Source organism: Acinetobacter sp. NIPH 542 (assembly GCF_000369825.1).
In the GTDB taxonomy this organism is placed as follows: domain Bacteria; phylum Pseudomonadota; class Gammaproteobacteria; order Pseudomonadales; family Moraxellaceae; genus Acinetobacter; species Acinetobacter oleivorans.
This window is the reverse complement of the sequence record NZ_KB850204.1, coordinates 230,686-288,356: the sequence shown is the minus strand read 5'-3', so window position 1 is coordinate 288,356 and position 57,671 is coordinate 230,686. Positions and strand designations below refer to the sequence as shown.

Below are 57,671 nucleotides of genomic sequence, written 5' to 3'. Positions count from 1 at the left end.
GATTTCATCACTGCTTTTCATTACGCGCCTTTTTCTTCCAAGCGTTCAGCAACCCGAAGCCATGCACTACGTGAACGAGGGTTCGCTTTTACTTCTTCTTCACTCGCACGAACCCGTGAAATTTTCTTTAATCTTCTTGTATCTACCCGCTGCTCTGGCATTCCCCAACCGAAATCTTCTGCTAACGTAGATTCTTTTTGAATAAACTGCTTAATCAGTCGGTCTTCAAGAGAATGGAAACTAATAACAGACAAACGTCCTTCCGGTTTGAGTAAGTCTACAGCTTGCGGCAAAAACACTTCAATATCTTCGAGCTCTTTATTAATAGCAATACGAATAGCCTGAAATGTACGTGTCGCTGGATGTTTATGTTTTTCCCATTTTGGATGAGCTGTTTTTACAAGTTCCGCCAATTGAGCAGTTGTATCTAGTTTTCCAGCATTTTTAATGGCTTTAGCAATACGTCGACTATAACGCTCTTCACCATATTGATAAATAATATTTGCTAATTGTTCTTCTTCAATTTCAAGTAACCACTCGGCCGCAGTTAAACCCTTAGAATTATCCATTCGCATGTCTAACGGACCATCTTGCATGAAACTAAAACCACGTTCTGCCTGATCAAGTTGAGGAGATGACACTCCCAGATCAGCCATAATGCCATCAACACTCATCACACCAATTTCCTGCATCTTCTCTTTGATATCAGCAAAACTCGCATGAATGATCGTAAATCTTGGATCTTCTTGTGCCAAAGCAGCAGCAACTTCCAGTGCTTGAGGGTCTTTATCAAATGCATACACTCGTGCATTTTCATCAAGTTTAGAGAGCAATAAACGTGTATGCCCACCTCTTCCGAAGGTTGCATCGATATACACCCCTGTTGTGCGATCTGCCAATAAGCTCTCAACGGTCTCAAAAAGTAAGACAGAAATATGCGACATAGGTGTTAAATCATTGCGTAAAAATGTAACTGCACATTATCACCTTGTTTATGACCAACGCCAAACGGCTTTTTGTAGGAAAATATTAATTTTTCATAGATAAAACCGTTTTGTTAGCACTTTTTAAGCAAAATAAGAAAGTAAGAATAATTTTCTAGAGTTAAATACGAATTAATAAAACTTTTTTATTAAATTCTTTATTAAAAAAACTCTCTTTTCCTTTACGCTTATTTTATTAAAAACTCCCGCAGATTTACCTTAGGACGAGATGAGTTGGCAATCTTTTTTGGCATATTTACCGATTTGATTTAACCATTTTTGCCTTTGGGCTAAACTTGCGCCCCGCACTGTTCCAACATAATTAACTTTGACTTTACTGACCCCACAAAATTGCAAAGTCGCTTTTTTAAGTTGTCGAGTACTTGGTTCACCATAGTACCAACGATAAAACCAACCCGGCTGGTCTAAAGTCGTAATCAGTCGTGCTGTTTTTGACTGTAAATGACCAATAACACGATTGCTGTTTTCTCGGTAACTAAAGACAAGATTCGGTAAAAAGAGTCGGTCAATAAAACCTTTAGCGATAGCCGGCAGCCCTCCCCACCACACTGGAAAGAACCATACCAAATGATCCGCAGCCTGAATTTTTTCAAGCGCATCCATTAAATCAGGTTCCAATTCCATTCGTTTTTCATAACCATATTTTAAATTAGGTTCAAAACCCAACTTGGCAATTTCTATTAGATCTACGTGAATACCTAATGTTTTTGCCTGCTCTACATAGTTGTGAGCTAATGCATGATTAAAACTAGTATCGGATGGATGACCATTGATAACTACAATACGTTTAGAGACTTGAGACATATATCGCCTTTATTGTCGCACAGTCAAATATCAGTTGATATTTGAAATAAATGAGTAGCAAAAATATCTTATGGAAATTAAGATATCAAGTGATATCTCAATTATTATTTTATCTGGCTCTTATGACTCTTTCTCGCAATGAAAAACAGATACAAACTCGACAGCATCTTATTGAAGCTGGGTTTGCTCTCATTTCTAAATTTGGTTATAACGCGGTATCTATCAGGAATCTTTCTAAACAGGCAGGTTATACTCAAGGTGCCTTTTATTCGAATTTCAACAATAAAGAAGAGTTTTTGCTTGAGCTGATGCAGCTTCAATTCGCTAAAGAAAATTTACAGCTACAAGAAATCTTTACCAGTACCCCTTCAAATACAGAGCAACTAATTGATTCATTGCGTCAATGGCTGACCGCTTTTTTTACAAACGATGAATGGCTTAAAATATCAATAGAACTACAGCTATTTGCTGCACGTGATATTACCTTCGCCGAGGAGTATCAAAAGGTTTGGAAAACCCATCAGCAAGAAGTAACGAAGATTATGAATCAATTCTTTTCTTTAACGGAGATAACTGAGCCTGATGACTATGATTCTATTGTCATAGAGCTTGTATCATTAAGTTATGGGCTAGCTTTACAATATATGATTTTCAAAGATGATATAGATCACTACATTAATATTTTTATCAATACTTTATTAAAAAGATTGGGCACTATCTAAATCAATTAAAAAATAGACCTAAAAAATACAAAGAGCCGCTTAATGATTAAATAAACGACTCTAAAAAAACTTAATTAATTATTGCTTCCCATCATAAATTTGATCGAAGACAGCCCCATTTGCAAAGTGAGTTTTTTGAGCTTTAGCCCAGCCACCAAAAACATCATTAATGGTAAATAATTTAATTTTTGGGAATTGTGCTGCATATTTAGCAGCCACTTGCGCATTGCGTGGTCGGAAATAATGTTTAGCAGCCAACTCTTGCCCTAATGGTGAATATAAAAAGTTCAAGTAGCCTTTTGCTAATGTTCGGTTGCCATCTTTATCTACGGTTTTATCTACAATTGCGACGGAAGGCTCTGCCAAAATTGAAATTGATGGGTAAACGATTTCATATTTATCTTTATCAGGTCCTTTAGTCGCCAATAAAGCTTCGTTTTCCCATGATAATAAAACGTCACCAATTCCACGCTCAGCAAATGTTGTTAGCGAACCACGTGCTCCCGAATCAAGTACTTTTACATTGTGATAAAGTTTTTTAACTAACTCACGAGCTTTGGCATCATTTCCACCCGGTTGCTTTAAAGCATAACCCCATGCCGATAAATAAATCCAACGCGGTGCGCCCCCTGTTTTAGGATTAGGAGTGATAATTTCCACACCTGGTTTTGTTAAATCATTCCAGTCACGTATATTTTTTGGATTACCTTTTCGCACGAGGAATACAACAGTCGAAGTATAAGGTGCAGAATTATTTGGAAATTCTTTTTGCCAATTCGGTTGGATAAAACCTGCTTTCACAATCTCATCAATATCATTCGCTAACGCTAACGTTACAACATCGGCTTCAAGCCCCGTAGCTACTGCCCGAGCTTGTTTACCAGATCCACCATGCGACTGTTTAAACTCAACATCCTGACCTGTACGCTGTTTCCAAAACTTCCCAAAAGCCTGATTATATTCTTGATAAAATTCTCGGGTCGGATCATAAGAAACATTTAAAAAAGAAGTAGCTGCCTGAGCTGCTGTTGCCATTCCCAAGTACACCGCTACAGCCATTATTGATATTTTTTTCATTTACAAAATCCATCATTGGTTTTAGTTTTACTATATTTTTAATTTTATAATTTACAATCAATTACTTATATTAATATATTTTTTATTAATCTCTTTAAGATATATAGCTTAAGAAGCCTAAATCATTTCATTTTTGAAATTTTTTGTAATTATTCTTACAACTTAATGAGGGCCTTCACTTTATCTACACATTAATTTGTTAAATAATGAAGCGTAAAGGATACACATGACCTACATTGGGGTCGACCAGATTAAAATATAGATAATTTTTGTAAAAAGTGTGACACAGTTCCACTTTTTTATTAAGATTTATGTTTAAATCGTAGCATTACCGTAATTTTACATTTCGTTAAACTCAAAAAATAGTTGAAATGTAATGAACAGAGGGGATGATTAATAATGAAAATTCATTATGGAAAAGCGTTAAGCTTAAGTTTGGTGCTGGGTTTAGCATCACAATTTTCTGCAGCAGCAGTACTTAAAGATACCCCAAATAAAACTGGGTCAGATAAGCAGACTTCGCTTATTGAAAAAGCTTTAGATCAACAGAAACGTAATCCTATTGTATTACCTTCTTCAGATGATGAGCTTAAGGTACTCAATACTATTCGCGTTACACCGACTCAAAATTTTCTTGCTGCACAACACGAACGTTTTTCACGTTTTGTTCAGGCAATCTTCCAGCCGCATGCTTCTTAAAATCTGAAACACCCCCTCTTCGTTTCAGTTTTAGCCCAGACTGACGTTAAATAAAACGTCAGAATACTGGGCTTTTTCGTTATAATAGTTTCAATTTTTATTTTGACCCATTACCTATGAAAGTTCGTACTCGTATTGCACCTTCTCCTACCGGTTTTCCTCATGTCGGCACCGCTTACATCGCTTTATTTAACATGTGTTTTGCGAAACAACATGGCGGAGAATTCATTTTAAGAATTGAAGATACAGACCAACTTCGCTCTACGCCAGAATCTGAAAAAATGATTTTGGATTCATTGCGTTGGTTAGGCCTAAATTGGTCTGAAGGCCCAGATGTAGGTGGTCCTCATGCGCCGTATCGCCAATCTGAACGTATGGGAATTTATAAGCAATACGCATTAGAACTTGTTGAAAAAGGTCATGCTTTTTATTGTTTCGCTACTGCTGAAGAACTAGACCAGATGCGTGCTGAACAACAAGCACGCGGTGAAACACCAAAATATGACGGTCGCGGGTTAAAACTTTCTCAAGAAGAAGTGACTCGTCGCTTAGAAGTGGGCGAACCCCACGTCATCCGTATGAAAGTACCTGAAGAAGGTATTTGTAAATTTAATGACTTATTACGCGGGGAAGTTGAAATTCCTTGGGCACAAGTCGACATGCAAGTTCTTCTTAAAAATGATGGGTTACCGACTTATCATTTAGCGAATGTTGTAGATGACCATTTAATGGAAATCACTCATGTATTACGTGGTGAAGAATGGCTTCCATCTGCACCGAAGCATCAGTTGCTTTACCAATATTTTGGTTGGGAAATGCCGACACTTTGTCACATGCCATTGTTGCGTAACCCAGATAAATCAAAATTGTCTAAACGTAAGAACCCGACATCAATTAACTACTACCGCGATATCGGCGTTTTACCAGAAGCCTTATTAAACTATTTAGGCCGTATGGGCTGGTCAATGCCAGATGAGCGTGAAGTATTTACGCTACAAGACATGATGGATAGCTTTGATATTCAACGTGTTTCACTAGGTGGACCAATTTTCGATGTTGAAAAACTGAATTGGTTAAATGGTCAATGGATCAAAGGCTTAACCCCTGGTCAATTATTAGACCGCTTATTAACATGGAAAAGTGATCGCAGCACTTTAGAAGATATTGCAGCTGCCATTCAACCGCGTATTAATTTACTTTCAGAAGCTGTGAATTGGGCTGGTTTCTATTTTAACCATATGCCACAAATTACTGCTGAAATGTTTGAAAGCAAAAAATTGACTCAAGAACAGGTTCGTCAAAGTCTGCAATTTGCAATTTGGCGTCTTGAAGGTCAGTTTACTTGGAATAACGACACTGTTAGCCAAACTCTAATGGATCTTGCGAATCAGATGGAGATTAAATTACGCGATTTCATGCCAGCGTTCTTTATCGCAATTGCAGGTTCAACTAGTTCAACACCTGTAATGCAGTCGATGGTGACCCTTGGACCTGATTTAACTTTCGCTCGTTTACGCCGCGCCTTAGAAGTTGTGGGTGGACCAAGCAAGAAAGAAGTTAAAAATTGGGAAAAACTCAATGAGAGCCTAAAATTGCCTAAAAATGAAGCAACTAGCGAAGCTTAATTCATTTTTTTGTTGACGTGTGAGCGCATCCCCCCTAATATTGCGCTCACACAAACTGGGGTCATAGCTCAGTTGGTAGAGCGCTACAATGGCATTGTAGAGGTCAGCGGTTCGATCCCGCTTGACTCCACCACGCTCCTTTGTGTTTGCCTCATCAAGTCCCTATCGTCTAGAGGCCTAGGACATCGCCCTTTCACGGCGGTAACCGGGGTTCGAATCCCCGTAGGGACGCCATATTCTGCTTTAAAAATTATAAAAAGACTCTATCGTCACCTTACTGTTTATTCTTTATCTCTTTCTAGATTGCACATTTGTCTATTTTATCTAAAATAGCGTCTTTCTTAATTCTCTCAATGTGTAATATGCAGCCATCTGACAATCAACTAGATGCTCATCAGCATCAGAACAGTACTGCACCTTTAAAAAGAGCCATGAGTACTCGCCATCTTGTGATGTTATCACTAGGCGGAGCTATCGGAACTGGTCTCTTTTTAGGTTCAGGGGAAGTCATTTCACAAACTGGAGCTATTGGCGCAATTATTGCCTATATACTTGGTGGCGCGATCGCTTACATGGTCATGCTTTGCCTAGGAGAGCTTGCTGTACACATGCCTGTTTCAGGCTCTTTTGGTGCTTATGCCAAAAAATATATTAGTCCTAGTACTGGCTATATGATTTCTTGGATGTACTGGCTGACCTGGACTGCAACGCTTGGAACTGAGTTCACAGCTGCGGCATTACTCATGCAGGAATGGTTCCCACATATTTCAATGTGGATCTGGACAATTGTTTTTGCAATCACTATTTTTGGCTTAAATATTAGTTCAACTCGCATTTTTGCTGAGTCTGAGTTTTGGCTCGCTCTTGTTAAAGTCATTACCGTGATTGCTTTTATTGTGCTTGGCCTGCTAGCAATTTTTGGTTTAATTCCTTTTCATGGCAGCCAAACTGCACCGCTATTTAGTAACCTTACAGCGCAAGGCTGGTTCCCACATGGTTTAATTCCTATTTTCACCACCATGCTGATTGTTAACTTTGCTTTCTCAGGCACAGAATTAATTGGCGTAGCAGCAGGTGAAACCAAAGATCCAGCTCAGAATGTACCCAAAGCAATTAATGCCGCGATTTGGCGTCTTCTTATTTTCTTTGTAGGTACCATTATTGTTATTAGCGCCTTGCTTCCCTTCCAGCTTGCAGGTTTAGGCGGTGAAAGCGTAAGTAGCAGTCCTTTTGTTACTGTATTTAATTATATTGGCATTCCATATGCGGATGACATTATTCGATTTGTAATTATTACCGCTCTGCTTTCGGCAGCAAACTCAGGACTTTACGCTGCTTCACGTATGATGTGGTCACTGTCAGAACAAAAATTATTACCTAGCGTATTCTCTAAACTTTCAAGAAGTGGGACGCCTATTGTTGCTCTAGTTGTAACAATGTTTGGAGCAATTCCTGGTTTGTTATCAGAGCAATTTGCACCAGAGACTATTTTTAAGAATCTACTCGGTGTAGCTGCTTTTACCATGGTTATTGTCTGGATGAGCATCTGTTTAAGTCAGTTCAATTTCCGCCGCCAATGGTACAAATCTGGCCATACTGTTAAAGACTTACAATATGCCGCTCCATTATTCCCTATCGTTCCAATTTTAGGTTTTATTTTCTGCTTTATTACTTGCTTAAGTATGGCTGCAGACCCTGAAATGCGTGCTGGTTTTGTGGGCTGTCTTATTTTTACAGCTTTATGTTATGTCAGCTATTTTATTTTTTACCGCAATAAAGCCTAATTCGCTTTGATTGAATTAAAGTGTAGCAAAAAGCTACACTTTTTTTTGCCTACATACTGGTTTTATATAACGTACCGTTGTAGATTAAAATTTATATTAAAAACAATTCCTTGTATAGAATGAAAATTATATTTATCCACGGGATGAATCAACAGAATTACACTGCTCATCGCTTAAAAGAGCATTGGCTAAAAGTATTTAAGCTTGGCCTAAAACAGATGCCTTGCAAAGTTAACGTGCGCGATCTTCATATTCATATGCCATTTTATGGCGACCTAATGACTAAATATCGATTAAGCAATCAATTAGACCTCAATACGTTATTACCTAAGTCATTTTTAAATAATTATTTACCCATTCATTTACATCCCCATAATCCTCCTGCTAAAGAGCACACCCCATTTGTTCCTTTATTGCTACCAGCAACTGACTCCGCTGAAAAAAGCTTTTCAGAACGAATCTATCTGACCTCTCAGCTCGTAAAAGACCGCCTACTCAAAGAGTTGGTTGTTCTGTTAAATAACTTCCCTAAATTACATGAGAGCTTGATACAACAGTTTCTGATTGAGACTTATATGTACTTATCTAATCCTGAATTTATGGAGGAAGTAAATGAACGGATTTTAAAGAAAATGCGAGAAAATGAAGATTATATTGTCGTTGCGCACTCTCTCGGCTCGGTTATTGCCTTTAACCTTCTTTCAAATCCTGCATATCGGTTCTCAATTAAACGATTTATAACGTTAGCTTCTCCTTTATCTTTTCGCGTAATTCAAAGTAAGCTTCCGATTCCAATCGTTAGGCCATCATGTATTCACGGTGATTGGTTTAATTTTTACTCTCAAGACGATTTTCTAACTGCATTTCCACTATGTGAGGCCCCATTTAATTTTGATCCTCCAATTATTAATCAGAAGATTTATACCTTTGCCAACCAGCCGCATGAGATTTTAGGTTATCTACAACATCCGTCTGTTATAAAGGCAATTATTGAGCCTTTTCAGAAAAATGAAGGATAAATGTATATATTTTCCACAATTAGAGTTATTTTTAATCGGTTGACTGTTTTTTTTAATATTTCTTCAGAAAACTATTTGACACTTTTATTAAATCGACCTAATATACGCCCACCTCTGAAACGTCCCTATCGTCTAGAGGCCTAGGACATCGCCCTTTCACGGCGGTAACCGGGGTTCGAATCCCCGTAGGGACGCCAATAATTTTTTCAGATGTATGCCTCACATATGTCCCTATCGTCTAGAGGCCTAGGACATCGCCCTTTCACGGCGGTAACCGGGGTTCGAATCCCCGTAGGGACGCCAAATTCTAAAAAGCCACTGCATAACGTCAGTGGCTTTTTTTTACCTAAAAAAAGCCAATCAATGATCAGCTTTTACTATGCTCTATGAGCTTGCAATTCCCACTTGTACTTCGAGGCGACCCGACTGTACCCGTAGTCCTCTAATTTCAAATTGATCTACCAATTGCTGGACCAACTCTCGACTTTCTCTCAAAATATTTAAACCAGGTAAAATACTAAAATCTGTCAGACTCAAAAGCTTTTCAACCATCCAAGAGCGGTTATTAATAAAGTCAATAAATCCTGCCTGCTCTAGGTCAATAAACCACATACGGTGGCCATCACGCTGGATACCCGGAATATCACCAATCAAATGATTAATAAGTGATGGAATGGGTAACATATTTACGACTTCAAAACCAACTCGACCAATACGGCGCACAGCCCAGTTTGACAGCGTTCCTCCATGACGAATCTGGACATCAAGACTTTCATCCATTTGACGTAGGCGCAAAAACTTTTCCTGCCCAATACGACATTCCAATACTTTAAAATCTAAACTTAAACGGTACATGAAACGATGATAATGCCCATCGATCTCGACTTGGAAACTATCATTGCCACACTTGATTTTAATATCATCAATTTCAGAGCGATCTATGCGCTTACGGATTTGATTATTTAATAACATTTCAGGTAAGTACAACGTTAAGGTACTCTTCCCCAAAAATGTACGCGCCATGATCAACGCGACTTGGCGTGCGGTTTCACTGGTTTCAGACACCATATCTCTTACAGTGCCAGCCGCCAGATTTGTCATTCCAACAACTCCACGTCGCGTATGAGTAGTCACTTGATCGAGCGCGTCTAAAGCCGCGTCAGCAACCTCTGCAATATTACGTGTTGTGTCGCTAGCAAACCCAACTGCATCTTGGGCATGTTGCAATGTCTTATGCAGTAATCGACGAGATAATGACGGTTTTGCGGTATCTGGGGTAGCTAAAACCGATGCTGTCGTTGTAGGCTGCGACTTATTGTCATCTTGTTGACCCAAGTCCCTCTCTCCTTTTTATATTTATTCCACGTCCTATTTATGAGTATTTAAGCTCATTTATAGTGCTAATCACACTTCATTTTTCTGTAGATTAGCATGCTCTACAATATTATTTTAATTTTTATGTGTACGGATAAATCATCAGTTTTTTATATTTGTTTGTTTATTCATAAGTAATTTTTCTGCTAACTCATAGCACTTCATCGATATCTTACAAATTTTTTTCTTTTCCGACATTTCCGTTAGAATAGATTCAAACTAAATGTGGAGTTCTCATGCAATATCGTTGCCCTCAATGTCAAAGTGTTAAAATCATGCCTGTAAGCCAAGGCATGAACAGCGTAAAACCAGCAGTTCCTAAAAGCCTCGCTATCTTAATTCCTGCACTTTTTATGCTTTTACTCTTGGTTGTGATTAGCATTTTTATGTGGATTTTTGGCAATGGTGCAGGTAGCACTCTTCAAATCGCAACAGTAGTTGTTTTTGTTGTGACTGTAGGAGCAGGTTTTATGTTTTGGCGTGATTTGCCGGACTTTAAACTGTCTATGCAAGCATTTATGCAGTCACAAAAACATTGGAAATGCCGTGACTGCAATCACGAATGGGAAATTTAAAAAAGTATTCACATCAGCTTAATGCTGATGTGAATGTTCTTTATTATCATGCTCGTGTGAAGCATGTTGAGCAATATGCTGGCAATTGATCTCGGCATCGTCTTCAATTTGCAAGGTTACTTCGCCAATACCATGTTCATGAGAAAGCATTTCAACAGCATCTTGATAGAGCTTGGTACGATCCGCTTGCGGTGCAAATAAATGCACCGTTAAATGGATATTTTTAGAAGTAATCGCCCATACTTTAAGTTGGTGAATACTCTCCACACCATTTAAAGAAAGCAGATCTGTACGTAACTTCTCAATATCCACTTCTTCTGGCACACCTTCGAGTAAAATATTAATACTTTGTTTAAGTAAAACCCATGTTCTTGGTAATACCCAAAAGCCAATCAGTACCGCAATAATCGTATCGACCCAGTACCAGTTGGTGAAGTAAATGATGAGTGCCCCGATAATAACGCCGACTGAGCCTAGAGCATCACTCAATACCTCTAAATAAGCACCTTTAACATTTAGGCTATTATTAGCACTCGACATGAGAATTTTCATTGAGATGAGATTAATCACCAAACCAATGGTCGCCACAATGAGCATTCCCATACTTTGAATTTCAGGTGGCTTAGAGAAGCGGATATAGGCCTCATATAAAATATAAATTGCCACTACAAAAAGCATGAGTGCATTAAATAAAGCAGCCAGAATTTCAAAGCGCTGATAACCGAAAGTGCGTTTATTATCGGCAGGACGTTTGGAAATTTGAATGGCGACCAAAGCAATTGCCAAAGCAGCTGCATCTGTAAACATATGCGCAGCGTCAGAAAGTAATGCCAAACTTTGTGTGATTAAACCAGCAATGACCTCAACAATTAAAAACGTTGTTGTAAGCGCTAAAGCAATCGTTAATTTCTTAGCATTACCTTCAGTCACTACAGCATGACTATGATCATGACCATGATGTCCACCCATTTTGCGGACTCCTTTTTATTTATCTTTATGGTGAGTTAAAAGTAACGATGAAGACACCCTTACCTTTAACTCTTTCAAACACTTTTTTGAATTGACTCTGTCATCAAAAAAGATATCTCAAATCGATGACATTATGAATGCTCAACACTTTTCGTCTTGCTTTCATTCATCCATCGATAAATGACCGGTAATAAAACCAGCGTTAATATCGTAGATGAAATAATGCCACCGATTACTACGGTTGCCAAAGGTCGCTGTACTTCTGCACCAGTTCCAGTTGCCAAAGCCATTGGAATAAAGCCAAGAGACGCGACACAAGCCGTCATGAGTACAGGTCTTAAACGTAAGATCGCTCCATTCCATGTTGCAGTTTGAATATCAAATTTTTCTCTAAGCTCTTTAATAAAGCTCAGCATCACCAGACCATTCAAAACAGCGACACCTGATAAGGCAATAAACCCAACACCAGCCGACATTGAAAGCGGAATATCTCTTAGCCAAAGGGCAATAAGACCACCTGACAAAGCAAACGGCACGCCGCTAAACACTAACAGGCTTTCTTTAACATTATGGAATACAGCCATGAGTAAAATAAAAATCATAGCAAGCGCCAATGGAACAACAATTTTCATTCGTGCAGCAGCTGACGCTAGATTTTCAAATTGACCGCCATATTCCAACCAATAACCTGCTGGCAGTTGCTCCTTTGCAAGTGTTGTTCTTAACTCTTGAACAAATGATCCTAAGTCACGGCCTTCTACGTTTGCAGTAATAATGACACGGCGCTTACCATTTTCACGCCCCACCTGATTTAAACCTGAGGTACGTTCAACTTTAGCGACATCTTGAAGCTGGATCAGTCCACCATTTGGTAGCTGAATCGGAAGTTGAGCTAAGTTTTGGATAGTACGCTGCTGGTCTTCTAGGCGAATTTCAAAATCAAATCGTCTATCGCCTTGTAAAATCTGCCCAACATTTTGTCCACCAACACTTGCCGCCACAATATCTTGAATAGCTTTTGCAGATAGTCCGTATTGCGCAGCCAGAGGTCGGTTAATTTCAACACTCAGCACCGGTAAACCGCTCGTTTGTTCTACCTTAACCGCGGTAGCACCTGAAATTTTTTGTACTTTCTGAGCGAGTGCTTGAGCCTGCTCATTGAGTACTTGCATATCATCGCCAAAAACCTTGACACCAATATCACTCCGGATCCCTGAAATTAGCTCATTAAAGCGCAGCTCGATCGGTTGAGAGAACTCACTGTTATTACCGGGTAATGTCGCTAAAAAAGCTTCCATACGTGAACGCAGCTCAGCAAGCGTCTCTTTAGAGTTTGGCCATTGATCATGCGGTTTAAGTAAAATAACTGCATCAGAAATATTTGGCGGCATCACATCAGTTGCAACCTCAGCCGTTCCTGTTCGAGCAAAAACAGCTTTTACCTCTGGAAAGTTTTTCAAAATGAGTTTTTCAGTATTTTCCTGCATTCGCAGTGATTGCTCGAGCCCAGTACTCGGTGAACGCATTTGCTGCAAGGCAAAATCACCCTCACTAAGTTGAGGTGCAAATTCACTGCCCATTTGGGTAGCTAACACGCCTGTAAGCACTAAAATACTTAATGCAAAACTAACAACCACTATCTTAAGCTGATAAGCCTGATCGAGGATATCTCGGTATTTCTGCTTTAAAAGCAACATCCAACGCGTTTCTTTTTCTTTCACTTCACCCGTAACAAAAAGAGCAACTGCCGCAGGTACAAATGTTACAGAAAGAATCATGGCACCTAATAACGCCATCACCACAGTCATTGCCATTGGATGGAACATTTTGGCTTCAACACCAGATAAGGCAAAAATAGGTAGGTAAACCACTAAAATAATCATTTGCCCAAAAATAAGTGGTCGACGGGCCTGTTTTGCTGCAAGGAATACTTCTTTAAATCGCTCAGCTCGTGTAAGGGGTCGATGTAAAGCATGCTGTGCTTCTGCTAGACGTCGAATACAGTTTTCTACAATAACGACTGCACCATCTACAATAATCCCGAAATCGAGCGCTCCTAAACTCATGAGGTTGGCACTAATGTTTTGTTCAGCCATACCTGTCAGGGTAAATAACATCGAAAGGGGAATAACGCAGGCTGTGATTAAAGCAGCTCGAAAATTTCCTAGAAAAATAAACAAAATCACAATAACCAGAATTGCACCTTCAACAAGGTTCTTCTGTACGGTTGCAATTGCTTTGTTTACTAAACTCGTTCGGTCATAAACCGTTTCGATTTCCACACCTTTAGGTAATGTAGACTGAATTTCCTTAATTTTGGTATCAACCGCCTGAGCAATGGTACGGCTATTTTCTCCCATCATCATCATGGCAATGCCAAGAACCGTTTCCTCACCATTGTAAGTTGCAGCACCTGTTCTTAAATCATGCCCAATAGAAACATTTGCCACATCGGCCACGCGAATTGGTAACCCATTTTTGGTGCTCACAGTAATGTTTTGAATATCTTCAACACTACTTAACATGCCCGGCACACGAACGGTGAGTTGCTCTCCGTTTTCTTCAATGAAACCTGCACCGCGATTTTCATTATTTTCTTGCAGCGCAGTTTGAAATTCATTGATTGAAATCTGAAGCTGCTGCAAACGTTTTAAATCAGGTGACACAATATAGGTTTTATTGTAGCCACCAATACTATTAATTTCGGCCACGCCTTTCACACGCTGCAATTGAGGACGTACAATCCAGTCCTGAATTTCACGTAAATCCATGGCTGTATAGGCCGTGCCATCTGCTTTCTTAGCGCCTGATTTTGCTTTTACCACCCATTGGTAAATTTCACCTAAACCTGTAGAAACAGGAGACATAACTGGATCGACTGATTCAGGCAGTTGCCCGTCCGCCTCTTGTAAACGCTGGTTAATCAGTTGTCTTGCCCAATAAATATCGGTTCCATCTTTAAAAATGATGGTGACTTGGGAAAGCCCATAACGTGAAATAGAGCGGGTTTGTTCCAGATTTGGAATTCCAGCCATCGCATTTTCAATAGGATAGGTAATCCGCTGTTCAACCTCTAAAGCGGTATATCCATTGGCTTGAGTATTAATCTGGACTTGCGTATTAGTAATATCGGGAACTGCATCAATAGGAAGCTTTTGATAACTCCAGATCCCAACTCCAATCCAAGTCAGTACAAATAGCATAACCCAAATGGCATTTTGAATAGCAAACTGAATAACTCTATCAAACAACCCTTCTGGTTTGGGTAGCTCAGGTTTATTAATGTCCATGCTCCGCCTCTCCCTTTTCCAGTTCGGATTTCAGCAAGAAGCTACCTTCTGCCACATAGCGCTGGCTTGGATTAATACCTTTTACAACTTCGACCCACTGACCATCTTTAGAACGTTGCCCCAACTGTACAGTGACAGGTTCAAATTCAAAGCCTGTTTTAACCATTTTTGGGGTAAAGATAACGTCTTTACCTTCGACTTGTTGAATAGCCTGAGCTTTTACACGGGTCACTTTTTGCGTTGTGCCTGAAGAATTCAGCTCAACATTAACCATTAAGTTTGGACGCAATTCACTACTATTTGCCAAGACCTTGGCACGTACTTGTAAACGCCCCGTTTGAGCATCGGCTTCAGTTGTTAAACTTTGAACTTGAGCGTTAAATGCATTCCCAGTTTGTAAAGATTTAAATTCAATCTGCTGATTTGGCTGTAAATTCAGATTTGCGGTGCTTGGTAAAATAAACTCCAGCCACAACTGATCAAGCTGATTAATAATAAAAAGCTGGTCTGCTAGCTGTACGTTTTCACCCACCACAATATCTTTATTACTCACCATCCCAGAAATTGGCGCTGTTAAGGTATAGCGTCCTCCTGAGACCGAACCCGCCCCAAATGCACTTAGACGTGAGCGAGCTGCTTTCACTTGAATTTGGGCCTGCTGGTAAGCGTTATAAGCTCGTTGATAATCTTGTTTGGCCGAAATTCCTTGAGACCATAAGCTACGCTCACGTTCATAGTCCTGACGCGCTAAATCAAGATTAGACTGGGCAATTTGCAAATTGGCTTGTTGATCGACCAAATCTGGAACCAATAAGCTTGCGAGAGCCTGCCCTTTTTTAACTTGTTGCCCCAATTCAACATATACCGCTTCGACACGACCACTAAAACTTGGCGAGACATGGGCTTGTCGGTCTGTATTTACAACCAATTTTGCTGGATAAGTTTGAAGTTGAGGAACTTCACCTAGTTCAGCTTGTTCAATTTTTAAATTTTGTTCCTGCATTTGCTGAGCAGTGAGTAGCAGTGGTTTTTCACCCTCCTCATGGTGTTCTTCCCCCTCTTCTTCAGCATGTCCGTGACCTTCCGATGCTGATGCTTCGGAAGAATTAGATTTATTTTTTGAATTTAAAACCAGTAAACCAATTAATAGTGCAGTGATTGCAGCAATCACCCCGACCCAAAGCCATTGAGAATTTTTCTTTAAATTTTTAGACATTATTATTCTCCTGCCTGAGTTGGGAATGTTTGACTTTGTTGCCAAGCACGTTGATTGAGTTGCATTAAGGCATCTTTCGCCATGATTTGTTCTGGTTCTAACCCAAGACGCAAGCTTTGGATTTCAATTGAGTTTTGCCAAGCCTGTTTTAATAGCTCGACTTTACGTAAGCGCACGTCTTGCAATTGCATGGTGGCTTGCTGCACATCGGTAACGGCGAATTTACCCAGACGGAAACCTTGCAATGTCTTTTGCTGAACTTGAATAGCAAGAGGAACTTGCTGATCATTCAGTTGTTTAAACTGGATGCGCAGCCCTTTTAACTCTGACATTAGGGTTTCAATATCAACCTGATTCTGCTGTCGATAAAAGGTTTGCTGGCGTTGAGATAACTCTTGTTTGGCCTGAGCAATCTTGATTCCGTATTGCTGGCGATTAAAAAGATTTAAAGGAATTTCCACACCTAAACGAATTTGGTTATCTGTACTCTGTTCTGGAGAACGAGTGTTATTAACACCCAAAGTTACTGTAGGTTGTGGTCTTGCTTTTGCTTTAAGCTGTTGAATATTGGCTTGCTGTGCAAGAGCATCTAGCTGGAAAGAACGCTCTAATAAATTATTTTGCGCATCTTGGCTGGGTTCCACATTCGCGGCCAACGCCCATAACTGATTTGGACTTTGGAATAGCTGAAACTGACTTGAACCACCTCCCCATAAGTTCACCAATTGTTGTTTCGCAACTTGAAGTTTTAAATCAACTTGTTGGTATAAACGCTGATTTTCCAAGTGAGACATCCGCACTCGGTCTACATCAACTTGCGCAATACTTCCTGCTTGATAACGCTTTTCTGATGCCAACAAATTTTCTTGGCTGACTTCTAGCTGCTCTGCAATAAGAGACTTTTCAAGCTCAAGCAAAGCCACTTGTGACCAGAAATATTTAACGATTAATCCAAGCTCAGCTTGATAACGCTGCTCAGCCAAATCAATTTTTGATATTTCCACTTTTGCTAAGTTTTGCGCAGCCTTACGTTGTCCAAAAATATCTAAAGGCTGAGAAATACCTATCGCGAGTTCTTTTTCTTGATCACTCTGGAAGCCAGTTTGTTCAATGGAAAGACTTGGGTTGGCCCATAAACGACTTTGCTTTAAATTGGCCTCAGCCATTTGCTGCTGTGCTTTCCAAACACCTTGCTGACTTTGATATTTTTGTACCTGCTCTAAGGCTTGGTCAAAAGTAAACGCTGCTTTTTGAATATAACGTTCTTGTTGAATCTCAGACTGAGCCATCGCTACTTGTCCAACCAATAGCATGGCAACAGATAGGCTTGAGATTGTTAAAACCTTTTTTAACGTTATCTTAACGTTACTCTCTAAGTGAGAAGTAGAACTCACTCGAGTTGAAAAAATAGAAGACATGTTTTTGCCCCGCAATAAATAAGAGATGCGGTGGGCTTGTTTTGGCTATCCCACCTATAGCGGGGTAAAAACAGGAGGAGGTTTTAAAGCAGTAAGATGGGGTGACTGGTAAGAATTAGACCAGTAATAAATTTGTGAGAGTTCCTGCACATGCACAACAGGTGCTTCAGCTTGCTTTGCAACTTCAGTCATCACCACATGAAAACATGAAGGCAAATGATCATGATGATCTTGCAAATTTAAAGGCGCTTTATGAGAAATATTTCCAGCATCTTTCTGTTCAGTATGAGCTTGATGTGAAGGTTGATATACATCTAAAGCTGCGTGATGCCCGAAATGATGCAATGCTTTTTCCTGATTTTCATGCGCACAAAATGCAGCTGCTACATTCCATAAACTCTGGAATATAAGCAAACTAAACAAGATGGACATAAAAATTGCGGAACGTGGCAAAAGCACACCATTAAACTAAAAAGTTGAACAAAGGCACTATAACAGGCTCTAGGCATGTAATAAAATTACAAAACCTCGATTCATAAATCTCCGTTTTTTAATTTAGAACTTATCTCACTCTATACGAGACAAAAATAATTTCTTTTGAGTAACCTTTATGTACAAGCTTTTTTCTATATCTATATTAACAATTTGTCTGGGCTTAACAGGCTGCGCGACTAATATGTTGTCCACCGCTTTACCAAATGAAACAACTGAAATTAAAACAACCACTTTAAAAACCGATCAAATTATTGCTTTAGGTCAAGCAGTTAAAAATGATCAAGAACAAGGCTTTGTATTTGTCGGTCAAGATTATAATTATTTAATGACTGAGGGGAGCTCAAACCTTTTAAATATTATCAAAAGCATTCCAGCAGAGCAGAGAACAATAAAGACTCCATCACCGCTTGTACTTGAGATGGATGATTCCACCCATTTCCATGGAGAAATAACGATTCGTTATAATATCCCTACCTCCCAAATGGATGAAAAGCAAAAGGAACTTTTAAAGACCTTAGGTTTTAAAAATCAATTCATGGCAATGGAAAATCAACAACAAGTTTTTTATCCTTTCACCATCATCCGCTTTAAAGGAAAGATTTATCAAAAAGCAGAGAATCAAAAAATTCAACAGCAACTCTCAGTTCCCTATCCAGTCGCTTTACAGCAAAAAGATGAAATAACCAAGAAACATCCGTTTAAACGTGTAACACGCATGGCGTTATATCCTTTAGCAATGACCTTTGACGTGATTACGGTAGCTCCATCATTAATATGGTCAGATTTACATGGTGACTTTAATAAATAAGATCTTTCAATCTTAAAATAAAAAACCAGCCCTTAGGCTGGTTTTGTTTAAAAAAATTTCTTTTGTTTGATATTTATAACTTTTAATTAAATGTTCCAGTCAAAATAAATTGAAGAAAAAATCAAAAAATATTGTTTTCTATTTTTTAAAACTCGGTCATATGCTAGGTATAAAGAGAAGCTCTAAACTAATTTTCTTTACATAAAAACACGTGTAACTTTTATGTAAGCCAAAACTTCATTATTTTTCATCCAAAAGCGCTATATCACATTTACAAAAAAAAACATAAGATTTCAATATAAGGGACTAGCTTAAAAGTGTGAGTCAATTCAATCAAATTGAGGAACAAGGGAGACTATCATGAATATGAAATCAATCAAGCATGGGCTTAATCACTTGTTTGCTTTTGAAAACTTGCCATCTGATATGCATTCGCAAGCTGTAGATGAAATTGAACAAGGCTTACGCTTTGAAGAGTTAGCCGTACAAGATCATGAACGTATGCAAAATTGGTTAGATATTACTCCAAACGACCGCAATGCAATGTGGTGCTATCTCCGTGCAGCTTTAAGAGGTAACGCCGATGCTTCATTTAAACTCGGTATTGGTTATCTTAATGGTCAATTTGGCCTAGATAAAAATTATAGTGAAGCTGAAAAATGGCTGAAAAAAGCAGCCAGTCAAGGTCACCCCGATGCGGAGCATCGCTTACAAGAAGCTTTTAGTAAACTAGCTTTCTCATAAAACAAAAAACCAGCCCTTAGGCTGGTTTTTTCAATTAGCAGAAATTAACCGCTAATTTTTTTGTATTTCGTACGTTTTTGAACAGCGTCATCACCTAAACGTGACTGACGATATGCTTCGTATTCTGCATAGTTACCTGCGTAGAATTCTGGCTGTTCATTTTCAAATGACAAGATATGTGTCGCAATACGGTCGAGGAACCAACGGTCATGCGATACCACCATTACCGTACCTGGGAATACAAGAATTGCATCCTCAAGCGCACGTAAAGTTTCAATATCCAAGTCGTTCGATGGCTCATCCAGTAAGATCACGTTTGCACCCATCTGCAAGATCTTCGCAAGTTGTAAACGGTTACGTTCACCACCAGACAATTCACCTACACGTTTTTGCTGATCTTGACCTTTAAAGTTAAAACGGCCAATGTAGGCACGTGACGCGATTTCGTAATCACCGATTTTTAAGATATCTAAACCGCCAGAAACTTCTTCCCAAACAGTTTTATTATTATCTAGAGTGTCACGAATCTGACCAACATAAGCCACTTTAACTGACTCACCTAAGGTCACAGTACCTGTATCAGGTTGCTGTTCACCAGTCATCATACGGAATAAAGTCGTTTTACCCGCACCGTTTGGACCAACGATACCAACAATCGCTGTTGGAGGTACGGTAAACGTTAAGTTTTCGTACAACAAGCGGCCATCGAATGATTTACTGATACCTTCAACTTCCACAACTTTATTACCCAAACGCGGGCCAGGTGGAATATAGATTTCAGACGTTTCATTACGTTGTTGGAATTCTTTAGAGTTAAGCTCTTCAAAACGTTCCATACGTGCTTTGTTTTTCTTTTGCTGACCTTTCGCATTTGAACGAACCCATTCAAGTTCTTTTTTCAATGCTTTAGCAAAAGATTCTTCTTGTTTCTGCTCTTGTTCTAAACGCGCATTCTTTTGTTCTAACCAAGAAGAATAGTTTCCTTGATAAGGAATACCCATACCACGGTCAAGTTCAAGAATCCACTCAGCCACGTTATCCAAGAAATAACGGTCATGCGTAATCGCAACGATAGTGCCCGGGAAATCTTTCAAGAAACGTTCTAACCAAGTTACAGATTCTGCATCTAAATGGTTCGTCGGTTCGTCCAGAAGTAACATATCTGGTTTCGAAAGCAATAAACGGCACAGTGCAACACGACGACGCTCACCACCAGAAAGTAATGTTACGTCTGCATCCCAAGCTGGAAGATTCAAAGCATCCGCAGCAATTTCAAGCTGGTTGTTTAGGTTGTGTGCATCCCAAGCATGGATAATTGATTCTAATTTTTCCTGCTCTTTTGCAAGTGCATCAAAATCTGCATCTGGGTCTGCATATTCTGCAAAAACCTGATCAAGACGCTCTAATGCATCTAAAGCTTCACGTACGCCATCTTCAACGTTACCACGAACGTCTTTAGTTGGATCAAGCGGTGGTTCTTGCTCTAAATAGCCGATTTTAATTCCAGGTTGTGCACGAGCTTCACCAGAGAAATCTTTATCTACGCCAGCCATAATACGAAGCAGAGTAGATTTACCTGCACCGTTCAAACCGAGCACACCAATTTTGGCACCCGGGAAAAATGATAAAGAGATGTCTTTTAGGATTTCGCGCTTTGGCGGAACCATTTTAGACACTCGGTTCATCGTATAAATATATTGGGCCACGCAGGACTCCTCAATTGAAAAACCAATACATCGCATAAGCGATAAATAATCGCGCGTATTATACGCTGAAAACCTCATTGACTTGAAGTTATGATTTCCATCGTACGGATTTATCAAACAATTTTCTTTTTCAATAAGTTGCAAAATGTTTATGTATAAGATTTATACAGCGTTTCAGCGTATATTTTTCTATCTTTATTCCTAAAATTAGAAAACAAACCAGAATTTCTGCAATTTTCAATATGAATTTTAGGCTAGACTCGCTCAATATTTAACTCACGAAGATGAAGTAATCATGACTTATAAAGATGAAACCTTAGCAATCCATGCTGGTTATTCACCAGAAGCAACCACAAAAGCTGTTGCAGTCCCTATTTATCAAACCACTTCTTATGCATTTGATAACACACAACACGGTGCCGATCTTTTTGATTTAAAAGTTCAGGGTAATATCTATACCCGTATTATGAACCCGACTACTGCTGTACTTGAGCAACGCCTTGCTGCACTCGAAGGCGGAATTGGTGCTTTAGCCTTAGCTTCTGGAATGGCAGCAATTACTTACTCAATTCAGACGATTACCGAAGCTGGAGACAATATTGCTTCAGTCTCAACCTTGTATGGCGGAACGTATAATCTATTTGCCCATACCTTACCAAAACAAGGCATTGAAGTTCGCTTTTTTGATTATCAGAAACCTGAAAGCTTACGTGACTTAATTGATGATAAAACTAAACTTGTTTTTGTTGAGTCGATTGGTAACCCACTTGGAAATATCATCGATTTAGAAGAAATTTCAAAAATCGCACATGAATATGGTGTACCTGTCATTGTCGATAACACCGTTGCCACCCCTGCTTTATTAAAACCTTTTGAATATGGTGCCGATATCGTCATTCATTCACTTACTAAATATATCGGTGGACACGGTAATAGCATTGGTGGAGCGATTGTAGATAGCGGTAAATTCCCTTGGGGTAAATATCCAGAACGTTTTAAAGTTTTGAACACGCCTGATCCAAGTTATCACGGGGTTAATTATGTCGAAGCTTTAGGTGAAGCAGCCTATATTGCACGAGCTCGTGTAGTACCATTACGTAATACAGGCGCGGCAATTAGCCCACTAAGTGTTTTCTTGATTTTACAAGGTCTCGAAACTCTAAACCTCCGCATCGAGCGTCATACTGAAAATGCTCAAAAAATTGCGGAATATTTACAGACTCATCCAAAAGTAAAATGGGTTAACTACGCAGGTTTAAAAGATCATCCACAGCATCAGCTTGCTCAAAAATATGTAAAAGGTAAACCTTCTGCAATTTTATCTTTCGGCGTACAAGATGGTCTCGAAGGCGGCACTCGATTCATCGATGCTCTTCAATTATTTACTCGTCTCGTAAATATTGGCGATGCAAAAAGTTTGGCATGTCATCCTGCAACGACGACTCATCGCCAGCTTAATGAACAAGAACTTAAATCTGCTGGTGTAAGCGAAGATATGGTACGTCTTTCAATTGGAATTGAGCATATTGATGACTTAATTGCCGATTTAGACCAAGCACTTTCAGCTGTATAACTTTTAAACTATTCAACAAGCCTCTGGAAATAGAGGCTTTTTTTATTTTTCATTTATTATATAACTAAAATAATTAATAGATTAAGATCGTATTTTAGAGTTTTTACTCTAAATAAATTGTTAAATTTCATATATTTACAGACTAGACAATTTTTAAACATCTATTAAGATAAGGACAATATTTATGAGTTCATTTGGATGAACCTACGGTTGTAAAAAATAAAAATTACATACCGGAATAAATAGTCCCTGCCCCTACTTAGGTAAAATGCTGTGAATAAAAAATTAGAAGCTCTGTTCCAGGAAAAGGTACAAGATAAAGTCATTTTAGTGACAGGCGCCTCGAGTGGAATCGGATTAACGATTTCAAATAAGCTTGCTGATGCGGGTGCCCATGTTTTACTGGTTGCCCGTACTCAAGAAACTTTGGAAGAAGTCAAAGCAGATATTGAAAGTCGTGGCGGTAAGGCATCAATTTTCCCGTGTGATCTCAACGATATGGACATGATTGATCAAGTGTCTAAAGAAATTTTAGCGACTGTTGATCACATTGATATTTTAATTAATAACGCAGGCCGCTCTATTCGCCGTGCCGTGCATGAGTCTTATGATCGTTTTCATGACTTTGAACGCACCATGCAATTAAATTATTTTGGCGCAGTACGCCTAGTTCTTAATATTTTGCCGCATATGATCCAGCGTAAAGACGGACAAATCATTAATATTAGCTCGATTGGTGTATTAGCAAATGCGACTCGCTTTTCTGCTTATGTTGCATCTAAAGCAGCGCTTGATGCATTTAGCCGCTGTCTATCAGCCGAAGTTCATGCACACAAAATCGCGATTACTTCAATTTATATGCCATTGGTTCGTACCCCAATGATTGCACCGACTAAAATTTATAAATATGTACCAACACTTTCACCTGAGCAAGCTGCGGACTTAATTGCTTATGCAATTGTGAAACGCCCGAAACGTATGGCAACTAACTTAGGCCGCTTAGCTTCAATGACATATTCGGTTGCACCGGGCATCAACAATATGTTTATGTCGATTGGTTTCCGTTTATTCCCAAGTTCAGATGCAGCAAAAGGTGAAAAAACCGAGAAATTAAATTGGGCACAAAAAGCATATGCACGAATCTTCCCAGGCGAACACTGGTAATTTTGAGTTGATGCCATAGTAAAAAAAGCGCCTCAAATAAGGCGCTTTTTTAATTAAAGAGCTTATTAGTCAAGAAATTGAACATGCCCTGTTTTTACATCGTAAATTGCACCCACCACTACAATGTCACCTCGCTCAACCATATCTTTGAGCACACTGCTATTATTAATAATGTATTGGATGTTGTAGTGAACATTCATTGCTGTTACTTGGCTAATAAAAGCATTACCTAATTCACGTGGCTGCATAATGTCATATACGCTATCAACCGAATGCATTAATGGCCCAAGCACATATTGAATGTGGGGCATCTCCTTTACATCAGACACCTGCTTTTGTTCTAGACGTAATTGACATGCACTCGTCACCGCACCACAATCGGTATGTCCTAAAACAACAATTACTTTAGAACCTTTAGCCTGACAAGCAAACTCAAGAGAACCCAGTACTTTTTGCCCAGCAATATTACCTGCAATTCGTAAGCTAAACAGATCACCAATACCCACATCAAAAATCATTTCGGTAGGTGCGCGTGAATCCATACAACCAAGGACTGCCGCAATCGGATGCTGCCCCTCATCTGCAGTAACACGAATTTGTCGATAAATATCTCGTTGTAGACGTTCATTTTTTACAAAACGTTCGTTCCCTTCTTTAAGTAAGTTGACGACCTGTTGAGGACTCAGCTTTTGTTGCAAGTCATGTGTACTAATATCAATATCAAGTACAGCATCATCAACGTCTTGATAGTGCTGTTTGAACCCGACCAGTTTAAGATTTACCTGACGTTTAATGGCCGTTTCACTTTGATAATCTTGAATAACTTGATAGATATCAGGATCAATCGAATCACATTGAGTCGCATCAATAATGAGTTGCTGATGTTTATGCACATGTTCCAATGCTGAAATAAGTGCAGAACGATTAAGAAAAGTCACTTGTGATGGAAGTTCAATACGAGTCACTACACCATGCAAGCGCTTCTCTCTATAAACACGAATACCTTTATTAAAGTTACCATAGAGAATAAAAGCACTACTGGTGAACAGACCAATTAAAATTCCCATTAAAAGATCGGTCAGTAAAATTGCAACCAAAGTAATAATAAAAGGTAAAAACTGTTTCCAACCTTTTTGATAAAGCTGCTTAAAGAGTTTTGGATGAGTCAGCTTAAAGCCTGTCACGATTAAGATCGCAGCCAATGCAGATAGAGGAATCATGTTCATTAATGGCACGAAGAACAAAACTGCTAATAGCAACAATACGCCATGAATAATGGTAGAGCATTTGCTACGCGCGCCTGTATTTGCATTTACCGAACTACGTACAATCACCGAGGTCACCGGCATTCCACCAATTAAGCCAGAAATGATGTTACCTGTACCTTGTGCCCAGAGTTCACGGTTAGGAGGAGAAGAGCGTTTCTGAGGATCGATTTTATCTGCGGCTTCCAGATTCAATAATGTTTCTAAAGATGCCACGACAGCCAGAGTAATTGCCCCTGTGTAAATCATAGGCTCAGCTAAATAGCTAAAATCAGGAAAAATTAATACATCTTCAGGTGCTTGTAAGATATTAGGTAGTTGAATGAGATTATCAATTTGCACTGCCCATGCAGAGCCAATACTCACTAAAACAAAATTTAAAACTGCTGCAAGCACAACCGCAATCAATGCCGAAGGTAAAGCTAATTTTTTGAGTGGGCTACTATCCCACGCTAAAATTAAGAATAAACTGAGCAAACCAATAAGTGTAGCTCCGCCATCAAAACGCTGCAGAAATGCATCCGGAGTTGATGTCCAAACCTGTTTCAATGAAAAATCAGAAAGTCCAAACAGATAAGGCAATTGTGTCGCAATCAAGATGACACCTATAGCGGCGAGTAATCCTAAAATGACATTATTTGGAATAAAGTTGGCAAAAAAACCTAACTTGAATAATCCAAATAGAATTTGCAGGACACCAGCAAAAATAATACATAATAAAAAGGCGGCATAATTGCCGCCTAGTTGTTCTAACTGTACAAGAATGACGGCAGTCAGCCCTGCCGCTGGGCCTGCAACGCTAATGTGGGAACCACTTAGCAAACCTACGATAATGCCGCCCACAATACCTGCAATAATACCTGAGATGATGGGAGCACCTGAGGCTAAAGCGATACCCAAGCACAGCGGTAATGCCACAAGGAATACGACGACTCCAGATAAGAGGTCTTTTAAATGAAATCTATTTTTCAGGTTTAAAACCGACATAAAACAACCATTTATAATAAAAAGAAATAAGCAAAGTTGTACTATTACAGCCTGAAAGTGAGTAAATGCTTCAAGGCTCGGTTGATGATGTCGAACAACTGAATATCATTAAAGTTTAGTTATGCTATAACGTTGTATATTTAATTGTGTATTTAACAACGATTTGTTGATCTTAAGATTCACCTCATCTTTAGGACTGCGATTTTTTCCTTAATTGCTCTTTAATACCGATTAGAAATAATGCTTCGCCAATAAAAAAGCCCCCGATTGGAGGCCTTTTTATTAATTAAAGACGCTTATTTAGAGCCTTTAATCCCTGCTTGTAGCAACAATGCACCTAAACCACCAATTTTTTGTTCTTGAGGTTTCTCTTGCTTGGCGCGCTGAGGACGTTCAGCTTGATCTTTACGTGGTTGAGGACGTTTACCTTGCGGTTTACGTTCAAAACGTTGTTCTGTATTTTGTTCACGGCGTGGTGGACGCTGAGCTTTTACAGGTGCAGAACCTTCAGCACGCATACTTAAGTTCACACGGTTACGTTCAACATCAACCTGCATAACACGTACTTGTACAATCTGGCCCGGTTTTACAACTTTATGTGGATCAGATACAAACTCATTTGCAAGTTCAGAAATATGAACTAAACCATCCTGATGTACACCAATATCAACAAAGGCACCAAAGTTTGTGACATTCGTAATCACACCTTCAAGTTGCATACCTTCTGTCAACTGACCAACTTCAGTAATATCTTCACGGAATTTAGCAGTACGGAACTCTGGACGCGGGTCACGACCTGGTTTTTCGAGTTCAGCTAAAACGTCTTGAATTGTTGGTAAACCAAATTTGTCATCAACAAATTCATCAGCTTTTACTTGGCGAATGATTTCAGTATTACCGATGATGTCTTTAACAGTTGTTGCTTTTGCTGCAACAATTTTCTCAACAAGACCATAACTTTCAGGGTGAACTGAAGAAGCATCTAAAGGTTCAGAACCATTTTGAATACGTAAGAAACCAGCTGCTTGTTCAAAAGTACGATCACCTAAACGCGGTACGCTTTTCAACGCTTGACGGTTGTCAAAACGGCCATGTTCTTTGCGGTATTCAACAATCTGTTGAGCAATTGCTTTGTTTAAACCTGCAATATAAGCCAAGATTGCTGGTGAAGCGGTATTTACATCAACACCTACAGCATTCACACAGTCTTCTACCACTGCATCAAGGGTTTTTGCCAAACCAGTCTGGTTCACATCGTGTTGATATTGACCCACACCAATTGACTTCGGATCAATCTTAACAAGTTCAGCAAGTGGATCTTGTAAACGGCGAGCAATAGAAACTGCACCACGAATTGAAACGTCAAGCTCTGGAAGTTCCGCCGATGCAAGTTCACTTGCAGAGTAAACAGATGCACCCGCTTCACTTACAGTGATTCGTGTCAAATTCAGATCAGTATTCGCAGCCATCATTTCAGCAACAACAGCTTCTGTTTCACGGCTAGCTGTACCATTACCAATTGCAATCAGCTCTACGTTATATTCACGGCATAGACGTGCAAGTTCAGCAATTGAGCCTTCTTTATCATCTTTTGGAGCAAATGGATAAATCGTGCTGTGAGCAAGTACATCACCTGCATCACTGATTACTGCTAGTTTCACACCTGTACGAATACCAGGATCAACACCCAAAGTCGTACGGCTGCCTGCTGGCGCTGACAATAATAAATGACGAAGATTTTCAGCAAATACTTGCATTGCTTCTGCTTCAGCAGTAAGACGTTTTTCTGTTAGCAATGAATGTTCGATTTGAGGACGAATCTTGCCTAACCAGAATAATTTTGCAGTTTGCTTTAAGAAATCCTGACGTGCTTGAGGTTGAATTTGCTCAAGGTTGTATTCAGTTTCAATACGTGCCAATGGCGCCTCATCTTCACCATCTACTTTCAAACCCAATACGTTTTCTTGACGACCACGTAACATCGCTAATAAACGATGTGAAGGTAATTTGTTTAGACCTTCAGAGAACTCAAAGTAATCACGGAATTTTTTACCAACTTCTTTCTTTTCTTCAGATGCAACCGCACTTTTTAAAACCGCAGTTTTTGCAAAAGTTGTTTTTAATTCTGTAGTAAGTGAAATATTTTGTGCCCAGTCATCAATCAGAATATGCTGAATCGCATCTAACTGACTCTCAACGTCTGGATAGTCTTCATGACTAAAACCAGCCAATGCTTCTGTCGGGTCAACTTGTTCTGCAATAATTTTTTCAGCAATTGGTCCTAAACCTGCTTCTTTTGCTTTAAAAGATTTACTTGTACGCTTAGGGCGATACGGTGCATAAATTTCTTCTAAAGCATTTTTTGTTTCGGCTGCATTCACCCGCGCCAACAAGTCATCACTCAATTTATTCTGTTCTTGCAATGACTGAATAACCTTTTCACGGCGCTCATATAAATCACGTAAATACGCTAAACGAGTATCTAATTGGCGTAACTGCGTATCATCTAAACCTTGTGTTACTTCTTTACGGTAACGGGCAATAAATGGAACACTGGCACCTTCATCAATTAAGCGGATGGCAGCTTCTACTTGGTTTGGACGTACGGCAAGCTCACTTGCCAACTGCTGAACTAAGTCAGTCATCGTGTTTGATCCCACAAGGATAAAGTTTAAAAGCACTGATTATAAAGACCAAGCCCATAAAATCCACACTTGTTTGCGTATTCAAAACGTTTTTTTGTATTGACTCTGAATATTTATACTTTTTACGACTACTAGAGCACATAAAAACAGGAGTTCAACTATGAAAAAGTTGAGACTGAGCTCTGTCTTTTAATCTTTATAAAATATAAACGTAGGACTTATGTCATGAATCTGACAAAATTTTATTATAATTTATGAGAAAATGAACATATTGGTACACTCTTCAAAAGATAAAAATATAGAGATTCAACAAGGTTTTATTCGTCTAACTTTTTATCGAGCCCAACTATCTACTTATTTCAACAATTAAAAAAATCAAAAGAAACAAGTCAGCTCATCTAAAATAACTTATTTGAAACAATTAGTTATTAATATTTAATTATTAAAAAATTATCAAAGATTTAACTATTTGTTTTTTTAGATCAGTCTTTGCTAAATTATGAGCTTAAGATGTTGTTTTTTGGTTTCAAACTACCTTGAAAATTGTAATTTTGAGCAAATTGATACATAGTCTTAACAAGAACATCAGCATTATACTGAGGGCTTGTTGGCAATAAGCCTCACCGACCCAATAATATATAAATTATGACTTTAAAGGGAGTACATCATGAGTTTAGTTGTACCTGCTGAACATCCTGAAACCGTACACAACGAAACGGATCGTGTCGAACGTATTTTAGTGGTCGATGACGATGTGCGTTTACGTACCCTCTTGCAACGTTTTTTGGAAGATAAAGGCTTTGTTGTAAAAACTGCCCACGATGCTTCGCAAATGGACCGTCTATTACAACGTGAGTTATTTTCACTTATCGTACTCGACTTTATGTTGCCAGTTGAAGATGGTTTGAGTATTTGCCGTCGTTTACGCCAATCAAATATTGATACACCAATCATCATGCTAACAGCACGCGGTAGCGATTCAGACCGTATTGCAGGTCTTGAAGCTGGTGCAGACGATTACTTGCCAAAGCCATTTAATCCAAATGAACTTTTAGCCCGTATCCGTGCTGTATTGCGCCGCCAAGTTCGTGAAGTTCCTGGTGCTCCAAGCCAACAAGTTGAAGTTGTGAGCTTTGGTCCATGGTCTCTAGACTTGTCTACCCGCACACTGACACGCGAAGGACAAATCGTTACCTTAACGACTGGTGAATTTGCAGTATTAAAAGCATTGGTACAACACCCACGTGAACCATTAACACGCGACAAACTCATGAATTTAGCTCGTGGTCGTGAATGGGGTGCAATGGAACGTTCAATTGACGTTCAAGTCTCTCGCCTACGTCGTTTAATTGAAGATAATCCTGCACGTGCACGTTATATTCAAACGGTATGGGGCGTGGGTTATGTATTTGTTCCAGATGGTGCGGAATAAGTTTGAGATAAAATAGAGTGAGTTTAGATCCAATCGCGCCACAAAACTTTACTGATTACGCTACCTACTCAGAACGGAAACGAACTCGGTGGGAACGTTTTCTCGACAAAATTAAGCCGCGCTCTGCTGCCATGCGTACCACTATTCTGGTACTGCTGGTGGTGTTTTTTAGCTTATTTATGTCGTTATGGTTCTTTTGGCGCACTCTTTACTTACCTGAAATTCAACAACACGCGCGTTATCTTGCAGTTGAACTCGAACTCGTCAACAATCCGGATATACGAATTTTTCATCGTGAAAATGAAGTCGATGTTGATGAGTGGTTACGTAATCGGGTTGGAATTGAATACATTACCAATCCCAAAGAATATCCAAGTGTCCGGGATAAAGTAATTGCTGAGTTTTTTACTAATCAAATCGAACAAAAACTGGCAAATGAGATTGGGGCTAAGGATGTTACGGTTTACTTCCAGTTTAAACCTAGCCCACGTATTTGGATTCAAACACCTGAAATGCATGGGAACTGGGTTCGTGAACCTTTAAAAACCTATGCAAACTACAGCCCTGAACTTTTAATTGGTTGGGTCGTTGGTGTTCCTCTACTTTCAGCTATCATTATTTTGATTCTAGTCAGACAAATGAACCGCCCTTTGCGTCGTTTGCAAAATGCTGCCAATGAATATAGTAAATCAGGAACAGCACCTTACCTAGATACCAATCATGGACCATTAGAAATTCGACAGGTGAACCAAGCCTTTAACCGTATGGTCTATACGCTCGATCAAACCGAGCGTGAACGACGTATTATGTTGGCTGGTATCTCACATGATTTGCGAACTCCTTTAACTCGCATTCGCTTAACAGCAGAAATGCTACCTGACGAGTTCTTACGTGAAGGTCTGGTCTACGATGTGGATGATATGGATGCAATTCTTAATCAGTTCATTTCATATATGCGTGATGGTTCAGATGAAGAGTTGAAAGACACCAATATCAATATGCTTTTGCAAGAACTTGTTGTGCAATTTAAGCCACTTGATATTCAGTTCGAAATGCAGGATGTGCCCATTATTCCAGCACGTAGTCTTTCTTTAAAGCGACTTATTGCGAACCTGATTAATAATGCAAAACGCTACGGTGCTGAACCTATAGATCTCAGTGCAAAAGTTGAAAATGAAAATATTTTAATTACTGTTGCAGATCATGGTGAAGGTATTCCACCAGATCAAATTGAAGAATTAATGCAGCCCTTTGTCCGCGGAGACGCCGCAAGAACGATTCAAGGGAGTGGACTTGGATTGGCTATTGTCAAACGTATTGTCGATATTCATCATGGTGAAATTCAAATTCACAACCGTGAACAAGGCGGTTTAGAAGTTATTATTTCTTTACCGATCCCAAAATCAGTCCCTGAAGAAAATAGCTCGATCAATCCATTAGAAAAAATAAAACAAACTTTGAGTGAGCGCTTTTAATTTAACCAGTTGATTATTAAAAGCCTCATTTTAAAGATAAATAAAAGCGATAAAAATCAATCAAATAAAAACCATAAATATAATTTATACCACCATTTATTTACAAAATTAGACCTTAGCCTAACACCTATGCACTTTTCAATTTTTCATAGCTAAAATCCCGTATGTTTTGACAATTCTGAGGATGTCCAATGTCTTTAAGTCGTATTCGCCTAGCTTCTCTTCATGACAAGGTCATCAGTGCTGAACAAGCTGCGCAATTCATCGAAGATGGAATGACTGTAGGTATGAGTGGTTTTACTCGTGCTGGTGAAGCTAAAGCTGTTCCACAAGCACTTGTAGAACTTGCAAAGAAAAATCCGTTAAAAATCACGTTAATTACGGGTGCCAGCTTAGGTAATGACTTAGACAAACAACTCACGGAAGCAGGTGTTTTATCTCGTCGTATGCCATTTCAAGTGGACAACACTTTACGTCGTGCCATTAACAATGGCGAAGTTATGTTTATTGATCAACATTTGTCTGAAACTGTTGAACAAATGCGTAACCAACAGCTTAAACGTCCTGATGTTGCGGTAATTGAAGCAATTGCAATTACTGAAGATGGTGGCATTATCCCAACAACTTCTGTAGGTAACTCTGCAAGTTTCGCTATTTTTGCCGAGAAAGTTATTGTTGAAATCAACACATCTTTAAGCGAAAGCTTTGAAGGTTTGCATGACATCTACATCCCAACTTATCGTCCAACACGTACTCCAATTCCATTAACAAAAGTGGATGAGCGCATTGGTACAACAGCAATCCAAATCGACCCTGCAAAGATTGTCGGTATTGTATTTAACGATACTCACGATTCACCATCAACGGTAACTCCGCCAGATGATGAAACTCAAGGCATTGCAAACCATCTTATTGCTTTCTTTAATAAAGAAGTTGCTGCAGGTCGCTTACCAAAGAGCCTTGGCCCATTACAAGCGGGTATCGGTTCCATTGCCAACGCTGTATTAACAGGTTTAAAAGATTCTGACTTTGAAGACCTCATCATGTACTCGGAAGTATTACAAGACTGTACTTTTGAACTCATTGATGCAGGCAAAATGAAATTTGCTTCTGGTAGCTCAATTACGCTTTCTGCAAAATGTGGCGAGAAAGTTTTTGGCAATATCGAAGCTTACAAAGACAAATTAGTACTTCGTCCACAAGAAATTTCTAACCACCCTGAATTGGTTCGCCGTTTAGGTATTATCGGCATTAACACTGCGCTTGAGTTCGATATTTACGGCAACGTGAACTCGACTCACGTATGTGGTACTAAAATGATGAACGGTATTGGCGGTTCTGGTGACTTCGCTCGTAATGCTCACTTGGCAATTTTTGTGACCAAATCAATTGCTAAAGGCGGCGATATCTCTTCTATCGTGCCAATGGTGAGCCATGTTGACCACAGTGAACATGATGTTGATATTTTAGTGACAGAACAAGGTTTAGCAGACTTACGCGGTTTGGCGCCTCGTGAACGCGCTCGCGCTGTTATCGATAATTGTGTACACCCACTTTATCGTGATGCATTAAATGATTACTTTGATCGTGCATGTGCTAAAGGCGGACACACTCCTCATTTACTTCGTGAGGCGTTGTCTTGGCATGCAAACTTCGAAGAAACAGGTCAAATGCTTCAAGCAGCACCAGTTGCGAAATCAGCTTAAATCACTGGTTGAATTAAAGCACTCCTAAGGGGGTGCTTTTTTATTTGTGTAAATTATTAATAAACACTGCTCAAGCTCGAATTTTTATTTTATCTTTTGAACACATCAAAACAAAAAGTAGAAATCCATATGTTTATCATTCGTCAATTTACAAATGCGGATCTAGAAGATGTCGTCATTTTATGGGAAAGCTGCGGCCTGACTCGACCTTGGAATAATCCTGAAACCGATATTTTTAGAAAAGTCTCACAACAAGATGATTTGTTTCTAGTTGCGATTAAAGATGAGCAACTCATTGGCACACTTATGGGTGGCTATGACGGCCATAGAGGCTGGATTAACTATTTGGCTGTTCACCCCCACCAACAACGCTTAGGCATAGCTACAGCCCTTGTTCAGCAGCTTGAAAAGCGGCTGATTGCGCGAGGCTGCCCAAAACTTCAATTATTGGTGCGTAAAGATAATTTGAATGTACTGAATTTTTATGAACAACTCGGCTATGACGAAGTAGAAGCGGTATGTTTAGGAAAACGTCTAATTAACGATAGTTCACATGATTAGAGCCTTATTTATTATCATTTTGGCATAACACAGAAAATAAACTGAGTTTGGGGATAAGTAAGTGTCCTTGTGGATAAATCTCATTTTACCCACAGTTAAACAAATAATGCTTTAGATAAAATCACAAGCATGAAAAAAGCCTCATACGTTATGTATGAGGCTTTTTCGAATATGGTGGCGAGACCCAGGATCGAACTGGGGACACACGGATTTTCAATCCGTTGCTCTACCTACTGAGCTATCACGCCGTTGGCCTGTATTAAGCCGCATCTCAGAACAATAGTCAACAATTATCCTGAGTTTTTGATTTAACTGAGTATTTTTTATACTTAAAAAAAATCCCTGATGGGATCAGGGATTGAAAACACAAATAATGGTGGCGAGACCCAGGATCGAACTGGGGACACACGGATTTTCAATCCGTTGCTCTACCTACTGAGCTATCACGCCGAAGTGGGCGTATTAAACAATGTTTATATGACCACGTCAAGTAACTTCCGTATTTTTTGTAACAAGTGATTATTTTTAAATCACCGCCACATAAGGACTAGGCTGTTAATGATGTAATTTACCAATATGAGCCAAACAACGATGAATTGCGCCGCAGCCCGGCTCAAAAATTTTAACGCCTTTTGACTCTTCTATACGACAAGCTTCTTCAACCAAGCGCTCAGCTACCCCACGACCACGGTTAGCAGGGTGAACAACAATATATTCAAGGACCTTGCTTTCACCTTGTCCTGAAGACCAGATTGCACCTATAATTTTGGTGTTAAATTCAGCAGTGTATAGCGTGGTATACTGTTGTAAATCTTGTTCAAGTTGTTCAATCGCATCGTGCCCGTCACCAAACTCCGGACTTGTATCATACAAACGCTCAAGCTGATCTCGGATCTCTGAATTATCTAGAGAACTATAAGCATGTACGGTAATAGGCATTGATTAACCCTCCTGAGCAAACTATGATGCTGTCACGAATTCGTCACAGCGAAATTGTCGTTAACATCCAATCATTTTTGACGTTTTTTGAGGAACGTGTCCATGACGCAACGTATCAGTGAAGTGGTTAGAAATACCAATGAAACCAAAATTCGAGTTCGATTAAATCTCGACGGTACTGGTCAAGGCACACTAAACACTGGAGTTCCATTTTTAGACCATATGATTGATCAAATCAAGCGACATGGCTTATTTGATATCGATATTCATTGTGACGGAGACCTCGAGATTGATGATCACCACACCGTAGAAGACTGTGGAATCACGCTTGGACAAGCTTTTGCACAAGCTTTAGGCGATAAAAAAGGTTTAAAACGCTACGGTCATTTTTATGCACCATTAGACGAAGCTTTATCTCGCGTTGTTGTAGATTTATCTGGTCGCCCGGGCTTATTCATGGATATTCCATTTACCCGTGCACGCATCGGTACCTTTGATGTCGATTTATTCTCTGAGTTTTTCCAAGGTTTTGTAAACCATGCGCTTATGACCTTACACATTGATAATTTGAAAGGTAAAAATAGCCACCATCAAATTGAAAGTGTGTTCAAAGCGCTAGCTCGTGCTTTACGTATGGCATGTGAAGTTGATCCACGTGCAGAAAACACGATTGCATCGACAAAAGGTAGCCTCTAATGACACGTATCGCGTTACTTGATTATGGCATGGGCAATCTACACTCAGCAGCTAAAGCACTTGAGCATGTGGGCGCTACAGTCGATGTGACCAATGATCCAAAATTAATTGCACAAGCCGATAAAATTGTTTTTCCGGGCGTTGGGGCAATGCGTGACTGTATGCAAGGCATGCGTGAAGCAGGTATTGATGAAGTCGTACGTAAAGCTGCTTTTAATAAGCCAGTTCTTGCGATTTGCGTAGGCATGCAGGCATTACTACAAAGTTCTGAAGAAAATGGCGGTGTAGACGCACTCGGTATTTTTGACGGTGTAGTAAAGCACTTCCCTCAAATGGAAGGTTTAAAAGTACCACACATGGGTTGGAACCAAGTTCACCAAATGGACCCAAGCCATCCAATGTGGAACAACATCGAACAAGATGCTCGCTTCTACTTTGTACATAGTTACTATGTCGAACCAAAAGATGAAAGCGTTGTGGCTGCGACTTGTGAGTATGGTGTGAACTTCTGCACAGCGATTCATAAAGATAATTTGTTCGCGACTCAATTCCATCCAGAGAAAAGTCATACTGCTGGTTTGCAGTTACTTAAAAACTTTGTGGAATGGAATATTTAATCTGATTTAAAACTGAAAAAGATCAGGTCTAGATGGCCTGATCTTTTTTTATTTACAATAATAACTAATCATTTATAGAATGATGTTTTATTCAACAAAATATTGAATATTTATACTATTAAATAAAACCAAATGATCAGGAAAACAAAATGAATTCACCTTTTGAAAATCAGCCACTTCAACAAGATTCACCCTTTAAAGCTAATGGTCGTTTTGGACGACTCTCTTATGCTGCTTGGACATTCTTATTTTCACTCGTCATCGGCATCGTTGTTGTTGCCATCGCATTCACTTTTGGATTTACCTCTAGTCAAGATCTAACTGGCCTTTCTACAGCAGGCATGATTGTTATCGCCATTCTTTATATTGTCTGTCTCTATGTAAGCTTTGTATTTACAATTCGTCGCTTACATGACCGTAATAATACAGGATGGCTATCATTGCTAATGCTTATCCCTGTCGTAAACCTCATTTTCATGATTTATCTCTTTGCGGCAAAAGGTACAGAAGGCAATAATGATTACGGTCCACAACGCCCTACCCCTGGTTGGGAACGCGTTTTAGGCTGGATTTATATTATTCTGATTCCACTTGCTTTTGTTTTTGCTATTGTTGCCACAATCATGGCTCCCACCTATGAAGGTTATGTTGAAAAAAGTGAAAGTGTGGTCATTGGTACACCGTCTCAGTCTCAATAATTTTTAAAGACATTCATAAAGCCTAGTTCTCTAGGCTTTATTCATATATAAAGCTAATAGCTCAATTCATTTGTATGCTGTTAAATATGTCCGAAGCCTCTCCCCTCCTTGATAAAACCTCTATTCAGCAACTTCCTCCTTTTGAAAATCTTAACTATCAAAATATTGTCGTGATTGAAAATATTGAGCAATGCAAAACTATTGAAGAAGAATTAAAAAAAGCTGTCATTTTGGGATTTGATTCTGAATCTAAACCGACTTTTCGGGTGGGTGAAGTGTCGACAGGTCCACATTTGATTCAGCTTGCCACAACAAAAAAAGCCTATTTATTTCATGTAAATTCATCAACTTTAAAATTTTTGCAACCCATTTTGTCTAACCCCCAGCAAATTAAAGTCGGCTTTGGCCTTAAAAATGATAAGCACATTTTTCATAAAAAAGGCATTGAGCTGAAAAGTTGTGTCGATCTAGCCAAAGGTTTTAGTCACTTTGGTTTTACCCAGCAAATGGGGGTTCAAAAAGCGATTGCACTGCTATTTAGGCAGTATCTTGCAAAGTCGAAAAAAGTTGGAACTTCAAATTGGGCACGAAAACCACTTACATTACAACAAATAAGCTACGCTGCCGCCGATGCGTATGCTGCATTATTGGTATTTGAAGAGCTCAGAAAGCAAGAACTATTACCTGCTCACATTTCACAAACGATTCAAACCGCACTTCAAACGTAAAGTTATAAAAGTCTTTTCTAAGGCTTAGCGATTGATCAATACTTTGCTAAGATGTGCACAATTTCATAATCATGATGAAGCAAGGAGCGGAAGCATGCTAATCATTCCAGCAATTGACCTGAAAGATGGTAAATGTGTGCGTTTAAAACAAGGGCGTATGGAAGACGATACCGTTTTCTCTGACGATCCAGTTGCAACTGCCCAGCATTGGGTAAATGAAGGCGCACGTCGTTTGCATTTGGTTGATTTGAATGGCGCTTTCGCAGGTACCCCAATTCATAAGCCTGTTGTTGAAGCAATTGCTAAAGCTCAGCCAGAATTACCAATTCAAATTGGTGGTGGTATTCGCTCACTAGAGACTATCGAACACTACTTAGAAGCTGGCGTGACTTTTGTCATTATTGGTACTAAAGCAGTTCAAGAACCTGAATTTGTAGAAGAAGCTTGTAAACGCTTTGCTGGCCACATCATTGTTGGTATTGATGCCATGAATGGTATGGTTGCAACTGACGGTTGGGCAAACGTTACTGATGTTAAAGCAACTGATTTAGCAAAACGTTTTGCAGATGCAGGCGTGTCTAGCATTGTTTATACAGACATTGCGCGTGACGGTATGATGCAAGGGGTAAACGTTGAGCAGACTGTAAACTTGGCTCAATACTCAGGTTTACCAGTGATTGCTTCAGGTGGCGTAACTAACCTTGATGACGTTCGTAACTTAAAAGGCAAACCGGGCATTTTAGGTGCAATCACAGGTCGTGCAATTTATGAAGGTACTTTAAACCTTCGTGAAGCTCAGCTTTTGTTAGATGAAAACCGTCTTTAATTTATAAGATATAAAAAAAGAGCCTGTTTAGGCTCTTTTTTTACAATATTTAATTTAATAACTTTTCTAAATCAATCACCTCATCTGCAATCTCCATTGCATAAGGTGAATGCGTAATCATAATCACGGATGGAACGACCTGCTGAATATATTTAAGTATATTTTTTGCAGTACCTACATCTAAAGCTGCAGTCGGTTCATCTAAGATTATGAGTTGAGGACGAGCCAAAAGACCTCGAAGAATACAAATTCTTTGCTTTTCTCCTCCTGAAAAATTCTTATAAATTTCAGTTAGATCATCATCGAGCGTTAATTGATGTTTTTTCAAAATATGCAATAAATTAAACTGCTCAAGCATCTGAAGTAAGTAAGAATCTTCATATATATGCTGAGAGTTATAGACCAAATTCTCTCTTAAAGAATAAGGAAAAATAACTGGCTGCTGTGCAACATAAATGACCTCATTAAAAATAGGTTTGGAAAAGTTATGGCTAATATCAATGCTTTTATACAAAAGCTGTCCTGATTGAATCTGGTATACCCCCATTAAATAATTCATCAGCGAGGTCTTACCTAGCCCTGTTTGCCCAATCACGACATATGTTTTATTGGCTAATATTGTTAAATTAAATTGATCTACTGCTCTTTTCCCTAATAAAAATTTAGCGTTTATAAATTGGAAGAGGACTTCAGAATGTTGAATAGCAGAAGAAGTATATTGTTCTTTCTTAAGATTAAAAAACTGTCGGTATTTTGCTAAGGCCACAAAGTTTCCATTTAAGCGCATCAAGCTTTGAGAAACAGCCAAAAATGGATTAGTGAGTTGAATAATATAAGTACTTATCAATACGAAAGCACCCGGAGTTAATTGCTTTTCAGTTGAAAGAAATACGGTAAATAACATAAAAATAAGTAAGAATAAGAAAATCATGAACAATTGAGAAATCATCAACAATCCTATTTTCTTATTCCTATCTTTAGCTGTTGTAATGGATAAATTGAGCGTTTCATTAAACTTCGATAACTGAAACGGTACTGCATTTTTCACTTTAATTTCATAAGAGTTGGATATCTGATGTATCAAATGGCTATTCACCTGATTATCTTTTTGGTACATCGCATCGAATAGTGAACTACTTGTTTTATTTATATGAAAGGAAACTAGGAAAATAATGATAGCTATTAATAAAAAGCTAATACTAAAGACTAGGCTAATGGTCGTAAATAGAACTGCAAAAATCATCGCCAATTGAAAAATAATTGGCCCCAAATGAAGAAGTAACGTTAAATTAATCTCACCAAAAGCAGAACTTCCTCTTGCGAGATCACTGATTACTGTTCCAGCTTCAATTTGATCTTGTTCATCTTTTTTAAGATTTAAATAATTTTTTAAACCTGCAAAAATTAATGCTCCTTTGAAATCAACCATCAAATAAGCACTAAAAATATTTTGCGTCCAATGGCATAACTCATTCACCAACCATGCAGTCGCATAGGCAAGTACGAGTAGATATAAAAAATTAAATGGGAGTTGAATAGTGAGGAAAAAGTTATATTCGTGTGCAGAATAGTCGATAATAATTTTCAGCAGGTATGGCAACAATGTTGTAAAGAATGCTGAAAACATCACTAATAAAAACATGAGAAACATACTACTCTTCTGTTTCTTATAATTTTCTTTAGAAACCTGCCATATAAATTTATAGTTCTGAATATCTTGCGAACTTAATAAAAATTTCATTTCTGTATCTTTTTTCTATTAAAACGAGTTAAAAATAATTTCACTACACAAGAAATATTATAACTTGCCTTATTTATTGTTCTTCTTATTTTTTTGTTTAGAATTAAACTTACAAATTTTTAAATAAGAGAAATTCTTTATATAAAATTTAATAACTCATGTGATTTTATAAAGACTTTAAAATCAATACACCACATTACGAATAAACTTAAGTACTTGGTTACCACTATTGATATAGGTGTAAGTCACTGAACTAGCATATATAAATGAAGAACCAGCAACGATGGTTTTTGAACTATCTGCAAATTGTATGGTCAACTCACCTTCTAATACATAAATAAGCTCTTGCCATCCTTCCGGGTCTGCTTCAGCAACATACGACTCCCCCACTGCTAATGACCATGTCCAAAGCTCAACTTGGGAACGCGATGGAACTGAAGCCAAAAAAGTCGCTCTGCTTTCTTCTTTTTCACCTTGCCAAGCCAGTGCATTGACCAAAGCTTGTTCTTTGTGCTCAGGTGCACTCACAATCGTTCTAAAATCGACGCCCAACACTGCCGCAATTGCATCGAGTTTAGCTAAGCTAATATTGACTTGCCCTGTTTCCAAAGCTGCGATTGTCCGTCTGCTCACCCCTGCCTGATCGGCCAAGTCCTGTTGGCTTAAATCTCGTTCATCTCTTAAGGAACGAATATTTGTGCCGACATGCTGTAAAACGGTACTGGACTGGCTCATAAATTAACGCAGTAAATAAAATGTGAGCAATATATTGCACAAAATAGAAGAATAGCGCAATATGTGCAGTATATTGCACAATTCTTTCTAATTTGAATATGTCACCAATTTCTTTGAGTTCAATCAAAGCCCCACAGTTAGCACTCGTTTTGATTACGATCATTTGGGGTGGAACATTCCTTACCGTGCAATATGCACTGAATTTTTCATCGCCTATGTTTTTTGTGGGCTGCCGCTTTGCTGTCGCGGCGCTTACCTTGCTGCTTATTTCTTTCAAGAGTATGAAAGGCGTTACTTTAAAAGATTTAGGTGCTGGCAGCACGATTGGTCTTGTAATTGCAGCAGGTTATGGCACACAGACGATTGGTCTTCAAACCATTCCAAGTAGTGAGTCGGCTTTTTTAACAGCACTCTATGTTCCGCTTGTACCTATTTTAATGTGGCTCATCTTTAGAAAAGTTCCACACATCATGACTTGGGTGGGAGCAGTCCTTGCTTTTGCTGGCCTTATTTTATTGACAGGTAATGGTTTCGAACAAATCTCTTTAAATTTTGGACAGCTTGTAACAGTACTCGGATCACTTGCGATTGCTTTAGAAATTATTTTTATTAGTTACTTTGCTGGAAAAGTAAATTTACGTCGCGTCACCGTCATTCAACTCGGCGTAGCCTCTCTGGTTTCCTTTGCCATTATGCCTGTGGTGGGTGAACATACAATTCCTGCATTTTCATGGCCACTTGTACTCCTTGCTGTTGCATTAGGTTTAGCCAGTGCACTTATTCAATTTGTGATGAACTGGGCTCAACGTATGGTTGATCCTTCCCGTGCTGCAATTATCTATGCAGGAGAACCTGTTTGGGCAGGAATTATTGGTCGAATTGCGGGTGAGCGTTTACCAATTATTGCTCTTTTGGGTGGTGCTTTAGTGGTATTAGGTGTTTTAGTGAGTGAGTTAAAACTTAAGTTACCAATTAAAAAAACTAAAAGAATTCGAGAATAAAAAAAGAGAGCTTAATGCTCTCTTTTTTATCTATTATTTTTTCTTCAATGAAATACAAGGCTGATAGTACTCAACCGTTGGCATTGGATCATAAAAGGGATGGAGCAATGCTTTCCATTCCTGATAAGCATCAGACTTTCTAAACCCTTCTGTATGATTTTCAATCTCATCCCAAGAGATCATTAAAATATAATGATGTGGATCAGTTGCATGTCTAATGAGTTGAACAGCATTGAAGCCCTCCATTGGATAAACAATATGTTTAGCTTGCTCGAAAGCTTCAAGAAATGCTTCACTTTGCCCAGACTTTATATTCAAATGTACATGTTCAATAATCATGATTTATTGATACATCGGACGGTTATCATTTAGCGCAATCAAGCCGCGAATTGCACGATATACAATCCAGATCCATGCAGCACCAATTACACCCACACAAAATACGGTCGATGAGATTGCAACGCCTGCAAACAGGTCAGTATTTTCACCTGTAAAGAACAAGAAAATAAACGGCAGAAAGGCAATAATATTCCAAGCGAGATACCACCAGAATGTTCGGATTTGCCATGTAAAGTGGCTCGCAAAAATTGAACCTTGCACATCAGAACGTTTTACATAGTTAATAATTAAAGCAATAACCGCAAGTAAGCCGCCTGTAAAAATAGCGACAATATAAAGTACATATAAAATAAGCGTTAAAGTACGATTTGGATCTTGGTCGATAGAACTATTCATTTTTATACCTCTCAAGTTTAATAAAACAATTTACTTTTATGAGCCCCGCAACACATTTAAGGGAGAAATTAGCCACAAAATCAAAAGTAAATGAAGGAATATGGTACAAAAATAAATCTTACGGAATGGTTGTTTTTGTGTTTTATGTCTCAGTTTTTGTTGTGCCCACCATGCAGCAGGCCAGCCTCCTAAAAAGCTGACAATGTGCAATGTTTGCTCAGGCACACGGCGATTACCCAATTGTGCGGCTTCTTTGTCTTGTGAATATAGCCAGTAACTCAGCACATTCATCATTAAAATAAACAATAAGGTATAGGCGGGTAAAATATGAATAAAACTCATAATTCCCATTAAAACGAAGTAAAACACGATCCCCATTTGCATAGCAGACCATGGACTGGCCTGAAAAGAAGATTGTGTTTTTACTGGTTTTGACGTTTTACGAGTTTGAGATGCTTTTAAATAAGTGACCTGCTGAGCACGAAAGCGACCTTGCTCATCGAGAATAATCAGATATTCCAGTGCACAGCCAATAATTGGCCGAGGACCGGGGCGTGCAAAATCTTTAATATGCAAAAAGACTCGCTCTTTTTCAGCATCATCTGGCTGAATAAAGCCATAACCTTTTTCGTCGAACCATTCGACTAATCGCCCCTGATCTCGCATCTTTATTCCCTTTTATGCTTTTACATGACTTAAACGGTCTTGCATCATTGCTCGCATTTCCTGCGGGTCTTTTTGCAAAATGTCATCGCCGGTACGTCCTTCTTCTTTATTTTTTTGAGCAACTTGCAAACGCATTGACCAAAAACGGCATGCTGCCATTGCTAAAAATACATCTAAACATTCAAGTTCATCTGAAGTAAGCACACGAACTTTTTGGTATGCCGCTAAGTAAGCCGCCACTTTGTCTGAGTTTAAATGTGCTGCTGGATATTCGGTACAAAAATCATTGATGGTAATCGCAATATCAAATAGCAATTCATCTTGATTTAATTCGTAAAAATCTAAAATACCTTGTAATTGCTCACCTTCAAACAAAGTATTGTCACGGAACAAATCTGAGTGAATAAAACCTGTTGGTCGGTTTGAATACTGCGCTGTTTTCGCATTAAAAGCTTGATAGACCTGCTCAAGTAACGTTTGGTCTTCTTGAGTCATATTTGGTTTAAGCTGTTCTGCAACACCTGTCCAGTATTGATGATCACGTCGATATTCACGTTCAAGTGGAAAATCTTGTAAAGCCACATGCAGTTTCGCCTGTGCATCTGCAATTGCGGCAACTTGCGCTACTGTCGTTTGCATGGGATGGTCACCCATGAGACGTGGTGCAATCTGTGCGGGCTTATCTGCAATCACATGAACTGCTTGTCCGCTATGCTTTAACGGCACTGCAACGGGTACATCATGAGTCCCTAATTGTTCAAGTACAGGAATAAGTTCACCTGCCCCTTTTGCATCTAACTCTTCAAACACGGTAAGTACATACTGTTTGCGGTTTACATCAACCAGAAAATAATTGGTGTTTTGAATACCTCCCTGAATTGGGTTCAGCTCCAACACCTCTAATCCATAAGGTGCAGCAAAGGCGCGAACTTCATCTAAACTCAACGGGGTATAAACCGACATGGAAAACCTGCAAAAAACATCTGTGAAGTTTGATAGAATACCTCTTCCCTCCATGAAGGTGTAGCGCCTGTGTAGGAACTTTCACCAACGGCGATTATTTTTGGAAAAAGCTATGCTTGCTAAACGTATTATTCCTTGCCTAGACGTTGATAACGGACGCGTAGTTAAAGGCGTTCAATTCCTCGATATTCGTGATGCTGGCGACCCTGTAGAAGTGGCACGTCGCTATAACGAACAAGGTGCAGACGAAATTACTTTCTTAGACATTACCGCTACACATCATGGACGCGATACCACTTACCGTACTGTTGAACGTATGGCCGAGACTGTATTTGTGCCATTAACTGTCGGTGGTGGTGTACGTAAGGTTGAAGATATTCGTGCGTTATTAAATGCAGGTGCAGATAAAGTGAGTATTAACTCAGCTGCCGTATTTAACCCAGAATTTGTTCAAGAAGCTTCACAGCACTTTGGCGCGCAATGTATTGTCGTTGCGATTGATGCCAAAAAAACTGGTGACAACAAATGGGAAATCTTTACTCACGGTGGCCGTAAACCAACGGGTATTGATGCCATTGAATGGGCTGTAAAAATGGCTGACTACGGTGCGGGTGAGTTACTGATTACCAGTATGGACGCCGACGGCACTAAAGCAGGTTACGACATTGCTTTAATGCGTGCCATTAATGACCGCGTTACCATTCCAACCATTGCTTCAGGCGGTGTAGGTAACTTACAACACCTTGCAGACGGTATTTTACAAGGTGGTGCAGACGCAGTATTGGCAGCAAGTATTTTTCACTTTGGTCAATATACCATTCCGGAAGCTAAACAATATTTAGCTGAACAAGGCATCGAAATGCGCTTGTAAGCTTATTAATATTTAAAGGGGCGATATGCCCCTTTTTTTATGCAGCACCATCGACCGAATTTATGTCGTTAACGAGTTTAGGCTTTTCTTTTTTCTCGACCCATTTTGCAGGAAAGATTTTTTCTACAGCTTGAGACAGCGATCTAGCAAGCGTAGTAGGTAACCGAATGCCCAAAGGGTTTTGTTCTTTTAAATCTGCCGAAGAAACAACCCGTGTTCCCATTACATAATCAAACCAAGGTTTGGTCACACACCAATTGGCGTCTTGATTAGAGTTCATGTGGTGATCGTAATGCCACGGAATTTTACGCTTTGCCCAGTCGGGCTCTAAATGTGCACGGCGATGAATATAATAATAATTACCAGCACTGTACCAAGCTGCAAGTGCCATACCTTTTGAAAATGGGTAAAAAATTGCGCTTGAAACAGTTGCCACGACTGCCAGTGAAATTAACTCATTTTTAGTTCGCCAGTTACCAACGCCTTCCACATAGCAATCATCATGAAACTGCTGTTTACGGACTTCACGATGATGTGCCCAATGAGACTCCATGCTTTTTGGTACGGGGCTATAGCGCGGTTTTCCAGCACGGTGTACACCATGCAAAATATATTTATGCGCCACCCATTCAAATGCATTTGCAACCGCAATTCCTGCAATGAACCCTTTTAACATCACCTAACTCCTTTTTCTTTTTATTCAGCATATAAAATTCGTTATGCTAGGTATTGACCAGAATTTATGGTTTCATTGACAAATCACGACAAGAAAGAGGTGGTCAGGGATGCCACAACTAAAAAATTATACAGGCTCAGTATATGGAGGACTGGGACATCTATTAAAAGCTTATTGTGAAGCCAATCAGTTAGCTATTCCTGAACAATTAGAACAAGTTCAAAATCTAGAGCGCTTTGACTATGTGATTTGGCGCGACCTATTAGAAGTCATTTATAAACTAGACCCGAAGCCGGGATTAGGCCTAGAAATTGCCAAATACGTGCAACCCAAACACTTAGGGATTATTGCCTACCTTGCTCTCTCTTGCGATAACTTAGGTGAAGCTTTAATTCGCTATCATGATTTTCACCGTCTGATTTATGACGGTAGCCCTTTAATCGTTGAGTTACAAGGAAGATATGGTTCTATTCGCTGGGAAGCGACTGAGTTACACCCTACCCAGCTTACTGATGAAATCGCGATTGCACTGGTCATTCAGTTTTTACGTCTTTTTATGTCTCATGAAGATGTGCATTTACATGAAGTACATTTCTTAAATACTGCCCCTAAAAATATCAGGGTTTATGAACAATACTTCCAATGTCCCGTTCGTTTTAGCCAGCCGCGTACAGAGTTGCTCATTCCAATTACGGAAATTCATAAGCCGCTTAGCAGCGCCGACCACACCCTACAGCAGCTATTAGTTCAGCAAGCACAAGCGCTGTTAGAACAATTACCAAATTCGACCCAACTTGATCAGCGTTTACAGCATTCAATTTTGACTGGACTGCAAAAGAATCAATATCAAATTGAATATATTGCTGCTCAATTAGGTCTGTCCGTGCGGCAACTCCAAAGACACTTACAACAACAAAACACCACCTTTCAGGAACGCGTTCAGCAAGTACGATTTATGCTCGCAACCGAGTATCTAAAAGACCCGCATTTAAGTTTACAAGAGATAGCCCTTCTGCTTTGTTACTCGGAACAAAGTGCTTTTCAAAGAGCTTTTAAGCATTGGACCAATCAAACACCACAGCAATGGAGGGATCATTTTTTAGACAAAGAATAACCAACCAAAACTTACAAATCTTTTCTTGATTAAAACAACACTGAAAACAAAAATTTCATATAGTCACATGCTTCAAATTTATGTGACGCAATTCACATTAATTAAAATAGATTAAATAAATGAGTAATCAGAATGAATAAATATTTTGCTGAATTTCTAGGTACGTTTTGGCTAGTCTTTGGTGGTTGTGGTAGCGCAGTATTAGCCGCAGCTTTCCCTGAACTTGGTATTGGCTTTGCAGGTGTAGCCCTTGCCTTTGGTTTAACCGTACTGACAGGCGCCTATGCTCTAGGGCATATCTCAGGTGGACATTTTAATCCCGCGGTAAGTGTTGGCCTTTGGGTCGGCGGCCGCTTCGATGTTAAAGATTTAATTCCCTATATTGTTGCTCAAGTGGTCGGTGCGACTGCTGCTGCATTTGTTCTCTACATTATTGCTCAAGGCCAAGCGGGCTTTAGCGGTGTTGGTGGTTTTGCTTCGAATGGTTTCGGTGATTTATCACCAAACAAGTTTGGCTTAGGTTCAGCTTTCATTATTGAAGTCGTTCTTACAGCTTTCTTCTTAATCATTATTTTAGGTGCAACTGACCGCCGCGCACCTGCTGGCTTCGCTCCTATTGCGATTGGTTTAGGCTTAACACTGATTCACTTAATCAGTATTCCAGTAACCAACACTTCGGTGAACCCTGCACGTAGTACAGGTGTTGCGTTCTTTGCTGAAACTGCTGCTTTAAGCCAGTTGTGGTTGTTCTGGGTAGCGCCGATTTTAGGGGCTGTGATTGGGGCGATTATTTATAAGGTAGTTGCTGGAGAGAAGGATTAATTCTTTATATATAGCCTTAATCTGCTATCGCGGTGGGTGACAGGGATGTCACCTGTTGAGCAGGGGTACACGGAAGTACCCTCTGATCAACAAAAGACTTTTGCTTACTTTTGGTCTTTCAAAAGTAGGAAATGTCTATACAAACTCAATAAGACCTAACGTGGTACTAAAGACTGTATGGCAGCATGTCTATGCTAAACATCACACATAGAATGCATAAATTACAAAAACGGATTATTAATTTCTTGTTCAGCCGGACGTTCAATTTTCTCAGGCAATTCTTCTTTTTCTAAAGCCGCAACCACTTCGTTTAAAAAGCTCTGTAAAGCCTTCGCTTGTTCTAATCCGATTTTGTCTTTGGTGATTTGCAAGTTGCCATAAATGCTGACGCAATCGACATCATTTTCTAATGTTAAATCTTCAATTGATGAAGACTCTGTACCCTTTTCAAATGGCTTAAACATAGGTCTTGTCTCGTTGTTATATCTTCACAGTGTAATACGACCAATTTAAAAAAAATCGATCAAAATTAAAAGAGCCGATAAAATTAAGAATGCTCCCATCAAGATATTAAAATATTTCAAACGGTTGCCCTGATTCAGCACCACTGAAAATTTATCACCACAGAACCCCCAAAAGAACAAACACACATAGCAAGTAAAGAAATAAATAACGATAAAGATCGGCAATGACTGCGGATTCTCAATGCTTGTAAACATGGTAATGCCCGACACACAAGCTAACCACGCTTTAGGGTTAAGCCACTGTAGCAAAAAACCATCTTTAAAATTAGGAATAATAATTTGGTCTACGGAAGCATTTGAAATAGAAATTTTGGCAGCAGAAAGAATAATTTTTATTCCGATATAACAGACAAATAGCGTTCCACAAATCGCAAGAATCTTTAATACAACAGGAAACTGAGTTAATAAACTCTGAAGGCCAAATGCCATAAAAATTAAAAGCAAGGTAAAACCAATGGTTGCGCCTGAAATATAGGGAAGTGATCTTTTTAAACCATGATTTAAACTGGTCGATAAAATGACAGTATTCACTGGACCGGGGGTAATAGACATTGCAAATGAAAAAAGAAACATCGAGGCAAACATTGTTATTGTCCTTATTAAAATAGAATCCATAGACAGATCTGTCTATGGATTCTATTTTAAACATTTACGGTTTTGCAATAACAATCAAAAAAGCTGTTTATTTCATTATTTGCAAGAAATAGTTCACCAATGCTTCAACCAGTTGCTTCACAATCGCCTGACGTGTTTCTTCATCAATCGTTGGAACTTTTGCTTCCATTGGTTCTGATGAACCACTTTTTTGCTTTTTAAACTGGTCTTGTAGCGCTTTAATTTGATCGGCGTTTAAGTCCTGCTCACATTGGCTCTCGCCATCCCAATGTAAATAGTCCAGCTTCTGATTTGGCTTAACTTGGCTCGCCGTTAAAGGTAGACGATAGACATTACGCTTTTGCTGCTCAGTTAACTGTGGGAACAAGTTAACGCCTAAGCGTTCTTCAAGGTAGCAAACACTCACCACTTTCACTTGTAGAGAGTTATTGTTTGGTGCGTAATAAGCTCCAATAGCGCCAGTTTTGGGCATATAAATCGCTTTATAAACTGCGGTAGGAACAATCACACCCTTCCCAATCGTTTTAAGGCGTTTACCCTCAAAAACAGGGCCAGTAACTACATAAACATCTTGTTTTTGCTTAGTTGCGATAGCACGCGTAGCTTCTTCAAGTTTACGCCAAACTTCCTGATTATTTTTAGGTGCTTGCGGCACCATATTACTTAACGAAAAGCTATCGGACTGTGAGCTTTTATTTGGCATATCACCATTCGGTGCCATATGACCACGGTCATAGCCTGAACCACGATAATCACTTAATAGTGCTCGATGCTTTTGATCAATACGGGTTTCTTCATGGAAGTTGTCTTCACGCTTAATTTTGACACTCAAACGTTCTGCATTTAAATGCTCAGCCGACCATAACGGCGTTTTAGAAATGCCTGAATACAAGACATTAAAGCCATTAAAGCACAGCGGATAACTGTCTTTCTTTAAACTATCTTTATTTAAAGCAGGGGGAACTTCTCGATAGAACTGATTAAGACAAGTCGAGTTAGTACTTAAAGGTGAAAACCACTGCGAAATCTTTTCACTACCAAATGCAATCGCAAAACTTCCAGCAGCAATACAAGCAAGAATAATCTTGCCAAAATGCTCACTTAGAGAGAATGACGTTGTACCTTTACTACGTTTTTTACTTGCCATATTTCTATCAATACCACGGTCCACACGCAGCTTAACAATCCTGCTTTTTTAAGTATATCTCTTATCTTTCAAATGGTTAAAACATGGTCATCTTTTTTGTAACTCCAATTCCCCTTACGTAACAATCTGTTGGAATTATGAGATGCTTTGGCTATTGAATTACGCCAATTGCGTATCTTTCGTTGAAAAACACTGATTGCTTATGACATGGTTAGCTCCACAAATTTGGATAAAAATATAATCGGAGTCCACTTAATGATCCATTCAAAGATTATTGGTATTGGCGTAATCACGGGATTATGTAGTATGGCCGCTTTGGCTGAGCCAGCAGTCCAGCCAGGAGATACTTTAGAAAGTTTGTCTAAAGTGAAAGTTACGACAACGGTAAATGGCCAACCTGGTTCTATTAGCGATTTAGTCAATAGCGGACAAGTACAGCAAGTTTCTGCTGCACCGACAAATGCAGCGCCTACTGGTGCTCCTATTCCGGCAGATGTTCCACCTGCACCTCCAGCAGGCGGTGAATTGGCTCCACCAGCTGCACCAACTGATGCAGTACCACCTGCACCGAACCAAGCGCCTCCAGCGCCACAAGATCCGAACACTCCACCGCCTCCGGCAGATCCAACTCAGTCGGCAGACCCGATGGCAAAAGATGGTGGTTTGCCAGCAGATGCACCTATGCAAGCTCAGTAATCAGAGCCATAAAAAAACCAAGACATCTGTCTTGGTTTTTTTTTACATCAAATTTTTAGATTTCGATTTGGCTACCTAACTCAACTACACGGTTAGTTGGAATTTGGTAGAAGTCACTCACTGGACTGGTATTACGCTGCATAGAGATAAATAGTTTTTCTCTCCATGGAGACATACCATCGCCCACCGAATGAACAATACGGTCGCGCGAAATAAAGAAGCTGATGTGCATCAAGTCATATTCAAGACCTAACTGCTCATAAGCTTGCATAAGTGCTTTTGGTACATTCATTTCATCTTTAAACCCGTAGAAGATTTTAATACGGAAGAAATGCTCAGCTAAAGTTTCTGTTGAAATACGTTCTTCTGGTGCAACAAATGGTACGTCTTCAATGACTACCGTTACTAAGATATTGCGCTGATGCAGCACTTTATTGTGCTTGATGTTATGCAGCATGGCATGTGGCACAACGTTCGGCGTACCCGTCATGAAGACAGCATCACCCGGCACCCAGTGCACGCTATTACCAATACTTTTCACAAACAAATCTAGCGATAACGTATCGTGTTCGAGCTTGGCAAAAGTAAGCTCACGACCACGTTTCCATGTCATTAAGATGGTCACTGCAATCGCACCAATCAATAATGGCACCCAACCGCCCGACAAGATTTTCAGTGAAGTTGCTGCGACTAAGACCGACTCTAAAATAAAGAATGGAATAATCAGGAGTAGCACTTTTGGCATGCTCCACTTCCAAGCCGAATAGATGAATACAGCAACCAAAATCGTGTCACACAGCATGGTTAAAGTGACAGCTAGACCATAGGCACTTGCCAAGTTTGAGCTGGTTTTGAAAATCAAAATTAAGATAATAATTGCGATTAAAAGTAACCAGTTTAAGAAAGGGACATAGATCTGACCTTCTTCAGACTCAGAGGTATGTTTAATACTTAAACGTGGTAAATAACCCAATTGAATCGCTTGGCGAGCAAGTGAAAACACCCCAGAAATTACGGCTTGAGAAGCAATCACGGTTGCCATGGTCGCCATAATAATCATTGGGTAAAGTGCCCACTGTGGAACCAACAAATAGAATGGGTTTTGAATCGCTGCTGGGTCTCTTAATAGTAATGCACCCTGTCCTGCGTAGTTTAAAACCAAGCACGGTAACACTACAAAGAACCACGCTAGACGAATTGGAACTGGTCCAAAATGTCCCATATCGGCATAAAGAGCTTCACCACCAGTGACTGTTAAAACGACAGCGCCCATAACAAAAAAGGTCATTACGGGGTGATGATAGATAAACTGAATCGCCCAATGTGGACTAAACATGCCCAACACCACAGGAGTCTGAATGACGCTGTGAAGGCCCAATAATCCTAACGATAAGAACCATACCATCGTGATCGGGCCAAAAAACTTACCGACAAAGGCCGTACCGTGTTTTTGTACCAAAAATAACGCGATGATAATGGTGATCGCAATTGGCATGATGAACGGGTCAAACACATCGGTTGCAATAGACAAGCCTTCGACTGCCGACAGTACTGAAATCGCTGGGGTAATAATGCCGTCACCAAAAAATAGCGATGCGCCAATAAAGCCAATCGCAATCATGTAGATTTTTTTGTTGTCGGCAATTTTGGCTTTACGTAAGTTCAATGCGAGTAAGGCCATGATTCCGCCTTCGCCATTGTTGTCTGCACGCATGACAATAGCGACATACTTGATACTGATGATCAGCATTAAGCACCAAAAAATAATAGATAAAATTCCTAATACGTTTTCAGGCTGAATTCCCAACCCATGCGCTGCATGGAAGGACTCTTTTAAGGCGTAGAGTGGACTTGTTCCAATATCTCCAAAGACCACCCCAAGAGCTGCCAAAGCCGTGGCAGGCAAGGTTGCTTTTTTGGCCGTATTTTGCATTGTGTAATTAAACCAATATGATTTTTATCGCAATCTTATCACCTCTATTATTTTTTTTCTGTAATGCTCATCTTAAATCTTGGCAGGACTCGATTTTTTAGTTACTATCGCACGCCTTGGTGAGGTGTCCGAGTGGCTTAAGGAGCACGCCTGGAAAGTGTGTATACGTTTGCGCGTATCGAGGGTTCGAATCCCTCTCTCACCGCCAGAATTGAAATTTAAAGAGGCTTAAACCTAATCGGTTTAGGCTTTTTTATTAGCCAAATATTAAAAAAACCGCCTCGAAAAGACCGATAATTTTCTGATCTTATTTAAGCCATAGATTAAATCAAACATTTTAACTTAATGAAAAATCTCACTTCTTTATCTAAAAAAGCAATTAACTTACATAACAATTTAAACTTACCTTTTTCAATTTATTCAGCCTATAAAGAACAAAAAATTAGAAATGTTCCGATTACGAAACCATTACTCATCGCTATCTTAAGTGGCGTTAAAGAGTTAGGGAGAACTGAAAACATTGTATGTGAAGCGGGTTCTTTTATATTTTTATCAAATAGCGCCAGCATTGATATGCGCAACATTCCAAATCAAGAAGAATATTTTGCGCTCCTCATCGAATTCGATTTTGATGACTTTAAAGAACTCCCAAATCCGTCAGGAACTTCTAAAAAATTTGTACAAGGCCAACTCAACGCCTTACTAGAAAATGCACTTTCTCAATTTATAGATTTTTCTCTCATTGCGCCGCCTTCTGTTTTTAAATTTAGAAGAAGAGAACTTTTAGAGCTTATTTATCATTCTGGTTACACAGACATCTCTAGCCTGAATATGACTACAAGTTTGAGTGACAAAGTTCAGGCATTAATTTCTGATCACTTATCTACAGAACTCACAGCTGAATTTATCGCATCCCAACTTTTTATGAGTTCATCGACTTTACGAAGAAAGCTAAAAAGTGAAGGAAATAGCATTCAAGATATTCGGAATAGAGTAAGGCTGGGGCATGGATTACACTTAATTCAAACCACCAACACTAGTATTGGCAATATTGCATTTGAATGCGGCTATCAATCACAATCAAGATTTACAGAACAGTTTAAAAATTTATTTGGCATTACTCCGCGCGAGCTACGCAAAACAAAAATGCTTACTTAAGGCGAAATGATGGCAAATCTGCGTATAAAGAATTTTCAGAAGAAAACTTAATATCTTTTGCACATCAAAAAAGGTACTTAAGAAAGCAGATGAAAAAAGTAGCAGTCATTTTATCGGGTTGTGGTTATTTGGATGGTTCTGAAATTAGAGAATCAGTTTTAACACTATTAGCTTTAGATACAGCCAATATTGAATATCAAATTTTTGCACCTGATGAGCCTTTGTTTCATGTCATCGACCATGTGAGTGGCGAAATAAACATGACTGAGCGGAGAAATATTTTACAAGAAGCAGGACGAATTGCCCGAGGCGAAATTTCCTCACTCGATCAACTTAATGAAAATGAATTTGATGGCCTTCTTCTTCCGGGTGGATTCGGAGTCGCAAAAAATTTATCAACTTTTGCCTTTAAAGGAGCAGAAGCAAGAGTGCATTCTACAGTTGCCTCAATTCTAAAAGCGTTTCATCAAAGTAAAAAACCGATCGGAGCAATATGCATATCCCCTGCTCTCTTGGCACTTACATTTGGAGATTTACGCCCAAATATCACATTGGGTTCTGACATTAACACTGCTAAAGAAATTGAAAAAACGGGTTCAATTCACCATGTTTGTCAAACCTCAAGCTGCGTGGTCGATAAACAAAACTTATTTGTTACTACGCCGGCTTATATGGATGACCAAGCTGGTTTAAAAGATGTCTTTTTAGGAATTACAAGTTTAGTTACTGCCATGATAATTTTGGCAAATTAAAGTGTTTGATGGGGGATAGAGATTGCTATCCCTCTATTTTATTGAATCTAATCAACAATAAGTAACTTCGCACCATTTAAGCTAAAAGACTGGTGTGGTTCGGAGTTATCTCCGACTTGATAGCTCATACCTGAAGTTAAAGTGAATGTTCTTCCGTCTTTCAATCTACTTTCTAACTCGCCTTCTAGGCAAAATAATATGTGCCCTTTCTCACACCAATGGTCTGCTAAGTAATTTGCTGAGTACTCCACAAGTCTCACTCTAATTTTATTTACTTCTTCACCAAAAAATTGAGTTTTCCAATAAGCTTTTCCTGTTTCACCGCTATATTCAGTGACTTCAATTTCTTCCCAGTTTGTAATTTGAAATGGAAAAGGCGCGATATTCATAATTTTTCCAAAGATGTATTATTGTATTTTCAACTTATAGACAAATTTGATTTTTGCAAATGATTTATTAGGGAATAATAGATTTCAAAAAAAACAAACTATCCAATTGAAATACATTGATTTACCTCCAAACAACACTACCATTTTCTAAAATTATTTTGGATTTTTTTTCAATTTTATACTTATACAATCCATAACCATATACCTCAACAATATTAAGCGTAATTGTGTATATAGGTTTTAAATATACTTCAGCAATATCAACATCTAAAGCTATATTTATAGCTCCATCAGAAGCTACCCCATCATACATAAAACCCTTAATATCTGGATGTTTCTTCTGCACTAACCTTAATAATGATTGAGTATGTATATAATCTAATTCATTTGCTTCCTTATCATTTAATAAATCAGATAAGAAACTATCTAAATATATATAACTTTGAAACGCAACTTGATCTTTTTTGAATAAATCAGATAATGTTTTTATTATATAACTACCAATTTCACTACTATATTTTGAACTTCCCCTCCTAAATACATTTTTCTTTTCACCAATGATAGCTAATCTAGGGGATATTTGCTTATTAGATTCATAAACCATAACTTGAATTCTATCCCCAGCAACAGCCCTAATCTCATCAAAAGCACATAACATATTGTGTGTTAAATAATATACTGGATCTAAAGGACAATTTAGTCTATTGGCTTTTGTCAAATGTGCTGGTGGTGCACCTAGCTCTTTTATATGATCATAACTATCATTAGATTCTAATTTCCTAGCTCTAAAAATGAGACTATCTTTTTTAATATTTACGAAATTGAGAACACTATAATAATTCAGTAAAAATGTAAGTTTTTCTTCAATGAATATTTTATTTACTTTTTCTTGTCGAATCTCCTCACATAATTTCTTTAAAGAATCTATGTGTAGAAGGTCATGATTCATAATAAAAATTCTCTACTTCAATTCTATAAATAAGCCAAAAATAAAAAATATTCTCAAGAAAATTTTTTAAATATCTGCTTAAATTCATTTCTTAAGAATTTATCTCAGGTCTTATATTTTAAAGGTATGTATAAGTTTATAGACCTTTAACTTGACACTTTAGCTCAATAATTATATGAACCATCGGTATCAGTATATATAATCATCTTCCATTGAATACTACTCAGAAGAGAATCATGCTGATGATGATTTTGTGGTGGAAATCTATCTCCTTTATTTGAAGTAATCTCTTTCTTACAGCCTGTACATTTATATATACCAGAGTGGGGAACTATATCACTGGGTTTATAAACTTTGTCCCACCCATCCCAATTTGGGACATATTTTAAAATGCTAGAATCCTTATAGAGTGCCATATTTCTTACTCTTATATTTAATATTTCGTTCAAAATACACCCAAATATTATGTTAATCAAGATAGTACTAAACATAAAAAATATATTTTTTTAATTTAGTTGGTTGAGAAGGCCATATTTACTATAATTTAAATCGTCTACAATATGATTTCATATTTTTAAGCCTATTGAAGAATAATTAATTATTCTAGTTTTCATTTTAGCATTATAGGGACTTTGTATTGAAAGACCCAAACCTTACATTCAGGCCTTTTTAACTTAAAACTTACTTAGACAACGCTAATAACTTCTGAACATACTCGATCGCATTATCTTCTATATCTTGTTGAGTCGGAACATCGTCATCTTCTGAAGGGTTTGTGTCTAAACCATAAAATGCATGAAGTGGTTGGTAGTCCGCCCCAACATATAAAGCCGTTAGCTTAAATGGAGTAAAAATCTGCTCTAAAGAAAGCTTGTATTCACCAGACTCTGAATAAACTTTTTCTTTCACACCAGCGGACAAAGCCAACATAAACTTTTTATTTTTAAGCTTGTCACCTGTTGAGCCGTAAGCCCAACCATAAGTCACAACTTCATCAATCCATTGTTTCAAAAGCGGTGGACAGTTAAACCAATACACTGGAAATTGAAATACTAAATTTTCGTGTTCTTCTACAAGCGCTTGCTCTTTGGCAACATCAATCACCCCGTCTGGGTAGGCCTGATAAATTTGGTGAACTGTAAATTGATCTGGATGTTTTTCTAGTTCCTCTACCCATCTTTTATTCACAACAGATTGGTCTATGTGAGGATGGGTAACAATGACTAATGTCTTTTTCATTATGAAAACACTCTTATCAGAAAGTTGATAAATCGATTATAGAAGTGTGCTTTCCTAAATATAAGTACGGTAATTTATGTTATATACTATACTAAAAGATAGTGTAGATTTTAAAAATGACTGAGTGCATTCCTTCATATACACCATTAGAAGATACGGGTTTTGGCTATACCCTTTCTTTGATTAATGGCAAATATAAAATGATTATTATGTATTGGCTGTATGAAAAAAATGTCATGCGTTTTAATGAGATGCAACGCTGCATTGGCAATATTTCGTTTAGAACACTTAGCAATACGCTTAA

Annotated in this window: 56 protein-coding genes and 7 tRNA genes (2 of these 63 only partly in view); 33 read left to right on the top strand and 30 right to left on the bottom strand. The window is 38.8% G+C overall.

The features are described from left to right. The 3 genes from ftsL to F886_RS02390 all read right to left on the bottom strand — a co-directional run. Nucleotides 1-21: the beginning of a cell division protein FtsL gene (ftsL, locus tag F886_RS02400; protein ID WP_004789835.1), read on the bottom strand. The gene continues 312 nt to the left of window position 1, outside the view; the window shows 21 of its 333 coding nt (coding positions 1-21); its start codon is at nucleotides 19-21; the stop codon falls past the left edge of the window. Further along, nucleotides 21-944: a 16S rRNA (cytosine(1402)-N(4))-methyltransferase RsmH gene (gene rsmH / locus F886_RS02395; protein WP_005300940.1), complete on the bottom strand. Its 924-nt coding sequence runs from the start codon at nucleotides 942-944 to the stop codon at nucleotides 21-23. The genes ftsL and rsmH overlap by 1 nt, the downstream gene beginning before the upstream one ends. Nucleotides 945-1,202: 258 nt before the next feature. Continuing rightward, complete coding sequence (locus tag F886_RS02390) at nucleotides 1,203-1,808, bottom strand: NAD(P)H-dependent oxidoreductase (RefSeq protein ID WP_005300938.1); 606 nt, start codon at nucleotides 1,806-1,808, stop codon at nucleotides 1,203-1,205. A gap of 122 nt (nucleotides 1,809-1,930) precedes the next feature. Here F886_RS02390 and F886_RS02385 point away from each other — a divergent pair, with 122 nt between their 5' ends. Then, nucleotides 1,931-2,530 carry a TetR/AcrR family transcriptional regulator gene (locus F886_RS02385; RefSeq protein ID WP_034590741.1) on the top strand — a complete coding sequence of 200 codons (600 nt, stop codon included), beginning with the start codon at nucleotides 1,931-1,933 and terminating at the stop codon, nucleotides 2,528-2,530. Nucleotides 2,531-2,608: 78 nt separating this feature from the next. Here the strand turns inward: F886_RS02385 and F886_RS02380 are convergent, their stop codons facing one another. Next, complete coding sequence (locus tag F886_RS02380; RefSeq protein ID WP_005044064.1) at nucleotides 2,609-3,607, bottom strand: sulfate ABC transporter substrate-binding protein; 999 nt, start codon at nucleotides 3,605-3,607, stop codon at nucleotides 2,609-2,611. A 399-nt stretch (nucleotides 3,608-4,006) separates the two neighbouring features. On the opposite strand from F886_RS02380, the gene F886_RS02375 reads away from it, so the two are divergent. The 8 genes from F886_RS02375 to F886_RS02340 all read left to right on the top strand — a co-directional run bounded on the left by F886_RS02375 (nucleotide 4,007) and on the right by F886_RS02340 (nucleotide 9,037). After that, a complete protein-coding gene (locus F886_RS02375; RefSeq protein ID WP_005300933.1) occupies nucleotides 4,007-4,306 on the top strand; it encodes a hypothetical protein in 300 nt (99 codons plus the stop codon). 116 nt (nucleotides 4,307-4,422) lie between these two features. Beyond that, a complete protein-coding gene (gene gltX, locus F886_RS02370) occupies nucleotides 4,423-5,931 on the top strand; it encodes a glutamate--tRNA ligase (RefSeq protein WP_005300931.1) in 1,509 nt (502 codons plus the stop codon). Between the two features lie 57 nt (nucleotides 5,932-5,988). Beyond that, nucleotides 5,989-6,064: transfer RNA gene (locus F886_RS02365), tRNA-Ala, on the top strand. Between the two features lie 25 nt (nucleotides 6,065-6,089). Then, nucleotides 6,090-6,165, top strand: a tRNA-Glu gene (locus F886_RS02360). 128 nt (nucleotides 6,166-6,293) lie between these two features. Further along, nucleotides 6,294-7,715: an amino acid permease gene (locus tag F886_RS02355; RefSeq protein WP_005300929.1), complete on the top strand. Its 1,422-nt coding sequence runs from the start codon at nucleotides 6,294-6,296 to the stop codon at nucleotides 7,713-7,715. A gap of 119 nt (nucleotides 7,716-7,834) precedes the next feature. Next, nucleotides 7,835-8,734 carry an alpha/beta hydrolase family protein gene (locus F886_RS02350; protein WP_005300927.1) on the top strand — a complete coding sequence of 300 codons (900 nt, stop codon included), beginning with the start codon at nucleotides 7,835-7,837 and terminating at the stop codon, nucleotides 8,732-8,734. A 121-nt stretch (nucleotides 8,735-8,855) separates the two neighbouring features. Further along, nucleotides 8,856-8,931 (top strand) — tRNA-Glu (locus F886_RS02345). 30 nt (nucleotides 8,932-8,961) lie between these two features. Further along, nucleotides 8,962-9,037 (top strand) — tRNA-Glu (locus tag F886_RS02340). Nucleotides 9,038-9,118: 81 nt separating this feature from the next. Here F886_RS02340 and F886_RS02335 read toward each other — a convergent pair. Beyond that, on the bottom strand, nucleotides 9,119-10,069 hold the full coding sequence (locus tag F886_RS02335) for a hypothetical protein (RefSeq protein WP_005300925.1): 951 nt from the start codon (nucleotides 10,067-10,069) through the stop codon (nucleotides 9,119-9,121). Nucleotides 10,070-10,344: 275 nt separating this feature from the next. Between F886_RS02335 and F886_RS02330 the strand changes: the two genes are divergently transcribed. After that, nucleotides 10,345-10,683: a membrane protein gene (locus F886_RS02330; RefSeq protein ID WP_005300922.1), complete on the top strand. Its 339-nt coding sequence runs from the start codon at nucleotides 10,345-10,347 to the stop codon at nucleotides 10,681-10,683. Nucleotides 10,684-10,701: 18 nt separating this feature from the next. On the opposite strand, the gene F886_RS02325 is transcribed toward F886_RS02330, so the two are convergent. From F886_RS02325 to F886_RS02305, 5 genes are all read right to left on the bottom strand, one after another. Further along, nucleotides 10,702-11,652 (bottom strand): cation diffusion facilitator family transporter, encoded by a 951-nt coding sequence (locus F886_RS02325; RefSeq protein WP_005300919.1) that lies wholly within the window; start codon nucleotides 11,650-11,652, stop codon nucleotides 10,702-10,704. Between the two features lie 131 nt (nucleotides 11,653-11,783). Further along, nucleotides 11,784-14,942, bottom strand: coding sequence for an efflux RND transporter permease subunit (locus F886_RS02320; protein ID WP_005300915.1), 3,159 nt, complete (start codon nucleotides 14,940-14,942; stop codon nucleotides 11,784-11,786). Then, the gene (locus F886_RS02315; protein ID WP_005300914.1) at nucleotides 14,932-16,158 is read right to left on the bottom strand and encodes an efflux RND transporter periplasmic adaptor subunit; all 1,227 of its coding nucleotides are present in this window, start codon (nucleotides 16,156-16,158) and stop codon (nucleotides 14,932-14,934) included. The genes F886_RS02320 and F886_RS02315 overlap by 11 nt, the downstream gene beginning before the upstream one ends. A 2-nt stretch (nucleotides 16,159-16,160) precedes the next feature. Beyond that, nucleotides 16,161-17,576, bottom strand: coding sequence for a TolC family protein (locus tag F886_RS02310; RefSeq protein ID WP_005300912.1), 1,416 nt, complete (start codon nucleotides 17,574-17,576; stop codon nucleotides 16,161-16,163). A 54-nt stretch (nucleotides 17,577-17,630) separates the two neighbouring features. Further along, a complete protein-coding gene (locus F886_RS02305; protein ID WP_212749658.1) occupies nucleotides 17,631-18,029 on the bottom strand; it encodes a cation efflux protein, CzcI-like in 399 nt (132 codons plus the stop codon). A 157-nt stretch (nucleotides 18,030-18,186) separates the two neighbouring features. Here F886_RS02305 and F886_RS02300 point away from each other — a divergent pair, with 157 nt between their 5' ends. Further along, on the top strand, nucleotides 18,187-18,879 hold the full coding sequence (locus F886_RS02300; protein WP_005300906.1) for a YidX family protein: 693 nt from the start codon (nucleotides 18,187-18,189) through the stop codon (nucleotides 18,877-18,879). A gap of 360 nt (nucleotides 18,880-19,239) precedes the next feature. After that, nucleotides 19,240-19,623: a tetratricopeptide repeat protein gene (locus tag F886_RS02295; protein WP_005300904.1), complete on the top strand. Its 384-nt coding sequence runs from the start codon at nucleotides 19,240-19,242 to the stop codon at nucleotides 19,621-19,623. 44 nt (nucleotides 19,624-19,667) lie between these two features. Here the strand turns inward: F886_RS02295 and ettA are convergent, their stop codons facing one another. Further along, a complete protein-coding gene (gene ettA, locus F886_RS02290) occupies nucleotides 19,668-21,329 on the bottom strand; it encodes an energy-dependent translational throttle protein EttA (RefSeq protein WP_005300902.1) in 1,662 nt (553 codons plus the stop codon). A gap of 295 nt (nucleotides 21,330-21,624) precedes the next feature. Between ettA and F886_RS02285 the strand changes: the two genes are divergently transcribed. After that, nucleotides 21,625-22,902, top strand: coding sequence for an O-acetylhomoserine aminocarboxypropyltransferase/cysteine synthase family protein (locus F886_RS02285; RefSeq protein WP_005300900.1), 1,278 nt, complete (start codon nucleotides 21,625-21,627; stop codon nucleotides 22,900-22,902). Between the two features lie 273 nt (nucleotides 22,903-23,175). Then, on the top strand, nucleotides 23,176-24,066 hold the full coding sequence (locus F886_RS02280) for an SDR family NAD(P)-dependent oxidoreductase (RefSeq protein WP_005300894.1): 891 nt from the start codon (nucleotides 23,176-23,178) through the stop codon (nucleotides 24,064-24,066). Between the two features lie 65 nt (nucleotides 24,067-24,131). Here F886_RS02280 and F886_RS02275 read toward each other — a convergent pair whose 3' ends face one another. Next, nucleotides 24,132-26,318, bottom strand: a complete 2,187-nt coding sequence (locus F886_RS02275; RefSeq protein WP_005300890.1) for a solute carrier family 23 protein — start codon at nucleotides 26,316-26,318, stop codon at nucleotides 24,132-24,134. 296 nt (nucleotides 26,319-26,614) lie between these two features. Next, a complete protein-coding gene (locus F886_RS02270; protein WP_005300887.1) occupies nucleotides 26,615-28,963 on the bottom strand; it encodes a Tex family protein in 2,349 nt (782 codons plus the stop codon). 667 nt (nucleotides 28,964-29,630) lie between these two features. On the opposite strand from F886_RS02270, the gene ompR reads away from it, so the two are divergent. From ompR to F886_RS02250, 5 genes are all read left to right on the top strand, one after another. Beyond that, nucleotides 29,631-30,395, top strand: a complete 765-nt coding sequence (ompR, locus tag F886_RS02265) for an osmolarity response regulator transcription factor OmpR (RefSeq protein ID WP_000060753.1) — start codon at nucleotides 29,631-29,633, stop codon at nucleotides 30,393-30,395. A gap of 17 nt (nucleotides 30,396-30,412) precedes the next feature. Continuing rightward, a complete protein-coding gene (locus tag F886_RS02260) occupies nucleotides 30,413-31,870 on the top strand; it encodes an ATP-binding protein (RefSeq protein ID WP_005300883.1) in 1,458 nt (485 codons plus the stop codon). A gap of 36 nt (nucleotides 31,871-31,906) precedes the next feature. Further along, the gene (locus F886_RS19575) at nucleotides 31,907-32,026 is read left to right on the top strand and encodes a hypothetical protein (RefSeq protein ID WP_081402073.1); all 120 of its coding nucleotides are present in this window, start codon (nucleotides 31,907-31,909) and stop codon (nucleotides 32,024-32,026) included. Between the two features lie 35 nt (nucleotides 32,027-32,061). Further along, complete coding sequence (locus F886_RS02255; RefSeq protein ID WP_005300881.1) at nucleotides 32,062-33,576, top strand: acetyl-CoA hydrolase/transferase family protein; 1,515 nt, start codon at nucleotides 32,062-32,064, stop codon at nucleotides 33,574-33,576. Between the two features lie 129 nt (nucleotides 33,577-33,705). Then, the gene (locus F886_RS02250) at nucleotides 33,706-34,137 is read left to right on the top strand and encodes a GNAT family acetyltransferase (RefSeq protein WP_004789884.1); all 432 of its coding nucleotides are present in this window, start codon (nucleotides 33,706-33,708) and stop codon (nucleotides 34,135-34,137) included. 172 nt (nucleotides 34,138-34,309) lie between these two features. On the opposite strand, the gene F886_RS02245 is transcribed toward F886_RS02250, so the two are convergent. The 3 genes from F886_RS02245 to F886_RS02235 all read right to left on the bottom strand — a co-directional run bounded on the left by F886_RS02245 (nucleotide 34,310) and on the right by F886_RS02235 (nucleotide 35,076). Then, nucleotides 34,310-34,385 (bottom strand) — tRNA-Phe (locus tag F886_RS02245). A gap of 126 nt (nucleotides 34,386-34,511) precedes the next feature. After that, nucleotides 34,512-34,587 (bottom strand) — tRNA-Phe (locus F886_RS02240). 105 nt (nucleotides 34,588-34,692) lie between these two features. Beyond that, nucleotides 34,693-35,076 (bottom strand): GNAT family N-acetyltransferase, encoded by a 384-nt coding sequence (locus tag F886_RS02235; protein ID WP_004789887.1) that lies wholly within the window; start codon nucleotides 35,074-35,076, stop codon nucleotides 34,693-34,695. A 102-nt stretch (nucleotides 35,077-35,178) separates the two neighbouring features. Here F886_RS02235 and hisB point away from each other — a divergent pair, with 102 nt between their 5' ends. From hisB to hisA, 5 genes are all read left to right on the top strand, one after another. Continuing rightward, nucleotides 35,179-35,772: an imidazoleglycerol-phosphate dehydratase HisB gene (hisB, locus tag F886_RS02230; protein WP_002116767.1), complete on the top strand. Its 594-nt coding sequence runs from the start codon at nucleotides 35,179-35,181 to the stop codon at nucleotides 35,770-35,772. Next, nucleotides 35,772-36,389, top strand: a complete 618-nt coding sequence (gene hisH, locus F886_RS02225; RefSeq protein ID WP_002116911.1) for an imidazole glycerol phosphate synthase subunit HisH — start codon at nucleotides 35,772-35,774, stop codon at nucleotides 36,387-36,389. Before hisB ends, hisH begins: the two co-directional genes overlap by 1 nt. Nucleotides 36,390-36,538: 149 nt before the next feature. Then, a complete protein-coding gene (locus F886_RS02220; RefSeq protein ID WP_005300877.1) occupies nucleotides 36,539-37,087 on the top strand; it encodes a DUF805 domain-containing protein in 549 nt (182 codons plus the stop codon). Between the two features lie 86 nt (nucleotides 37,088-37,173). Then, nucleotides 37,174-37,815 carry a 3'-5' exonuclease gene (locus tag F886_RS02215; protein ID WP_034590675.1) on the top strand — a complete coding sequence of 214 codons (642 nt, stop codon included), beginning with the start codon at nucleotides 37,174-37,176 and terminating at the stop codon, nucleotides 37,813-37,815. A 94-nt stretch (nucleotides 37,816-37,909) separates the two neighbouring features. Continuing rightward, complete coding sequence (gene hisA, locus F886_RS02210; protein ID WP_002052186.1) at nucleotides 37,910-38,641, top strand: 1-(5-phosphoribosyl)-5-[(5-phosphoribosylamino)methylideneamino]imidazole-4-carboxamide isomerase; 732 nt, start codon at nucleotides 37,910-37,912, stop codon at nucleotides 38,639-38,641. A 49-nt stretch (nucleotides 38,642-38,690) separates the two neighbouring features. Here hisA and F886_RS02205 read toward each other — a convergent pair whose 3' ends face one another. Then, complete coding sequence (locus F886_RS02205; RefSeq protein ID WP_005300871.1) at nucleotides 38,691-40,382, bottom strand: ATP-binding cassette domain-containing protein; 1,692 nt, start codon at nucleotides 40,380-40,382, stop codon at nucleotides 38,691-38,693. A 183-nt stretch (nucleotides 40,383-40,565) separates the two neighbouring features. Next, nucleotides 40,566-41,117, bottom strand: a complete 552-nt coding sequence (locus F886_RS02200; protein ID WP_005300869.1) for a helix-turn-helix domain-containing protein — start codon at nucleotides 41,115-41,117, stop codon at nucleotides 40,566-40,568. A 98-nt stretch (nucleotides 41,118-41,215) separates the two neighbouring features. Here F886_RS02200 and F886_RS02195 point away from each other — a divergent pair, with 98 nt between their 5' ends. Further along, nucleotides 41,216-42,118, top strand: coding sequence for a DMT family transporter (locus tag F886_RS02195; RefSeq protein ID WP_005300866.1), 903 nt, complete (start codon nucleotides 41,216-41,218; stop codon nucleotides 42,116-42,118). A 33-nt stretch (nucleotides 42,119-42,151) separates the two neighbouring features. Here F886_RS02195 and F886_RS02190 read toward each other — a convergent pair whose 3' ends face one another. The 4 genes from F886_RS02190 to F886_RS02175 are packed head-to-tail and all read right to left on the bottom strand — an operon-like array spanning nucleotide 42,152 to nucleotide 44,482. Further along, a complete protein-coding gene (locus tag F886_RS02190; protein ID WP_005300862.1) occupies nucleotides 42,152-42,457 on the bottom strand; it encodes an antibiotic biosynthesis monooxygenase family protein in 306 nt (101 codons plus the stop codon). A 3-nt stretch (nucleotides 42,458-42,460) separates the two neighbouring features. Further along, nucleotides 42,461-42,853: a DUF4870 family protein gene (locus F886_RS02185; protein WP_005300857.1), complete on the bottom strand. Its 393-nt coding sequence runs from the start codon at nucleotides 42,851-42,853 to the stop codon at nucleotides 42,461-42,463. 36 nt (nucleotides 42,854-42,889) lie between these two features. After that, nucleotides 42,890-43,519: a DUF1294 domain-containing protein gene (locus F886_RS02180; protein ID WP_005300854.1), complete on the bottom strand. Its 630-nt coding sequence runs from the start codon at nucleotides 43,517-43,519 to the stop codon at nucleotides 42,890-42,892. A 12-nt stretch (nucleotides 43,520-43,531) separates the two neighbouring features. Beyond that, the gene (locus tag F886_RS02175) at nucleotides 43,532-44,482 is read right to left on the bottom strand and encodes a homoserine kinase (RefSeq protein ID WP_005300851.1); all 951 of its coding nucleotides are present in this window, start codon (nucleotides 44,480-44,482) and stop codon (nucleotides 43,532-43,534) included. 112 nt (nucleotides 44,483-44,594) lie between these two features. Here F886_RS02175 and hisF point away from each other — a divergent pair, with 112 nt between their 5' ends. After that, a complete protein-coding gene (hisF, locus tag F886_RS02170) occupies nucleotides 44,595-45,353 on the top strand; it encodes an imidazole glycerol phosphate synthase subunit HisF (protein WP_000880078.1) in 759 nt (252 codons plus the stop codon). Nucleotides 45,354-45,390: 37 nt separating this feature from the next. Here the strand turns inward: hisF and F886_RS02165 are convergent, their stop codons facing one another. Continuing rightward, on the bottom strand, nucleotides 45,391-46,029 hold the full coding sequence (locus tag F886_RS02165; RefSeq protein WP_005300848.1) for a hypothetical protein: 639 nt from the start codon (nucleotides 46,027-46,029) through the stop codon (nucleotides 45,391-45,393). A 109-nt stretch (nucleotides 46,030-46,138) separates the two neighbouring features. Here F886_RS02165 and F886_RS02160 point away from each other — a divergent pair, with 109 nt between their 5' ends. Further along, nucleotides 46,139-47,143, top strand: a complete 1,005-nt coding sequence (locus tag F886_RS02160) for an AraC family transcriptional regulator (protein ID WP_005300844.1) — start codon at nucleotides 46,139-46,141, stop codon at nucleotides 47,141-47,143. Nucleotides 47,144-47,275: 132 nt separating this feature from the next. Next, nucleotides 47,276-47,965, top strand: coding sequence for an aquaporin Z (gene aqpZ, locus F886_RS02155; protein ID WP_005300839.1), 690 nt, complete (start codon nucleotides 47,276-47,278; stop codon nucleotides 47,963-47,965). A 221-nt stretch (nucleotides 47,966-48,186) separates the two neighbouring features. On the opposite strand, the gene F886_RS02150 is transcribed toward aqpZ, so the two are convergent. The 3 genes from F886_RS02150 to F886_RS02140 form a co-directional block, all read right to left on the bottom strand. Continuing rightward, a complete protein-coding gene (locus F886_RS02150) occupies nucleotides 48,187-48,429 on the bottom strand; it encodes a hypothetical protein (protein ID WP_005300836.1) in 243 nt (80 codons plus the stop codon). A 45-nt stretch (nucleotides 48,430-48,474) separates the two neighbouring features. Continuing rightward, nucleotides 48,475-49,074, bottom strand: a complete 600-nt coding sequence (locus tag F886_RS02145; RefSeq protein WP_005300833.1) for a LysE family translocator — start codon at nucleotides 49,072-49,074, stop codon at nucleotides 48,475-48,477. A gap of 97 nt (nucleotides 49,075-49,171) precedes the next feature. Next, entirely contained in the window at nucleotides 49,172-50,251 is a 1,080-nt protein-coding gene (locus tag F886_RS02140) for a DNA/RNA non-specific endonuclease (protein WP_034590669.1), read from the bottom strand. Nucleotides 50,252-50,506: 255 nt separating this feature from the next. Between F886_RS02140 and F886_RS02135 the strand changes: the two genes are divergently transcribed. Then, nucleotides 50,507-50,947, top strand: coding sequence for a hypothetical protein (locus F886_RS02135; protein ID WP_005300829.1), 441 nt, complete (start codon nucleotides 50,507-50,509; stop codon nucleotides 50,945-50,947). A 55-nt stretch (nucleotides 50,948-51,002) separates the two neighbouring features. Here F886_RS02135 and F886_RS02130 read toward each other — a convergent pair whose 3' ends face one another. Then, the gene (locus F886_RS02130) at nucleotides 51,003-52,880 is read right to left on the bottom strand and encodes a potassium transporter Kup (RefSeq protein ID WP_005300825.1); all 1,878 of its coding nucleotides are present in this window, start codon (nucleotides 52,878-52,880) and stop codon (nucleotides 51,003-51,005) included. A gap of 118 nt (nucleotides 52,881-52,998) precedes the next feature. On the opposite strand from F886_RS02130, the gene F886_RS02125 reads away from it, so the two are divergent. The 3 genes from F886_RS02125 to elbB all read left to right on the top strand — a co-directional run bounded on the left by F886_RS02125 (nucleotide 52,999) and on the right by elbB (nucleotide 54,790). Next, nucleotides 52,999-53,088, top strand: a tRNA-Ser gene (locus F886_RS02125). A 137-nt stretch (nucleotides 53,089-53,225) separates the two neighbouring features. Beyond that, nucleotides 53,226-54,038 (top strand): helix-turn-helix transcriptional regulator, encoded by an 813-nt coding sequence (locus F886_RS02120; RefSeq protein WP_005300823.1) that lies wholly within the window; start codon nucleotides 53,226-53,228, stop codon nucleotides 54,036-54,038. An 89-nt stretch (nucleotides 54,039-54,127) separates the two neighbouring features. Next, on the top strand, nucleotides 54,128-54,790 hold the full coding sequence (gene elbB, locus F886_RS02115) for an isoprenoid biosynthesis glyoxalase ElbB (RefSeq protein WP_005300820.1): 663 nt from the start codon (nucleotides 54,128-54,130) through the stop codon (nucleotides 54,788-54,790). 47 nt (nucleotides 54,791-54,837) lie between these two features. Here the strand turns inward: elbB and F886_RS02110 are convergent, their stop codons facing one another. The 3 genes from F886_RS02110 to F886_RS02095 form a co-directional block, all read right to left on the bottom strand. Then, entirely contained in the window at nucleotides 54,838-55,179 is a 342-nt protein-coding gene (locus F886_RS02110; protein ID WP_005300817.1) for a DHCW motif cupin fold protein, read from the bottom strand. A gap of 121 nt (nucleotides 55,180-55,300) precedes the next feature. Next, nucleotides 55,301-56,128, bottom strand: a complete 828-nt coding sequence (locus F886_RS02105; RefSeq protein WP_005300814.1) for a hypothetical protein — start codon at nucleotides 56,126-56,128, stop codon at nucleotides 55,301-55,303. Between the two features lie 681 nt (nucleotides 56,129-56,809). Further along, a complete protein-coding gene (locus F886_RS02095) occupies nucleotides 56,810-57,367 on the bottom strand; it encodes an NAD(P)H-dependent oxidoreductase (RefSeq protein WP_005300809.1) in 558 nt (185 codons plus the stop codon). Between the two features lie 116 nt (nucleotides 57,368-57,483). Here F886_RS02095 and F886_RS02090 point away from each other — a divergent pair, with 116 nt between their 5' ends. Next, nucleotides 57,484-57,671: the 5' portion of a winged helix-turn-helix transcriptional regulator gene (locus F886_RS02090; protein ID WP_005300806.1), read on the top strand. It continues 148 nt past the right edge of the window; the window shows 188 of its 336 coding nt (coding positions 1-188); its start codon is at nucleotides 57,484-57,486; its stop codon lies off the right edge, out of view.

Bases quoted from the DNA above. Each gene is read 5' to 3' on its own strand.
- F886_RS02120 (WP_005300823.1), top strand. From the start codon at position 53,226: ATGAAAAATCTCACTTCTTTATCTAAAAAAGCAATTAACTTACATAAC.
- F886_RS02150 (WP_005300836.1), bottom strand. From the start codon at position 48,429: ATGTTTAAGCCATTTGAAAAGGGTACAGAGTCTTCATCAATTGAAGAT.
- F886_RS02130 (WP_005300825.1), bottom strand. From the start codon at position 52,880: ATGCAAAATACGGCCAAAAAAGCAACCTTGCCTGCCACGGCTTTGGCA.
- F886_RS02185 (WP_005300857.1), bottom strand. From the start codon at position 42,853: ATGAATAGTTCTATCGACCAAGATCCAAATCGTACTTTAACGCTTATT.
- F886_RS02300 (WP_005300906.1), top strand. From the start codon at position 18,187: ATGTACAAGCTTTTTTCTATATCTATATTAACAATTTGTCTGGGCTTA.
- F886_RS02380 (WP_005044064.1), bottom strand. From the start codon at position 3,607: ATGAAAAAAATATCAATAATGGCTGTAGCGGTGTACTTGGGAATGGCA.
- F886_RS02350 (WP_005300927.1), top strand. From the start codon at position 7,835: ATGAAAATTATATTTATCCACGGGATGAATCAACAGAATTACACTGCT.
- F886_RS02295 (WP_005300904.1), top strand. From the start codon at position 19,240: ATGAATATGAAATCAATCAAGCATGGGCTTAATCACTTGTTTGCTTTT.
- F886_RS02235 (WP_004789887.1), bottom strand. From the start codon at position 35,076: ATGCCTATTACCGTACATGCTTATAGTTCTCTAGATAATTCAGAGATC.
- hisF (WP_000880078.1), top strand. From the start codon at position 44,595: ATGCTTGCTAAACGTATTATTCCTTGCCTAGACGTTGATAACGGACGC.
- ompR (WP_000060753.1), top strand. From the start codon at position 29,631: ATGAGTTTAGTTGTACCTGCTGAACATCCTGAAACCGTACACAACGAA.
- F886_RS02175 (WP_005300851.1), bottom strand. From the start codon at position 44,482: ATGTCGGTTTATACCCCGTTGAGTTTAGATGAAGTTCGCGCCTTTGCT.
- F886_RS02195 (WP_005300866.1), top strand. From the start codon at position 41,216: ATGTCACCAATTTCTTTGAGTTCAATCAAAGCCCCACAGTTAGCACTC.
- F886_RS02330 (WP_005300922.1), top strand. From the start codon at position 10,345: ATGCAATATCGTTGCCCTCAATGTCAAAGTGTTAAAATCATGCCTGTA.
- F886_RS02095 (WP_005300809.1), bottom strand. From the start codon at position 57,367: ATGAAAAAGACATTAGTCATTGTTACCCATCCTCACATAGACCAATCT.
- elbB (WP_005300820.1), top strand. From the start codon at position 54,128: ATGAAAAAAGTAGCAGTCATTTTATCGGGTTGTGGTTATTTGGATGGT.
- F886_RS02180 (WP_005300854.1), bottom strand. From the start codon at position 43,519: ATGCGAGATCAGGGGCGATTAGTCGAATGGTTCGACGAAAAAGGTTAT.
- F886_RS02105 (WP_005300814.1), bottom strand. From the start codon at position 56,128: ATGAATCATGACCTTCTACACATAGATTCTTTAAAGAAATTATGTGAG.
- F886_RS02140 (WP_034590669.1), bottom strand. From the start codon at position 50,251: ATGGCAAGTAAAAAACGTAGTAAAGGTACAACGTCATTCTCTCTAAGT.
- F886_RS02220 (WP_005300877.1), top strand. From the start codon at position 36,539: ATGAATTCACCTTTTGAAAATCAGCCACTTCAACAAGATTCACCCTTT.
- F886_RS02250 (WP_004789884.1), top strand. From the start codon at position 33,706: ATGTTTATCATTCGTCAATTTACAAATGCGGATCTAGAAGATGTCGTC.
- F886_RS02200 (WP_005300869.1), bottom strand. From the start codon at position 41,117: ATGAGCCAGTCCAGTACCGTTTTACAGCATGTCGGCACAAATATTCGT.
- F886_RS02355 (WP_005300929.1), top strand. From the start codon at position 6,294: ATGCAGCCATCTGACAATCAACTAGATGCTCATCAGCATCAGAACAGT.
- F886_RS02255 (WP_005300881.1), top strand. From the start codon at position 32,062: ATGTCTTTAAGTCGTATTCGCCTAGCTTCTCTTCATGACAAGGTCATC.
- F886_RS02270 (WP_005300887.1), bottom strand. From the start codon at position 28,963: ATGACTGACTTAGTTCAGCAGTTGGCAAGTGAGCTTGCCGTACGTCCA.
- F886_RS02315 (WP_005300914.1), bottom strand. From the start codon at position 16,158: ATGTCTAAAAATTTAAAGAAAAATTCTCAATGGCTTTGGGTCGGGGTG.
- aqpZ (WP_005300839.1), top strand. From the start codon at position 47,276: ATGAATAAATATTTTGCTGAATTTCTAGGTACGTTTTGGCTAGTCTTT.
- F886_RS02110 (WP_005300817.1), bottom strand. From the start codon at position 55,179: ATGAATATCGCGCCTTTTCCATTTCAAATTACAAACTGGGAAGAAATT.
- F886_RS02390 (WP_005300938.1), bottom strand. From the start codon at position 1,808: ATGTCTCAAGTCTCTAAACGTATTGTAGTTATCAATGGTCATCCATCC.
- hisA (WP_002052186.1), top strand. From the start codon at position 37,910: ATGCTAATCATTCCAGCAATTGACCTGAAAGATGGTAAATGTGTGCGT.
- F886_RS02275 (WP_005300890.1), bottom strand. From the start codon at position 26,318: ATGTCGGTTTTAAACCTGAAAAATAGATTTCATTTAAAAGACCTCTTA.
- gltX (WP_005300931.1), top strand. From the start codon at position 4,423: ATGAAAGTTCGTACTCGTATTGCACCTTCTCCTACCGGTTTTCCTCAT.
- F886_RS02205 (WP_005300871.1), bottom strand. From the start codon at position 40,382: ATGAAATTTTTATTAAGTTCGCAAGATATTCAGAACTATAAATTTATA.
- F886_RS02310 (WP_005300912.1), bottom strand. From the start codon at position 17,576: ATGTCTTCTATTTTTTCAACTCGAGTGAGTTCTACTTCTCACTTAGAG.
- F886_RS02135 (WP_005300829.1), top strand. From the start codon at position 50,507: ATGATCCATTCAAAGATTATTGGTATTGGCGTAATCACGGGATTATGT.
- rsmH (WP_005300940.1), bottom strand. From the start codon at position 944: ATGTCGCATATTTCTGTCTTACTTTTTGAGACCGTTGAGAGCTTATTG.
- F886_RS02325 (WP_005300919.1), bottom strand. From the start codon at position 11,652: ATGGGTGGACATCATGGTCATGATCATAGTCATGCTGTAGTGACTGAA.
- F886_RS02320 (WP_005300915.1), bottom strand. From the start codon at position 14,942: ATGGACATTAATAAACCTGAGCTACCCAAACCAGAAGGGTTGTTTGAT.
- hisH (WP_002116911.1), top strand. From the start codon at position 35,772: ATGACACGTATCGCGTTACTTGATTATGGCATGGGCAATCTACACTCA.
- F886_RS02165 (WP_005300848.1), bottom strand. From the start codon at position 46,029: ATGTTAAAAGGGTTCATTGCAGGAATTGCGGTTGCAAATGCATTTGAA.
- F886_RS02375 (WP_005300933.1), top strand. From the start codon at position 4,007: ATGAAAATTCATTATGGAAAAGCGTTAAGCTTAAGTTTGGTGCTGGGT.
- F886_RS02385 (WP_034590741.1), top strand. From the start codon at position 1,931: ATGACTCTTTCTCGCAATGAAAAACAGATACAAACTCGACAGCATCTT.
- F886_RS02215 (WP_034590675.1), top strand. From the start codon at position 37,174: ATGTCCGAAGCCTCTCCCCTCCTTGATAAAACCTCTATTCAGCAACTT.
- hisB (WP_002116767.1), top strand. From the start codon at position 35,179: ATGACGCAACGTATCAGTGAAGTGGTTAGAAATACCAATGAAACCAAA.
- F886_RS02145 (WP_005300833.1), bottom strand. From the start codon at position 49,074: ATGTTTGCCTCGATGTTTCTTTTTTCATTTGCAATGTCTATTACCCCC.
- F886_RS02160 (WP_005300844.1), top strand. From the start codon at position 46,139: ATGCCACAACTAAAAAATTATACAGGCTCAGTATATGGAGGACTGGGA.
- F886_RS02285 (WP_005300900.1), top strand. From the start codon at position 21,625: ATGACTTATAAAGATGAAACCTTAGCAATCCATGCTGGTTATTCACCA.
- F886_RS02190 (WP_005300862.1), bottom strand. From the start codon at position 42,457: ATGATTATTGAACATGTACATTTGAATATAAAGTCTGGGCAAAGTGAA.